Raw genomic sequence first — 55,995 nt, 5'->3', positions numbered from 1 at the left:
AGAGCCTGTCCGGTCACAGCCTCGGCGCTGCCGGCGTGCAGGAAGCGATCTACTGCATGCTGATGATGGAAGGCAACTTCATCGCCGGCTCGGCCAACATCGACGAGCTCGACCCGGAAGTGGCCGACCTGCCGATCCAGCTCAAGACCGTCGAGAACGCCAAGCTCGATACCGTGATGAGCAACAGCTTCGGCTTTGGTGGCACCAACGCCACCCTCGTGCTCAAGCGCTGGGCCGGCAAGTAATTGCTGCTGCGGTAAAGAAACGGCGCCTTCGGGCGCCGTTTTCGTTTGTCCCGCGCCTCAGACCTTGAAGCGCGCCACCAGGTTATTGAGGTCGACTGCCAGGCGCGACAGCTCCTGGCTCGCTGCGCTGGTCTGATTGGCACCAGCGGAAGTCTGCATCGACAGGTCGCGGATATTCACCAGGTTGCGGTCCACCTCGCGCGCCACCTGTGCCTGCTCCTCGGATGCGCTGGCGATCACCAGGTTGCGTTCGTTGATCGAGGAAATCGCCTGGGTGATCTGCTCCAGCGCGACGCCTGCGGCCTGGGCCACTTCCAGCGTCGAACGGGCGCGGCCATTGCTGCTCTGCATGGCGTTGACGGCGCGATCCGTACCGCTCTGAATACCGCCGATCATCTGCTCGATCTCCTGGGTCGACTGCTGGGTGCGATGCGCCAGCGCGCGTACTTCGTCCGCGACCACGGCGAAGCCGCGCCCGGCATCGCCAGCACGGGCCGCCTCGATGGCGGCGTTGAGCGCCAGCAGGTTGGTTTGCTCGGCAATCGAACGAATCACGTCGAGCACCTTGCTGATTTCGTGCACGCGCTGCGCCAGCTGTTCCACCTCTCCCGACGTGGTGGTGACATCGGCGGCCAGCTGGCCAATCGAGTCGACGGTCTGGCGCACCTGCTCGCGTCCTTGCTGCGCAGTGACGTTCGATTCACGCGACGCCTCGGAGGTGCTTACCGCATTACGCGCCACTTCCTCGACTGCCGCGGTCATCTCGTTGACCGCCGTAGCCGCCTGCTCGATCTCGGTGTTCTGCTGATGCAGCCCGCGGGTCGAATCCTCGGTCACCGCATGCAGTTCTTCGGAAGCCGAGGCCAATTGGTTGGACGAATCGGCAATGCTCTGGATGGTGGTGCGCAGGCTTTGCTGCATGGTTCTCAGGGCAGCGAGCAGACGTGCTGGCTCGTCCTTGCCCTCGATCTGGAAATTCTGGGTCAGATCACCCGAAGCGACGATTTCTGCAGCTTCGACCGCCTGTTTCAGCGGCGCGACGATACTGCGTGTCAGCAGCATTGCGAGGATCACGGTCGCGATAGCGGCCAGTACGACCGCCAGGATGACCCCGTAACGCGCATTGTCATTGGCCGCAGCGATGTTTGCTACCGCGCTGCTGACCCCGCTGTCGTTGAGCGTAGCGAGTTCGGTCAATGCAGCAGCCAGAGCGTCGGCATGCCGACTCAACACGTCGGTAGCGAACCTGGCCGTGGCAGCATCGAAGTTACCGCCCTGAGCCAAGCGCAGAATCTCGGCGCGCTCTGCCAGGTAGTTCTTTTCTGCATCCAGGAATCGCTGAAAGACCTGCCGCTCTTCCTGAGAGCTGATCAAGGCTTCGTAACGCTCACGCACGCTGCTGGCGTGATCGAGCATCCCATTGGCGCGCGCAATCCCCTGCTCGGCCTTTTGCGTATCGCGTTCGACCAGTATGCGCAGGGTCAGGGCACGCACGCGCAGGACCGTCTGAGACAGATCGTTCAGCGCCATGATGCTGGGCACCCAGTTCTTCTCGACTTCCTGCGATTGCTTCTTGATGTTGTCCAGCGTCAGTAGTACCCACGCCCCCATCAGCACCATGAATAAGGCGACCAGACCAAAACCGAGCCCGGAGCGAGGGGCGATTGATAGATTCCGCAGCGACATGTTGTGAAACTCCCATTGCACGCAAATATTGAGTCATCCTCAGCCATACCTGGCGGAGAATCAGATAGGACGGTGCTTGCCCCTCTTTTTTATCGGCGACATTTCCGTGCACTTGATCACGAAAAAAAGAGAATTTACCGACGCAAGGCCTTCGCCATCGCTTGATCGACATGCCGACGCCATTCCTGGTCGCGCCAGTGATCCTCTCGGCGCTGCTCCCAGTCGTCGATGCGTTGCGCGTTTTCGCACTGATGAAATCCATCGTCCCAGCCCTGTGCGTACAAAGGTTCGTACCGGTACCGCGGCACATTCTTGGCGAACTGGCCGAGCGGGCCCGCCGCCGAGCGACCGCTGCTGCAGCCGGCTTCGAAACCATCGACGAAAGCTGGCGGATAACTGGCCGCCAGCATCTGCTCACGCAGGCTCTGGCAGCCGCTAATAGCCAGGAGAAACAGGCCGCCAAGCGCAAGACACGGAAGTTTCATTGGTTCACGCCCTCTCGATCATGCCCAGCAAGCGCTCGCTGAATACGCACATTGCCCACCGGCTGGTGCTGCACGCGCCGCTGGCCAGTGCCGAGCGCAACGCCGGGATATCGGCGTGGCGCAGGTAATGCTCGGCATCATCCATGCGCGACTCACCGCCAAAGCCGCCGCCGCGCATTTCCGCCAGTGCCTGTTCCTTGCTCCAGTGCTGGTAGATCACCCGGTACATTGCGGCGATAAGCCCCGTACGATTCTGTCCGTGCTTGCAGTGAATCAGCACCCGGCCACGGCCCTGCGCCTGGCGAATGCTACGTAGCACTTCGATGACGTCGGTATCGTCGATGCGGTCGGTACGCAGCGGCAGATGCACCTGAACAACCTTGGGATCCTTCAGCCACTGCTCATCGCCGCGCTGATAGAAGTTGATCACCGTGGCGATGCCCAGCGCCTGCAGCTCAGGCCAATCCCTGGCACTGGGCAAGGCGCTGCGATAGAGATTCGGCGCCATGCGATAGAGGTTGATGTGGCTGTCCAGCGGCTGCGCCCAGTTGGCCGGACGCACGGTTTGCGCCGGCACTGGCGCAGTGGTGGCCGCCCAGGCCCTGCTCAAGGGCAGCGCCAGCAGCGCACCGAAAAATACCAGCGTGGCCAACGCCAGACGCAGCCCCGGTAGGAATCTGTTCATCGGCAGGTTTCTCTCCATTCCAGCGAGTTGCGCGATGGCTGTTCGGCAGGTGCGCGATAGAGCAGCCAGCGGTAGGTCAGCACGCAGATGGTCCAATCGATCAGCAGCGTCCACAGGTTGTGCGAGAGAAAGTGCGCCCCTTGCAGCATGCGCCCCAGGGAGAACAGCGAGCCGAGCCCCAGCGCCACCAGCAGCGCAGTACGTGCCATCCGCGGCCTGCGGTCACGCAGGACGAAGAACAGTGCCAGCAGCGAGAACCCTGCCGAGGCATGGCCGCCCGGCCAGCAGCGGCCGGGATTGGCGGTCGGCGCGCGCTCGGCCAGCAGCGGAGTGAATTGCTCCTGGCCGCCGAACTCGCTCAGGCTCCAGGGGCAGTGCATGCCGGTCAGGGTTTTCAGCGGGGTGACCAGGGAAGTCGACAGCCCCAGTGCCAGCACCAGGTAACCGAGCTGACGACGCCAGACGCGCAGCCGCGTCGGCAGCAGGCTGAGCACAAAGCCTGCGATAGCCAGCGCACCGAGCAGGATCAGCGCCTGCTTGGCGCGGTCATGCAGGATGTCCTCGAGCCAGAAGCTGCTACGCCCGATGAAACCCAGTCCGGGTTCGTAGAACAGCCGCGTCAGGGCGAAATCCACCGGGCTGGGATCGAACGCCAGCAGCAGCGCCATCAGCAGTACCGGTATACCGAGCGCCACGCGAAAGTCGAAATAACGGGACGACATTTCCACTCCTTAGCGCGCGCTGAGTTGCTGGCTGGATTGGGCGTCTGGATGCCAGGCCATCAGGTGTTTACCGAAGGCATGACTGGCACCCTGGTAGTACGCGATGTCACGACGCAGCAGCGGATCGTCGCCATCGCTGCGCGACTCATGACTCAGCCCCAAGGCGTCGTCATGGCGGCGCATGCCCCGGCGCGGGCTGAGGATCGCCAGGTCCTTGCCGTCGAACAGTCCAAGATGCTGGTAGTTGCCCAGCAGCGCGCGGCCTGCGGGATGATCAGCACGTAACAGGTTGCGGCCGAAGAAGGTGGAGACGTAATCCAGATTGAGCAGGCCGAGCAGCGTCGGCGCCACGTCGATCTGGCTGGCGACGTCGGCGTATTCGGCCGGTTTGACGTATTTCGGGGCGTAGATGAACAGCGGGATGTGGTAGTTGGCCACCGGCAGATCCTCACGCCCGGCGCTACCGGCGGTATGGTCGGCGACGAAGACGAATAGCGTCTGATCGAACCAGGGCTTGCTGCGCGCCTCGGCGAGGAACTGGCCGATGGCGTAATCGGTGTACTTCACTGCCCCTTCGCGCCCCTCGCCGGAGGCAATGTCGATGCGCCCATCCGGGTAGGTGTAGGGACGGTGGTTGGAGGTGGTCATCAGTTGCAGGAGGAACGGCTTGCCGGCGGCGTGATCGGCATCGGCCACCTTGATCGCCTGGCGATAGAGGTCCTCGTCGGCCATGCCCCATGCGTTCTGGAAGCTCATCTCGGCCTCGTCGACGCTGCTCTGGTCGACGACGCGATAACCGTTGCCGCCGAAGAAGGCGTTCATATTGTCGAAATAGCCGCGGCCGCCGTAGACGAAGACGCTGTCGTAGCCCTGAGCGCTCAGTTGCTGGCCCAGGCTGGCGTAACCGGACTCACGGCCGATGCGCTTGACGATGGAGCGCCCCGGCGTCGGCGGCACCGACAGGGTCAGCGCTTCAAGGCCGCGGTCGGTGCGCGTGCCGGTGGCGTAGAAGTTGGTGAAAATCAGGGCCTGCTTGCGCAGCTCGTCAAGGTTCGGGGTCAGCCCGCGGGTGTCGCCGAAACTGCCCAGATACTTGGCACTCAGGCTCTCGATGGTCACCAGCACCACATTGAGCTTGCGCGGCGAGCCGGGGTTGTCGATCAGCCGGCGGATGTCCTGCGGATCGTTGCCGATGAAACGGGCATTAGGCTCGACCACTTCGGCACGCAACTGAGCGGCCACCGTCTGTTCTGGCAAGGTGGCGTAGAACTGCTGGTAATCCAGCTCGTTGTTACGGAATGCGGCGAAGAACTGGTACGGCCCGTTGCTCGCCAGCTCGCGCTGGTAGGTATTGCCACCCAAACCGCGTGGCGCGTCCTGCCCGACCAAGCCACTGCACAGGCCGGCCAGCAACGCCAGCATGACCAGCGTGCAGGCAGCCTGCAGCGCGGGCAGGCGCGGTGCCTCCAGCGCGGCCCGCAGCGGTCGTCGCAGCGCCAGCGTCAGGCCTATGGCCAGGACCGCCAGCAGGGCCAGCAAGGGATAGATCGGATAGGACTCAAGGATGTTGTCCACCACCTCCTTGGAGTAGACGAGGTAGTCCACGGCGATGAAGTTGAAACGTACGCCGAATTCGTCCCAGAACAGCCATTCGGCTACCGCGGTGAAGAACATCGCGAACAGGCTGACGGCCACCAGGGCGACCAGCAGGCGCTGATGCCAGCGACGGCGCCATAACCAGGCCGGACAGAGCAGCAGGTACAGGGTCAGCGGCAGCGCGGCGTACACCAGGAAGCTGAGGTCATAGACCAGGCCGACGCCATACAGGCCAAGCAGCCCCGGCAGCGTCACGCCCGCATCGCCCAGGTGCCCGAGCAGCAATACGCTGCGGGTGAGAAAAAACACTGCCAGCCAGGCAAGCAGAATGATCGACAGATAACGAAGTTGCGCGTAATGAAGCCGTGGCATCGTATGATCCTTGTAGGATGAACGAGCCGCAGTCTGCGAGGCGAGCCGTGAGCCTCTCGTCAAAGCCGTGTGAAAAAATCGTCAAACCCAGGAATTACTCGCGATGCGCATTCTGGTCATCGAAGACAACCGAGATATTCTCGCCAACGTGCTCGACTACCTGCAGCTCAAGGGCTTTTCCGTCGATTGCGCACAGGACGGCCTGAGCGGCCTGCACTTGGCCAGCAGCGGTCATTACGATTTGATCGTGCTGGACATCATGCTGCCGGGCATCGACGGCTATCAGGTATGCAAGCGCTTGCGCGAGGATGGTCGCAGCGAAGTACCGATCCTGATGCTCACTGCGCGAGATGCCCTGGATGATCGCCTGAAAGGACTCAATGCCGGTGCCGACGATTACCTGATCAAGCCCTTCGCCCTGTCCGAACTGGTGGCGCGTATCGAGGCGATCCTGCGCCGCAGCCGCGGCAGCCGCAAACGCCAGCTGCAGGTCGCCGACCTCAACTACGACCTCGACACCCTGCACGTCAGCCGCGCCGGCCAAGCGCTCAAACTCAACCCGCTGGGCCTCAAGCTGCTGGCCATTCTCATGCAGCGCAGCCCGGCGGTGGTGCGCCGTGAGGCGCTGGAAGAAGCGCTGTGGGGCGACGACTGCCCGGACAGCGACAGCCTGCGCAGCCATGTCCACCAGTTACGCCAGGTGCTCGACAAACCCTTCCCCACGCCGCTGCTGCACACCATTCACGGTGTCGGTTATCGCCTGGCGGAGAGCGCCGATGCTGTCTAGGCAGCCGTTCGAGCGGCGCATCCTGATCGCCTTCATCCTGATGACAGCCGTGGTCAGCGGGCTGTTCTCGCTGAGCATCGTCGGCGTGGTGCATTTTATCGAGGAACACCTGGTTTCCCAGGAGATGAGTCGCGAGCTGGGCGAAACACTGAACGAGGACATTCGCCAGGGACGCCCGCCGCGCCTGGATTCCAGCACCCGCTTTTTCTCGTCCAATTACCCCGACTATACGATCCCGCCCGAATACGAGGGCCTGCAGGAAGGTTTCAACGAGGTCGTCAGTGGCGACGAGGCGTATTACGTTTACGTACAGCAGATCAACGGCGAGAGCTACCTGCTGGTGCAGGAGCAGCAGGAGTTCGAAGCCCGCGAAAATGCGCTGTTCAATGTAGTGCTGGCGGGTTTCCTGCTGACCGTGATCGCCGCCTGGGGTCTGGGCCTGATCATGGCGCGCAAGGTGATGGCGCCTATCAGCCGCCTGGCGCAGCAGGTGCGTCACCGTGATCAGCTGCATCCGCTGGCACCACCGCTGGCACCGGATTACCCCAATGATGAAGTCGGCCAGTTGGCCGCCGCCTTCGACAGCACCCTGGGCCAGGTGCGCCAGTCACTGGAGCGCGAACGCCTGTTCACCAGCGACGTCAGCCATGAACTGCGCACACCGCTGATGGTCATCGCTACATCCTGCGAGCTGTTGAATGAGGCGCCGTTGAGCCCGCGCGAGAAGGAACAGGTGGCACGTATTGCCCGCGCCAGCGAAGAGATGCGTGAGCTGGTACAGACCTTCCTGCAGCTGGCGCGGGACAAGAGCAACGAAGCGGCATTCGTTGGCGACCGCAGCCTGGCCGCCATCGCCAATGAACAAGCCAGCCGCTGGGGCGCACTGATGAAGGAGAAGGGGCTGGATTTCCAGCTGATTGAGGAAGGCCAGGATGACGGGCGCTACAACGCGACCTTTCTCGCCACGGTGATGGCCAATCTGCTGCGCAATGCCCTGCACTACACCGAGCGCGGCGAGGTGCGCCTGATTCTCGAGTCCGGCGCCTTTCGCATCGAGGACAGTGGTGCCGGCATTCCTGCCGAGCAGCACGAGCGGATCTTCCAGCCTTTCGTACGCGGCGTCCAGGCCCGCGGCGAGGGCCTCGGCCTTGGCCTGTCGCTGGTCAAGCGCATCTGCGCCAAACAGGGCTGGCAGGTCAACCTGGAGAGTGAGCCGGGCCATACACGCTTTCGCGTGACGCTCAACAATGGCGCTTGACGAAATTTTCACGTCCCTTTGACGGGACCTTGATGCGCGACTCCCTAAGGTGGCGAACATCTCCATCAAGGGACGTTCGTCATGCCCAAGCCCAGCCCCATCGAACTGGATTTTTCCCGCAAGTACGATTTCGACCACGCCCAGCAATACCTGCACAAACATCAGGACGGTTTGTCCCGGCGCATGTCGCACTGGCGCGATGTACAGGTAGCGCGTCGTGCATTGCAGCTGGCCGGTCAGCCGAACCTGGTACTCGACCTGCCCTGCGGCGCCGGCCGCTTCTGGCCGATGCTTTGCGAACAGCCGAACCGGGTGATCTTGGCCGCCGACAACTCTGCCGACATGCTTGCCACCGCGCGTGCCGCGCAGGCACCCGAGGTGGTGGCGAGGGTCAACAGTCTGCGCACCTCGGCCTTCGCTATCGACCTGAGTGCCAATGCAGTGGACTGCATCTTCTGCATTCGCCTGCTTCATCACATCGAGTCGGCCGAGCACCGTCTGGCCATCCTTCGCGAGTTCCATCGAGTCAGCCGCGACACGGTGATCGTCTCGCTGTGGGTCGACGGCAACTACAAGGCCTGGAAACGTCGGCGCCTGGAGGCCCGGCGCGCCGCTCAGGGCCGTGCAGAGCAGAATCAGAACCGCTTCGTCGTTCCTCGCAAGACGCTGGAGGATGAGTTCCGCCAGGCAGGCTTCGCCATACTCGGCCACCTGGACTTCCTGCCCGGCTACGCCATGTGGCGCACCTACGTGCTGCGCAAGGTGGCCTGACATGGGAGTCCTCAGCGAACAAGCGCTGGCCGCCCTGCCCTCTACCGAGTTCGATCGCTGGTGGCACAGCCCTGGCGAATGGGTCGAGCCAGCCAACCAGCGGCGCGGCGGCGAAAGCGGCGTGCGTCTGTTGCAACACTGGGATAGCAGCAGGCCGCTGCTTTACTGCAAACGCCAGAGCGGGCACACCTGTCGCTCGCTACGCCACCCTTTGGGCAGGCCTACCATTCTGCGTGAGCTGCAGGCCTATCGCGCCTTCGCCCGCCTCGGCATTCGCACACCGAACATCGTTTACTGCTCAGCGCGCAAACAGGCCGGTCGCTGGCAGGCGTTGCTGGTCACCGAAGCATTGCCAGGCTTCGTCAGCCTGGAGCACTGGTACAGCGAGCCCCGAACGCCACAGCTCAACCAGGCTATGTTGCAACGCCTGGCCGCGACCCTGGCACGCCTGCACCTGGGCGGCTGGCAACACGGCTGCTGCTATGCCAAGCACCTGTTCGTCAAAGCCCGTAGCGATGGCGATGTGGAGATCGCCCTGCTGGATCTGGAGAAAAGCCGGCGACGCTGGCGTGCCGCCAGCGCCTCGCGGCGCGACCTGGACCAGTTGGACCGACATCGCGGAACCATGCCCGACGCGGACCTGAGTTACCTGCGCCAGGCCTACCAGCAGGCCCTGAACGATCCCAGGGGTGGGTTGCAACCATGAACGACAGCTACGATCTGGACGCTCTGTCCTTCAAGGGGCGCCGCGGCCTGGCACGCATCCTTGACGCCAACGGCTACTCGCTGGCCGGGCTGCGCGCGGCTTATCAGGGCGAAGCGGCCTTTCGTCAACTGGTCTGGCTGAATCTGCTACTGCTGCCGCTGGCCGGGCTGGTCGATGTCAGCCGCGCAGAACGTGCGTTGCTGGTAATAGTGCCGCTGCTGGCACTGGTGGTGGAGCTGCTCAACTCCGCCATCGAGGCAGCCGTCGACCGCATCTCGCTGAACCTGCACCCGCTATCCAAGCAGGCCAAGGACATGGGCAGCGCGGCGCAGATGGTTGCGCTGCTGATGATCGCCCTGACCTGGGCGACCATTCTGCTCTGATCAACCGTTAAACGCTGCCCGGCGAGCCTGTGGTCGCCGGGCACCACTGCGGCGCTCGGTGACTTCGAAGGCCATCACGTCCTGCGGCGCGCCGCCCCCGCAAGACTGCGCCGCTAACGATCCAGCTCGGCCTGCACGCGTCGCGGCAAAATGGAAAGGAAATTGTCACGCGCGACCTTGTGCGCGACGTCCTCGGGCAGTGCATCGAGGAAGGGATCGAAGCCCTTCATGTACTCGCCCAGGTTACCGAAGCGCCCAACCACGTCGGAGCCAAGCATGAAGCGCTCCGGATAGCTGCTGACCAGATGCACCCATTTCTCGTCGGGTTTGCCGTTCTCATCCAGCAGATAGGGCCGCAGCATGGTCCAGGACAGGTCGATGTACAGGTTCGGGTACTGGCCCAGCATGCGCTCGACCGTATCCATCAGGAAGTCGAGCTTTTCCTGGTGGCGATGAATCTCGGCGCTGGTACCGGCATGCGCCCAGATGAAACGCACATGCGGGTGGTTACGCAGCGGCGCCTCGATTTCCTCCAGGTAGATCGGCTCACGCTCGCGCTTGGAGGTGATGTTCGAATGCAGCATCACCGGCAGGTCGTATTCGGCTGCCAGGTGAAACACCCGTGCCAGCGCCTCGTTGTTGGCGCGCGGCGCACTGCCATGGATCAGCGCGGTGAGATCGTCATGCCGGGTGAAGACCTCACCGATGCCCTGCCACAAGCCGGGGTCCAGCTCGAGCATGCGGCGGATATGGGCATCGGCGTTCTTGTCATTGGGGTTGAAGCCGGAAAGAAACGGATGGAAGCGCTTACGCTGCTCGGCCGGCAGGCGCTTGTAGGCAGCGGCGATGAAGACATCGGTCGCGCTGTACCAGTAGGCATTGGCATCGTCCCCCGCGTAATAGCGTGGGCGCTTGGGCTCGTCTTCGTCCCACTTCTTGGCCACCGGAATGCCGGAGAACATCACATGATCGACGTTGTTCTCCGCCATCTTCTCCAGCAACTCATCCATCCCGGCGCTTTCCTGGAAGAAGTCGACATAGTGCAGATGAGCGTCGCTGTAGCGGTACTCCCTGGCCTGGGCGCTGCAGGCGATCACCGCACCGAGCGCAAGTATCCATGGCATCGTTCGAGATTTGAGCAAGGCAAGTCCTCCTGACGGTTCGAGCAGCATAGACCGCCGACTCGCTGGGCAAGTTCGGCGGGCCAACAGCGCGCCGGCGCACTTCGATGAAGCGTGCGGGCTAAGCGCGCACCAACGCAGCACATCAATAGCCAGCTCAAGGCGCGGAACGGGCCACGGAAACGCTGGCAGATAGTGGCACCTGGCTTGCAACGTCCCCGTCAGACCAGACAGGGGAATCATCATGTTGCAGTTACTGCGCAGGCGGGCCCGCCAGAGCGAAGGCGAAACCGCATTGAACGCGCTCTTTCACCGGCACGACCTCACCACCCGCCTGCCCGAGCACCATCAGTGGATGGTGCGCCTGAACGATTTCAGTGCCAGCCTTCAGGAACGCATTCGCACCAGCCTTGGCGCTGCTGTCGGCATTGCTGCACATGCGCCGCAACTGGCGCGTATCGCCGCCGCCAACCAGCAGAGCGGGCAGACCCTGGCGCAGTCCTCGGAACTCATCGCCAGCGCCAGCGAGCAAGTCACCACTACCCTGGATGTCGAGCTGGTGCCGGGTACCGGAGAAGTCGCGCGGCTTTCCGCGCAAGTGTCGGCAACCCTGCACCAATGTCAGCAAAGTGGCGAGGCGGTGCTGCGCCAGGTCGAAGTGATCGATGCCAGCGAGGCGCAACTGGCTCAGGTCATCGGGCAACTGGCCGGGCAGCTGGACGAAGTGAGCAAGGTCATCGGCGTGATCGCCAGCATCTCACAGCAGACCAATCTGCTGGCGCTGAACGCCGCCATCGAGGCCGCTCGCGCTGGCGAACATGGCCGTGGCTTCGCCGTGGTCGCCGAGGAAGTTCGCCGCCTGGCCGGCCACACCACCGATGCCACTGGCCAGGTCAGCGGCATCATCGAACGCTTTCGTGAAGGCATGCACCAGCTCGGTGATGCCGGCCAGCATATGAATCAGGCCGTGGCCGACGGTCGCAGCGGCATTCTCGCGGTCAGCCAGGGCCTGGACAGCACGCGCCGGGCCATGGACCGTCTCGACGCTCAGGTCGGGCAGATCGCCGCGGGCACCGAGCAGATCGGCCAGGCCGTGCGCTCGATCAACGGCGACGTGCAAAACATAGCCCAGGTCGCAGGCGAGCTGCTTGGCAAAGCCGGCCAGGTGCTGCATCACAGCAAGGCCGTACGCGAGGACGGCGACCGCCTGCTCGCCGGGCTTGGCGACTTCCGCCTGGAAATTCACGCAGCCGTGCGCGCCAGCGTCGAGCAGCTGGCGACACGGTCCGAACTGGCCGGCGACATGACGGCCGCCGAACGCCTGCTTGGCGAGACGCTCGCGCGCGACAGCCGTTTCGAGCTGTTCTACCTGGTCGACAGCCGCGGCGTGCAGATTTCCGAAAACATTTTCGCCGCCGACGTGGCACACAACGAAAACACCAGTTGTCGCGGCCGCGACTGGAGCCAGCGCCCCTGGTTCCGCGCCGCTGCCGAGCAAATGCAGGCGCATATCACCCAGGTCTATCGCTCTTCGGCGACCGACGATTTCTGCTTTACCGTGTCGGTGCCCATCATTGATGGTCAGGAACGCCTGCTGCGGGTATTGGGCGCCGATGTAAGGCTCTCGGCACTGGTGTGATCGGGCCTGCCTACGCTAGGCTGGCGGCCATTGCCGTCACGCCTACCAAGGAAGCGTCATGATCCGCATTCACAACAGCAAGGGTCTGCAGCAGCAGATCGAAATCGGTTCTCACCAGTTGCTCGGCGACGTTTCGCCCGAGCTTGGTGGTGACGGGGCCGGCCCCGACCCACACGATCTGTTCGACGCCTCGCTCGGCACCTGCAAGGCCATGACCCTGCTGCTCTATGCGCGCCAGCGCGGCCTGCCGCTGGAAGGCATCGACGTCAGCGTCGAGCGGGACGACAGCGAAGAGCGCGAAGGCAACTATCACCTGATCATCGAGCTGTCGCTCAAGGGGCCGCTGGACGATGCGCAGCGCCTGCAACTGCTGCGCGTCGCCGACAAGTGCCCGATCCACAAGCTGATGACCACCACCGATATCCAGGTGGAAACCCGCCTGGCCGGAGCGCAGGCATGAGCGAACTGCAGCTTATCCGCCCGCGCGCCGAAGACGTCGCCGGCCAGCCGATTCTGCGCCCCCTGCCCTCGGCACGTTTTCGCAGCATCGGCCCCTTCGTTTTCTTCGACCACATGCTCGAGCAGGACTACCCCGCCAGCAGCGGCATGAACATCGCTCAGCATCCGCATATCGGCCTGTCCACCCTCACCTACCTATTCGAAGGCCAGTTGCAGCACAAGGACAGCCTCGGCTCCGATCAGCTGGTCGGCCCCGGCGAGGTCAGCTGGATGACGGCCGGACGCGCCGTTGCTCACGTCGAGCGCACGCCGCCCGAGCAGATCGGCCAGAACAAGCGGATGCACGGCCTGCAGGTGTGGCTGGCGCTGCCGGAAGCCGATGAGCAATGCGAGCCGGCTTACAGCCACCACCCGGCCGATTCGCTGCCACGTAGCGAGGCCATGGGCGTGCAGATCACCCTGATCGCCGGCGCCGGCTTTTGCCTGGAATCGCCGGTACCGGTTCGCTCGCCAACGCTCTACGCCGAGTTGCGCCTGGCTGCCGGTGCCAACCTGCTGATCCCGGATGAGTACAGCGAACGCGCGCTGTATCTGATCGCAGGCGAAGCCGAGCTGGACGGCGAAACGCTGCCGGCGCACACCATGGCGGTAATCCCGGCCGGCGCGACCCCGCTGCTCAGCGCCTGCGGCGAATGCCACCTGGCGCTGGTCGGCGGCGAGCCCATCGGAACACGGCGGATGAACTGGAACTTCGTCGCCAGCACGCCGGAACTGATCGACCAGGCCCGCCAGCGCTGGGCCGCCGGGGACTGGCCGCAGGTACCTGGGGAAACCACGCGCATCGAACTGCCGCGCTGACGCCAATGAAGACAGGCGCACAAAGCGCCTGTCACTCGCAAAGGACTGCCCTCTTGCCCCTCTATCGCCCCCTCTTCGGCCTGCTACTGTTGCCCACGCTGGCCCTGGCCGACCTTCCCCGTTTCGAACCTGAACCAGAACAACATGCCCAGGTACAGCAGCAAGGCGAGCGCTATGTCCTGCAGCAGCCAGACGGCACTCGTCTCGAACTAGACATCCCCGAAGGCAACGAAGTGGAAGCGCCGAGCTTCTACGTCGAGGACTATGATTTCGACGGTCATCTCGACCTGGCCATTCGCGTACCGGTGGGGATGGTCAACTCCGTCTACCATCTCTACCTGTATCGCCCCGCCGAGCGCCGCTTCGAACTGCTGCAGCTGCCGCCCGAACTGAGCGAGCGCGCCAATTGCTCGCAACTGTCGGAGCTGCAGCCCAACCTCGACGAACGCGCGCTGTACAGCCACTGCCGCAGCGGGCCGCGCTGGTATCACGACGCCTATCGCTTCGATGACGCCGGCGTACCCTGGCTGTACAAGACCCTGCAGGTCAACCACGCCTATGACCCGGACGCCCCGGTATTCTTCCCGCTGTTCGAGAAGACGCTCGACCCTCAGGGCAGGATCATCGCCAGCCGCGCCCTTGACGATGATGACCAGCCACGGACCTGGACCGTGCCCAACGCGCGCCTGTACCTGCACCAGCGCCCGGACGCAACGAGTCGGACCAAGGCCTACCTGATCGAGGGTGACGTCTGCGAGGTGCTGGACCAGCAGGGAGACTGGCTACTGATCCGCTACGCCTCGCGCAAGGGCCCGCTGGAGCGCTGGGTTTCGCTCGGCGAAGCGTATGGGCTGTGAACGGCGATTGTATTGCGCAGCGGATTTTTTGTTACGCCGGCGTGATCCGGCACGCCCGCTGGCGGGTATAAGCTGCATGCGGATTTCTCAGGCCAACGGATGACCCATGGCAGATCGCGAGTTCGATTACGAAAGCACCCTGGAAGCCTGCGCACGCGGAGACGAGCGTGCCTTCCAGGCGCTCTATCGGCAAGAGGCCGGGCAACTGCTCGGCCTGGCCATCAGCATGCTGGGCCGCCGCGACATCGCCGAGGATTGCCTGCACGATGCCTTCGTACGCATCTGGCAACACGCCGTGCGTTATCGACGCGATCTGGGTAGCGGCCGTGCCTGGGTGCATAGCATCCTGCGCTACCGCGTGCTCAACGCCCTGCGCAGTGGCGGCCGGCATGCCGAGGTCGACGATGAGTTCATCGAGCGCGTGCTGGACGACAGCCCGCAGGCCGAGGCGCAGGCGCTGGAGCGATCCGAACAGCGCTTGCTGCGACGTTGCCTGCAACGTCTGGAAAGGCCGCGCCGCCACCCGATCCTGCTGGCGTTCTACCGTGGTCTGACCCACGAGCAGATCGCCAGCCGCCTGAGTACACCGCTGGGCACTATCAAGGGCCGTATCCGCGCCGGCCTGCGCGCGCTGCAGGAGTGTCTGCAAGCATGATTCCGCACGACCGCGAAGAACGTCGCGCCCTGATCGGCGAATACCTGCTCGGCTTGCTCGAGGAGCCTGAAGCCACCGAGGTGCGCCAATTGCTCGAAGAGGATGAAGATGCCGCCCGCATCGCCCTGGAGTGGGAGCGGCACTTTCTCGAACTGAGCGACCGACTGCCAGCGCACGCACCCTCCCAGGCGCTCTGGCCGCGCATCCGGCAGAGTCTGGGTCTGCACGAAGCGCCACGGGCCAGCCCATTGGCCACCCGGTGGAACAGCCTGCTGACCTGGCGCCTGACCGCTGCCGCGCTGGCCATGGCGCTGCTCGTCGCTGTGCTGATGCCGATGTTGCGCGCCCCGGATATCACCGGCGAGCGCTACACCGTGGTGCTGCAGCAACCTGGCGAAGCGGCCAAGCCTGGCTGGGTCATACAGGTCGCTCGCGATGGCACGCTGACGCTCGACCCGCTGGTCGCCGACCAGGTGCCTGAGGGCCGCGCCCTGCAGTTCTGGACGCTGATCGATCCGGCCGACGGTCCGCGCTCGCTGGGCCTGGTCGAAGCCGGCCAGCCGCTGCGCCTGCCAGCCGAGCAGATCGGTACCGTGCAGGCCGGCCAGCTGTTCGAGCTGACCCTAGAACCGGCCGGCGGCTCGCCGTACAACCGTCCGAGCGGCCCGGTGCTGTATATCGGCCGCGCCGTGCTGGCCAGCACCAACTGAACGGGTTGCCGGCTACACAGCCGGCAATCGTCCAAACGACCGATCACGCGGCGGAAAATATTTTTATCCGCGGACATCCAACCCCGTTCCTCACGGGTATAGCTCACAGGTGTTTCGTCGAGGCACCTGCGAAGCCGGCTCGTCGGCTTCGTCTCGATGCTGAATCCTTTTTATGAGGAACAATCATGAAACGCATCACTAGCTTCTGCACCGCTGGCCTGTTGACCCTCAGCGCAGGTGCCGCCAGCGCCACCGAACTGCTCGCACTGGGTGCCGATGGCAAGCTGTTCAAAGTCGATGTCACCAGCCTCAAGGTTACCGGCAGCATGGCCGTCAGCGGTGCCAGCGACCTGCGCGGCCTGGATGTGCGCCCGGCCAGCGGCCAGGTCTACGCCCTCAGCGGCACCGATCAGCTCTACACCCTGGACATAGCCAGCGGCAAGGCAACGGCAGGCAGCAAACTGCAAACCGCACTGGCTGGCAGCGGCCAGGCCGTGGTCGACTTCAACCCGGTAGCCGACCGCCTGCGCCTGCTCGGCCCGGACGGCACCAGCCTGCGGGTAAACGTCGATACCGGTGAAGTCGCCGTAGACGGCAAGGTCGCTTACGCCGCCGATGGCCCTTACGCCGGCAAGCAACCCAAAGTGGTGGCCGGTGCCTATACCAATACCTATGCCGGTACCCAGAGCACCGCGCTGTACAACATCGACCTGGCCAGTGGCAGCCTGATGCTGCAAAACCCGCCGAACGACGGCGTGCAGCAGGAAGTCGGCAAGGTCACCGATGGTCTTAAGGCGGCCGCCATGGACATCGCCAGCGATGGCAAGGGTGGCAGCACGGCCTACGTGCTGACCGGCAAGACCCTGCACCAGCTGGATCTGGATAGCGGCAAGCCCACCACGCTGGGCGACATCGCCGAACTGCCGGACGGCATCATCGACATCGCCGTGCTGCCTGCGAAGTAAGACGAAAAAAGGCTGCGCCCAGCAGGCGCAGCCTTTTGTTCGACGCCTGACAAAAGCGCTGTCACTGCTCGGCGAACACCTCATCGAACAGATCGTTCATCGCCTTGAAGGCCCGCGCCGCCACCACCGGGTGGTATTCGTTACGCCCCGGCACATTCGCCTTGGGGTTGGTGAACGAGTGCACCGCGCCACCGTAGCTGACCAGTTGCCAGTCGGTCTTGGCCGCCTTCATCTCGGCGACGAAACCGTCGACCTGCTCCTGCGGCACGGCCGGATCGTCCGCGCCATGCAGCACCAGCACCGGCGCCTTGATGTTCTTGGCATCGGCCGGATTGGGTGTGTCCAGGTTGCCGTGGAAGGACACGAAGCCCTTGAGCGGCGCGCCCGAACGGGCGAGTTCCAGCACCGTGCCACCGCCGAAGCAGAAGCCGATGGCACCCAGTTTGTCCAGATCCAGCGCCACCTCGCCATCTTGCGCCTTGAGCACATCCACTGCAGCCTGGGCGCGCTTGCGCATCAGCGGACGATCGGCGCGGACCTTGCTCGCCGCGGCGCCGGCCTCTTCGGCATTGCTCGGGCGAATCGACTTGCCATACATGTCGGCGACGAACACCACATACTTGTCACCGGCCGCACGGGCGGCCTTGGCGACGGTGTCTTCATTCACCCCCATCCAGTTGGGAACGGCGAGCAGCCCAGGGCGCGGCGTGGTCACCGAATCGTCGTACACCAGCACGCCTTCGAAGGCTTCGCCATCGATCTCGTAGGGAATCGTCTTGGTCACGACAGCTGCATCGGCGAGACCGGCGAACGCCGCGCACAACAGGGGAACCAGTGTTTTCTTCTGCATGGTGAGGCCTGCCCTTGGCAATGGTAGGCCCTTAACAATAGCCGCGCTGACGCTAATGGCCAAATCGCCGACGCGCGGGTTTTAGACAGAAGGTTTCAGGCGGCAGATTGCTCGGCCCAGCGTTCCTTGATCTGCAGGATCTCCGGCAAGCATGCGATGAACAGCTCGACCAACTGCGGATCGAAATGACGGCCACTCTGCTCGCGGAGAAAGTCGAGCGCGGCCTCCACGGACCAGGCCTGCTTGTAGGGGCGCACGCTGGTCAGCGCGTCGAACACATCGGCGATGGCGACGATACGCCCCTCCAGGGGAATGTCTTCGCCACGCAGACCGTTGGGGTAGCCGCTACCGTCCCACTTCTCGTGGTGCGACAGGGCGATCCGATGCGCCGTGCGCAACAGCCCCGAGCTGTGCTCGCCGATGATTCGCGCGCCGATCTCCACGTGCTGACGCATCACCTGCCATTCCTCATCGTTGAGCTTGCCCGGCTTGCGCAGCACGGCATCGGGGATGCCGATCTTGCCGACATCGTGCATCGGCGCAGCGTTGAGCAACTCCTCCGCGGCGCTTTCGCTGAAGCCCGCGGCCAGTGCCAGCACCTTGGAAAAATGGCTCATGCGGATCACGTGCAGGCCCGTCTCGTTGTCCTTGTACTCGGCCGCCATGCCCAGGCGCTGGACGATCTGCAGGCGCGTCTGCCTGAGTTCCTCGACACGCACCAGCGATAGATGGGTGCGCACGCGAGCACGCACGATGGGCGGGCTGACCGGCTTGGTGACATAGTCGACGGCACCGACTTCAAAGCCGCGCGCCTCGTCTTCGACCTCGCCCAGGGCGGTGACGAAGATCACCGGAATGGCCTCCAGCAGCGGGTTGGCCTTGAGCGCTGCGCACACCTCGAAGCCGGTCAGGCCCGGCATCATGACATCTAGCAAGATCAGGTCAGGCCGTTCGCGCTCGACCATTTCCAGCGCACGAGCACCTTCCTTGGCGAACAACAGACGATAGTCGTCCTGCAGGATATGGCGCAGCACCTGCAGGTTGGTAGGTTCGTCATCGACCAGCAGCAACAGAGGGCGCGTATCGGCAGCAAGAGTCATGATCAGATGGTTTCCTCGCCTTGCAATCGCAGGGACAGTTGATCGAGCAACAACAGCGCCTGATCGAAGTCGAAGTCATCCAGCGCCTGGCGCAGGTCGTTCACAATGCCGGCGCAGGGCGTGCCGCGTGCAGACCGCTCCATGCTCGCCAGCGCCGTGTCGTCGAGGCTGCCACGCTCCAGGGCGATACGCAGCTGATCGGCGAGCTCACTCAGTAGGCCAAGGTCGACGCTCGCAGCCTCTGCCGCGCGGCCGTGTTCCGGCACCAGCGGCACCCGCTCGACGACAGCCTGCAAGGCCTGTTCGAGCTCGCCGAGCAGTTCGCGCAGGCGATACTCGTCTCTTGCCTCGAACGCCTGGTCGATGGCCCGGCCAAGACCGCTCAGATGCATCAACGCCAGGTTGCTCGCGGCACCATGCAGGCGATGCGCAAGGGCCTGCCCTTCATCCCATCGCTGCGTCGCCAGCATTTGGCTCATGCGCGCCACCAGGTCGCCCTGCTCGGCGACGAAGGCTGCGATTGCCTGGGCCATGCGTAACGGCCCGCCCCACAGGGCGCTGCCGCGGACCCAGTCGAACATGTTGGCATTGGCGGCGCCGCTGGCAGCACTCGCCACGGCGCTAGGCGCTTCGTTCAAACCTAGCAGACGCGCGATTTCCCACATCAGCCCGTCGAGGTCCAGGGGCTTGGAGGCAAAAGCATTCATCCCCGCATCCAGCGCCGCCTGGCGATCACGATCGAGCACGCTGGCGGTCAGCGCGATGATCGGTACCGGCTTGCGGCCCTCGCCGGCTTCCAACTGACGGATGCGCCGCGACGCCTCGAGACCGTCCACACCCGGCATCTGCACATCCATCAGAATCAGGTCGAAGCGGTCTTCGGTAAACGCCTGCAGGGCCCCTTCGCCATCGGCAACGCAGCGCACGCGATGGCCGAAATGTTCCAGGGTCAACTGCAGCAGCTCCAGGTTCTGTGGCACGTCGTCGGCAGCGAGAATGTTCAACTGCCCCAGCTCCGGCAGCGCCGCACGTTGCTGCGAAACCAACCGCTTGCCCGCACGCAGCGGGAGCTCGACGCTGAAGCAACTGCCCTGCCCTTCGACGCTCTCGGCCCGCAGGCGACCGCCCATGAGTTCGACCAATTGCCGGGAAATCGTGGTGCCGAGGCCGGTACCGCCGAAGCGCCGGCTCATCGACGCGTCGGCCTGGGCGAAGGGCTCGAATATCTTCTCCAGGCGGTCGGCAGCAATGCCGATACCGGTGTCCTGAATGACCAGGCGCAACGCGCCGGGCTCGCCCGTGACTTTGAGGCGAATCTCACCGTTCAAGGTGAATTTGACCGCATTGCCCACTAGGTTGGTGAGTACTTGCTGCAAACGCAGTGGGTCGCCACAGAAGAGCTCGGCGGTCGTGGCCGGGTAGTCCAGATGCAGCTGCAGCCCCTTGCTTTCGGCTGTCAGGCGCTGCGTTGCGACCACCTGCTCGCACAGTTCGCGCAGGGAGAAATCCAGCTGTTCCAGCTCGATGGCGCCGCGGTCGAGCTTGGCGGTATCGAGGATGTCATTGAGCAGGCCCAGCAGCGAGCGCGACGAATGCTGCACGGTACTCAGGTGACGGCGCTGCTCGGCCGACAGCTGGGTTTCCAGCAGCAGGTCGGTAAAGCCGATGATGGCGTTCATCGGCGTACGGATTTCATGGCTCATATTGGCCAGGAAGCTGCTGCGCGCGGCGGCGGCGGCTTCGGCGCGATCGCGCGCCGCACGCAGCTCCTGCTCCATCACGCGCCGCGGGGTCAGGTCGGTCGCCAGTTTGACCACCTTGAACGGCTTGCCGTCGCCATCGAGGATGGGGTTGTAGCTGGCCTGAATCCAGACTTCCCGTCCGCCCTTGCCGATGCGCTGGTATTCGCCGGTACGGAAATGCCCGGCGCGCAGGTCCGCCCACAACTGACGGTAGGCATCGCTGGTCACCAGTTCGGCGGCGCAGAACATGGCGTGGTGATGCCCGACCACTTCTTCCCGGTCATAACCGAACAGGGCCAGGGCATTGTCGTTGATGTCGAGGATTTCGCCGCTCAGGTCGAACTCGATCAGCGCCATCGCCTTGCTGATCGCCGTGACCTTGCCCTCGTACTCGGCATTACGCCGCTTGGTTTCGGTCTGATCGATGAGAACACCGTCGATCCAGTGCGGCACGCCCTGCTCGTCGCAAACGGCGCTGCCGCTCTCCCAGATCCAGTGCTCCCGGCCCTCGCGGTCGAACAGCCGGTACTCCACCGTGTAGTTGCTCCCCTGCTCGACCGCCAGGGCCACCTTGTCGGCGGTGGGCTGGTAGTCGTCCGGGTGATACAGGTCGGCGATCGAGCAGCGCCGCTCGATGAAATCCTCGGCGCTGTAGCCGGTCAGGTTCTGCACCGCGTCGCTGATGAACAGCATGCTCCAGTCGCGGTCCAGCAGGCAGCGGAACGAGACGCCGGGAATATTGCTGATCAGCGAGCGGTACTGCTGTTCGCTGTCACGCAGCGCCCTCTCCATTCGCTGGCGTTCGCTGATGTCGGCGACGAACACCACGAACAATGGGCGGCTGCCGGCATGCGTGATACCCACGCTGATGCGCACCGGCTTCTCTTCGCCGTCGCGGGTCAGGCAGACCAGCTCCTGCTCGCCCGCCACCATGGTCAGTCGCCCGGTCCTGAGGTAGTCGGCCAGCAGCGTTTCAACCTGGTCGATATGGCGAGCCGGCACCAGCATGCTCATGTGCTGACCATCCAGCTCCTGCGGCGTCCAGCCGAACAGGCGAGACACCGCACGGTTGGCCGAACGTAACGTACCGGTATGATCGACCGTGATGATCGCGTCCAGCGCGGTATCGAAGATGGAGAGCAGGTGCTGTTCACTGGCCTTGAGTTGATGGCTCATGTGCCGGTAGCGCAGCAGCGTGTTGACCGCGACCACGAAGACCGTCAGGGCGACGGTCGTCAGCGTGATGGCAATGGCGATGTAACCGCTGTCGACCACGGCCATCGGCGTTTGCGACTCGGGCGTTCCTACGAAACGCGCCGCCGCCATGCCGGTGTAATGCATGCCGCTGATCGCCAGGCCCATCACCAGGGCGCTGAGCAATAGCGCCCAGCGCGTCGGCAAGCGCCCCTCCAGGCCGAAACGCACCCATAGCGCCAGAATGGCCAGGGCCACCGCGACAATGATCGACAGGGCGAACATCCAGGGGTCATAACGCAGCAGCGGCGCCATCTGCATCGCCGCCATGCCACTGTAATGCATCGCGCCGATACCGGCGCCGACCAGCACGCCACCGACGCACAGTTGCAGCAGACTCAGATCGCGCCGCGCCAGCAGGCTCAGCGCGACCCAGGAAGCGGCCAGGCTCGGCAACATGGACAGCAGGGTTATGCCCAGATCGAAACGCACCGCCGCGCACAGCTCGAACGCCAGCATGCCGAGAAAGTGCATGGACCAGATGCCGCCGCCGAGGGCGAGCGAACCAGTGAAGATGGTGATCTGCCGAGCGAGCGGATGCGAGCTGTCGCGTGCCTCGCCGGCCAATTGCAATGCCATGCCGGCGGCGAACACGGCAATCGCCAGCGACAACAGCACCAACTGGGGATCGTAGCGACTGAGCACGAGGACACCGGGATCCGCGCCCATGATGAAGAACAGCTCGAAAAGCGACATACAACCCCAGGACGCGACAGAGCGCCGGCTATTTGCCAGCATCTGAAACGACGGCATCGCACTTGTCAATTAAAGCCGATCAATCGCACCCATAGAAAAGCCCGCCGAAGCGGGCTTGTCCTATTACCTGATCAATCAGGCGGAGAGTTCCACCAGCAGTTTGTTCAGGCGCTGCACATAAGCGGCCGGGTCTTTCAGGCTGTCGCCCGCGGCCAGCGCGGCCTGGTCGAAGAGAATGTGCGACAGGTCGGCGAAGCGATCTTCGTCCGGCTCGGCGTCCAGGCGCTCGATCAGCGGGTGGCCGGGGTTGAACTCGAAGATCGGCTTGGCATCCGGCACCTTCTGCCCGCTGGCTTCGAGAATCTGGCGCATCTGCAGGCCCAGGTCCTGCTCACCGATGGCGAGAATCGCCGGGGAATCGGTGAGGCGGTGCGAGACGCGCACCTCGGCCACCTGCTCACCCAGCGCACCCTTGAGGCGCTCGATCAGCCCTTCCTTGGCCTTGGCTACCTCTTCCTGAGCCTTCTTGTCCTCTTCCGAGTCCAGCTTGCCCAGGTCCAGGTCGCCACGCGCCACATCGACGAACTGCTTGCCGTCGAACTCGGTCAGGTAGCTCATCAGCCACTCGTCGATACGATCAGTGAGCAGCAGCACTTCGATGCCCTTCTTGCGGAACACTTCCAGGTGCGGGCTGTTCTTGATCTGCGCGTAGGATTCGCCGGTTAGGTAGTAAATCTTGTCCTGGCCTTCCCGGACGCGGCCGAGGTAGTCGGCCAGCGACACCGACTGCTCGTCGCCCTCGCCTGCAGTGGAGGCGAAACGCAGCAGGCCGGCAATCTTTTCCTTGTTGGCGAAGTCTTCCGCCGGGCCTTCCTTGAGCACCTGGCCGAAGGCCTTCCAGAACGCCTTGTAGTCGTCCGGCTTGTCCTTGGCCAGCTTCTCCAGCATGTCCAGCACGCGCTTGGTCAACGCCGACTTCATCGAATCGATGACCGGGCCGGACTGCAGGATTTCGCGGGAAACGTTCAGCGACAGGTCGTTGGAGTCGACCACGCCCTTGATGAAGCGCAGGTACAGCGGCAGGAACTGGTCGGCCTGATCCATGATGAATACGCGCTGCACGTAGAGCTTGAGGCCCTTGGGCGCTTCGCGATGGTACAGATCGAACGGCGCACGAGCCGGCACGTACAACAGCGAGGTGTACTCCAGCTTGCCTTCGACCTTGTTGTGGCTCCAGCTCAGTGGGTTCTCGAAGTCATGGCCGACGTGCTTGTAGAACTCCTGGTATTCCTCGTCCTTGATCTCGGTACGCGGGCGGGTCCACAAGGCGCTGGCACGGTTGACGGTTTCCCACTCGACTTCCGCGGGCTTGTCGTCACCGTGGTGCTCCTTCGGCAGCTCGATGGGCAGCGCGATATGGTCGGAGTACTTCTTGACGATGTTGCGCAGGCGCCAGCCATCGGCGAACTCTTCTACGCCGCTCTTGAGGTGCAGGACGATACGCGTGCCGCGCTCGGCCTTGTCGATGGTGGCAACTTCGAACTCGCCCTCGCCTTTGCTCGACCAGTGCACACCCTCGCTGGCCGGAGTACCGGCGCGGCGGCTGAACACCTCGACCTGATCGGCGACGATAAACGCCGAATAGAAGCCCACACCGAACTGACCGATCAGGTGCGAATCCTTCTTCTGGTCACCGGAGAGGTTCTTCAGGAAGTCGGCCGTGCCGGACTTGGCGATGGTGCCCAGGTGCGCGATGACCTCCTCGCGGTTCATGCCGATGCCGTTGTCTTCGAGGGTAACGGTCTTGGCATCCTTGTCGAAGGACAGGCGGATCTTCAGCTCGGCGCCGCCTTCGAGCAGCTCGGGCTTGGCCAACGCCTCGAAACGCAGTTTGTCAGCGGCGTCGGAAGCATTGGAAATCAACTCGCGCAGGAAGATTTCCTTGTTCGAGTACAGGGAATGGATCATCAGGTGAAGCAGTTGCTTCACCTCGGTCTGGAAGCCCAGGGTTTCTTTTTGAGTTTCCACACTCATGGTCGTCTAACTCCACATGCAGGACTATGCCGCTCAAGCGGCGGATGTCCTGCAGATGGGGGCAGCGCAATCAATTTCAAGGGCTTAGGGTTCGAGCAACTCCAAACGGCCAATTTCTTCCGGCTGGAAACTGAAGCTGGCCTGGCCACCGCCGCTGCCCATCTGCTGGCTGAGGCGAATGCTGCCGTCGGCGTCGACACCGACGAAGCGGCCCTCGACCGTACCGCCGTTGGCGCGGCTCAGGCGCATGCTGAGATTGCGGTATTGCTCAGGGTTACGCTGCAGGCGCGCCAGGCTGAAGCGCTGCCGGCGGTCGGCCGGGCGACTCAGGCGTTCCTCGACTGGCGCCGCTTCACGCGGCTGCGCAACCTGGGCCGTGGCAACGGCGGGCAGTGCCGGGAAGCGATCGCCCTCCACGGCCCAGCCGGACTCGGCACGCTTGAGCAGGCGCACTGGCAGGCGCTCGCTACGCCCGTCGATCCGTGCGTCGACCTGCAGCTCCAGGGTATCGCCTTCGAAGGTGAACAGCGGCAGTTTCAATTCGCGCACCTCGCGCGTGGCGAAGCGCCGTTGCAGATAGTCCTGCAGTACATGGGCGATGGTGTCACGGGAATCGAAACGCGCATCGACCTGGTCATCGACATAGCGCAGACGATCACGGTACAGCTCGACGCGACCGCTGAGGCTGGTCTTGAAGCGCGGTGGCAATACGAGATGGAAGTCGCCGGCCAGGCGGTTCGGCGCCTGCGGCTGCAGGTCCAGATGCAGGGTGTAGCCACGGCTCAGGCGCCGCGCCTCGGGCAGGTCCTGCTCCGGCAGCAGCCAGCTCAACTCCACTTCCGGCAGGTCGCCGCTGTCCTGCGGCAACACGTCGACACGCACCGGGCCGTCGATGGGCTGCGGCAGGCGAATGCTCAGCTCACGCAAGGCGAAGAAATCCAGCCCCTCGCGTAGCACCAGCACGCCATCGATCAGCTCGCCCTGCTGCGGCCGAAAGGGCTGACCGTTGAGCTCACCGCCTAGTTCGATGGCCAGCTCTGCCGGCGCCTGTACCTCGGGCCTGAGCCAGTCCAGGCGAATGATCGCCGCCAGACGCTCGGCATCCTTGCTGGCGAGCAGCGTCATGCCCACCACCAGAGGGATCACGCCAAGCCCGACCAAGGCGACCGCACTACGCGCACGTGCCCAGTGACGCACGATATAGAACAGCGTGATCGGCGGTATCAGGCTGCCCCAACCCCACAGCAGACTGGTGGCGAAAGCGCGCATCACCAGCCAGACCAGACCGGCCAGCATCAACACCAGGCCACCAATAATCAGCAACGCATCCATCTACAGAATCCTTGTCATCGTTTCGCTGCGCTGCCAAGCCGCTCGGCGTCCCGCGCGCAACTCAGGGCTCATCGACCTTGAAGTGGGCACGGGCGGTGGCGATGGGCTCGCTCTGGGTGGTTTGCCAGGCGGTGATCGCTACATTGGCCACCCGTCGCCCCTGGCGCCAGACCTGGCATTGCGCGTAGGTGTCACGATAATGGCCGGCGCGTAGGTAATCTATCGAGAAGTCGATGATTTTCGGCAAATGTGGAATGCCCATGAACATCAGCAGATGGAGCATGGCGGCATGTTCCATGAAGCCGGCGATCACCCCGCCGTGCAGCGCCGGCAGCATCGGGTTGCCGATGCAGTCCTGGTTGGCTGGCAGGCGCAAGACCATGTCCTCGCCCAGGCGCAGGCACTCGATACCGAGCAGCTTGGCGTAAGGGATCAGGTTGATCAGCGGGTCATAGTCGTTTTCCTGGTGGGCGCGCGCCACCAGTTGCTCGAGATTCAGCTCGCTCATGCCCCTGCTCCCTTGCCCGCGTTGATCTTGCCCATGCGCATGAAGGTCCCCACCACATGGGCGATGGGTTGCTCGGGATTATCCTGGTAGGCGTAACCGCGGGTGAAGATCACGTGCGGCGTAACCCGATAGCACTCGGCAAAACCGAACACATCCTTGCCCGGCTCGGCCGGGTGCATGTAGTCGATGCGCAGGTCCAGCGTCGGGCAGATTTCGAAATCTGCCAGCACGCACACAGTGGAGATGCCGCAGGTGGTGTCCATCAAGGTGGTGATCGCACCGCCGTGGATCACCCCGCTATCCGGGTTGCCGACGATATGCTGGCTGTAGGGCAGGCGCAGGGTCAGACCTTCGGCGCTGGCCGCATGCACCTGCATGCCGAGCACCTGGCAATGGCGCAGGGCCGACAGGAAGCGCTGGGCGCGCTCCAGAACGGGGGAAGTGCTCATCCTCATACCTCGTGATGGCGACGCAAAGTCGCGCATAATAGCGCCAGCCGGCAGATGCGGCACGGCTTGCCTAACGCAACGACAGTGAACTTCTGGCGCTCTGCTCTTTCGAAAAAATGTACTGGCATTTTTTCCAAGGAGAACAACATGCAGAAAACATTCGCTTATGCCGTCATGCTAGCCGCCACACTGGGCCTCGCCGCGTGTGACAAGCCCTCCGAGGACGCCGCCGAAGACGCCCGCGAAGCGCGCTCCGAGGCGCAGGAGTCGATGAACGAAGCAGCCGAACACGAGAGAGAAGCGGTTGAAGAGCGTACCGAGGAAAATCGCGAGGAAGCGCTCGAGCAGATGCCGCCACCCGATAGCGAACCGACCAACCCGGTGCCTCCGCCAGCGGCTCCCGCCGGCCAGACCAATCAGTAATACTACTGATTTACCACGAAACGAAACCCGCGCTCTGCCGCGGGTTTCGTTTTTTTAAGGCCCAGGAACTTCGCTTCGCTTGTTCGCTCCAAGTCGCACGGATGACGCCACACGGCATCATCCGCACTACACATGGAGATGTAACCATGCAAAAAACCCTTACCTATGCCCTGCTGCTCGCGGCCACGCTGGGCCTGGCGGCCTGTGAGCAATCCCCTGAAGACAAGCTGGAATCCGCTCAGGAATCCGTTTCCGAAGCGGCCGAGTCCATGGGTGAAGCTGCCGAACAAGCCGGTGAAGGCATCGAACAGAAAACTGACGAAGTGATGGGCACCGAGCCTACCACTGGCGAGAAGATCGAAGATGCGGCCGACGACGCGGCCGATGCGATCGACGACGCCGGTGACGAGATCGGTGATGCGGCCGAAGGCCGATAAGCCCCGTCACTGGAACGACAAGGCCCGCTCGAAGCGGGCCTTGTCGTTTCTGCTCGTCGCCTTTTACAGCGCCGGGCTGAGCATAAGCAACAGGCTGCAGACCAGACCCACCATCCAAACCAGACTACGCTGCCAGTGCAGGTCCCACCAGTAGAACAGCAGGTACAGCACACGGCTGACGACGAAGGTGATCGCCAACGCGTCGATCAGAAAGCCGTAGGTCTGGGTGGTGTGCGCCATCAGCACGCCGGCCGCGAATAACGGGAACGCCTCGATGCTGTTCAGATGAGCAGCCAGGGCGCGTGCGCCGAAGCCGGTCAGGCGTGCCTGCTGCGCGCGCGGATGATGGTTGTCGTAGCGCCCGCCACCTTCCGCGGCCATGGCCTTGGCCAGCGGCGCCTTGGCGACGAAGATCAACAAGGCGCTGATGAACACGCACCAGAATGGAATACTCATTCACTCTTCTCCTTGGCCACATCGGCGGCCGGCGTTGGGGTATAGACCATCACTTCCAGCACATCCGAATGAAACTCTCGGCGATACAGCACCAGGACCACGCCTGTGGTCACCAGCATGAAAAACCACGGATTGATGAACCAGGCCAGCGTCGCCATACCGAAATAATAGGCGCGCAGGCCGAAGTTGAACTGGTTGGCGGCCATCGAGATCACCCGTGCCGTGCGCTCGCCGAAAGCCTTGCGCTCCTGCTCGGTCACGTGCCGCTCCCCCACCATCGGCGCCGAGCCCACCAGCACCGCAGCGAAGTTGTACTGACGCATGCACCAGCTGAAGGTGAAGAAGGCGTAGACGAAGATAATGCCCAGGCACAACAGCTTGATTTCCGACAGCCCACGGCTGGCCTGCTGCACGAAGGGTATGTCGGCCAACAGCGACAGCGCACGGTCGGAAGCACCCAGCACGGTGAGGATGCCGGCCAAAATGATCAGCGTGCTGGAGGCGAAGAACGACGCGTTGCGCTCGAGGTTGCCGATCACGTTGGCATCGGCAATGCGGTTGTCACGCAGCAGCATGCGACGCATCCAGTCTTCACGGTAAAGATGCAGGACGCTGGCAAGGCAGGGAGTGGTTTGCGCCTTAACCGAGGCGTAGCGTGTGTAGCCGCCCCAGCAGATGACGAACCAGAGTGCGGCCAGAACATGAGGCAGGTACGGATAGCTGTTGAGCATGCCAACTCCTTGTAAGACTGCTGCCGATTATAGCCAGGCCACCCGTTTTCTTGTTCCACAAAAAAGGCCGCCTTGTGGGCAGCCTTGTTTGTTTCGAGCCTGCGTCAGGCGGTAGCGCTCTGGCGCACTCCGCGGAGGCGATCGAGTACCACCACCAATGCCAGGGTTATCGCCACCGGCAGCAACCAGCCCAGGCTCTGCCCGGCCAGCGGCAGTTGCCCGAACCAGGCTGGAACCTTGTCGGCCCACGGGGTCGCGGCCACGCCATCGGCAATGCCGAAAACCAGCGTAACGGCCATTACCGGCATGAACACCAGCGATTCGGAACGCCATAGGCGATTGGCCAGGCTCAGGGCGACCAGGACGATCGCCAGCGGATACAGGCCGACCAGCACGGGAATGGAGAAGCTGATCAACTGCGTCAGGCCCTGATTGGCCACACCGAGGCTGAACAGCCCGAATACGATCACCACGCTGCGGTAAGACACCGGCAGCAGCTTGCTGAAGAACTCGCCACAGGCAGTCAGCAGGCCCACCGCGGTGGTCAGGCACGCCAGGGTGATGACCACGGCCAGCAGCAGGCTGCCTGTGGTGCCGAAGGTGTGCTGAACATAAGTGGTCAGTACCTGCACGCCATTTTGCGCATCGCCGGCGATGCCCTGGCTGGTAGCCCCAAGGTAGAACAGCGCCAGATAAACCAGCGACAGGCCGGTGGCGGCGATGATACCGGCGATGACCGAGTAACGGGTCACCAGCCCTGCATCGCTGATGCCGCGATCACGGATGGCGCTGGCGATGACGATACCGAAGACCAGCGCACCCAGAGTGTCCATGGTCAGGTAGCCCTGCAAGAAGCCCTGTACCAGCGGCGCCTCGCGATAGCTCTCGGCAACCACGCCGATCTCGCCGGCCGGAGCGAACAAGGCAGCGCCACCAAGTACCAGCAGCGCAGCCAGCAGTACCGGCGTGATGAACTTGCCGATGCGATCGACCAGTTGCCCTGGATTGAGGGAAAGAAACAACACGGCAGCGAAATACACCAGGGTGTAGATCAGCAGCGGCGCGCCTTCGTTACCGGTGAATGGCGCGATGCCCATCTCGAACGACACCACGGCGGTACGCGGCGTAGCGAACAATGGACCGATGGCCAGGTACACCGCTACCGCGAGGATGGCGCCGGCGATCTTGCCCAAAGGCGCAGTGAGCAGATCCATCCCCCCGCCAACACGTGCCAGTGCAACGACGGTCAGCAGCGGCAGACCGACGCCGGTCAACAGAAAGCCGATTGCCGCGGGAAGTAGGTTCTCGCCAGCGGCCAGACCGGCGCTGGGCGGGAAGATGATATTGCCGGCGCCCAGAAACAGGGCAAAAGTCATGAAGCCGAGGGCCAACAGGTCCGGGCCTTTCAAACGAGTCATAAGAAGAAATACCACAGGCAGGAAATCGAAGAGTTGCGGGGGTTTCCTTGAGGGATTCAGGAAACGTCGCCCGAGCGTTTGGCTCGAACCACTGCATGCATCGCCAGGCGCTTGTGGCGCCACGGACACGGTAAGCCGCGAATATTAACGAAAAGCGTCCTGCATCAGCACAGTTGCCGGGCGAGCTGTCGAACTGGCATAACTGACTGTCGCATGCTCGACAATAGCGCGACGACGACAGCAACTGACCTGCCCTCCCTCTTCCCACCGGGAGCGCATGGGCGTCGCAGTGCTTTATTCATGATTTCGCTGCGAGCTTCGCGGAAATTCGTGTCTACCCCGAGCCTTCAACAGGCACCAAACAAAAAGGCCACCCGAAGGTGGCCTTTCTGCGAGAGTCAGCAACGCTTAGGCGTTCTTGACTTCCCAACCGGTCAGCTCGGCCAGGGCCTTGCCGATGTCAGCCAGGGAACGCACGGTTTTCACACCAGCGTCCTGCAGCGCAGCGAATTTCTCGTCTGCAGTGCCCTTGCCGCCGGAGATGATGGCGCCAGCGTGGCCCATACGCTTGCCGGGAGGAGCGGTCACACCAGCGATGTAGGAAACTACAGGCTTGGTGACGTTGGCCTTGATATAGGCAGCCGCTTCTTCTTCAGCCGAACCGCCGATCTCACCGATCATGACGATCGCTTCGGTCTTCGGATCTTCCTGGAACAGCTTCAGGATATCGATGAAGTTGGAGCCCGGGATGGGGTCACCGCCGATGCCCACGCAGGTGGACTGGCCGAAGCCGGCGTCGGTGGTCTGCTTCACGGCTTCATAGGTCAGGGTGCCCGAACGGGACACGATACCGACTTTGCCTGGCAGGTGGATGTGACCCGGCATGATGCCGATCTTGCACTCGCCGGGAGTGATCACGCCCGGGCAGTTCGGGCCGATCAGGCGTACGCCCAGCTCGTCGCAGATGACCTTGGCATCCAGCATGTCCAGGGTAGGAATGCCTTCAGTGATGCAGACGATCAGTTTGATTCCGCCGAAAGCAGCTTCCAGGATCGAGTCTTTGCAGAACGGAGCCGGTACGTAGATGACCGAAGCATCAGCGCCGGTGGCTTCCACGGCTTCCTTGACGGTGTTGAACACCGGCAGGCCCAGGTGGGTGGTGCCACCCTTGCCCGGAGTCACGCCGCCGACCATCTGGGTGCCGTAGGCGATGGCTTGTTCGCTGTGGAAGGTACCCTGCGAGCCGGTGAAGCCCTGGCAGATGACTTTGGTGTCTTTATTGATCAGGACGCTCATTACTTGCCCTCCGCAGCTTTGACGACTTGCTGAGCAGCGTCGGTCAGGCTGGTTGCCGCGATGATGTTCAGGCCGCTTTCAGCCAGGACCTTGGCGCCCAGCTCAGCGTTGTTACCTTCCAGGCGGACGACCACTGGGACCTTCACGCCGACTTCTTTAACGGCGCCGATGATGCCTTCGGCAATCATGTCGCAACGAACGATACCGCCGAAGATGTTCACCAGAACGGCAGCGACGTTGCTGTCGGACAGGATGATCTTGAAGGCTTCGGTCACGCGCTCTTTGGTTGCGCCGCCACCTACGTCGAGGAAGTTGGCTGGCTTGCCGCCGTGCAGGTTGACGATGTCCATGGTACCCATGGCCAGGCCGGCACCGTTGACCATGCAGCCGATGTTGCCTTCCAGGGCCACGTAGTTCAGCTCGAAGCTGGCAGCGTGGGCTTCACGAGGATCGTCCTGCGACGGGTCGTGGAAGGTCTTCAGCTTCGGCTGACGGTACATGGCGTTAGCGTCGATATTGATCTTCGCGTCCAGGCAGTGCAGGTCGCCGTCGGCCTTGATGACCAGCGGGTTGACTTCCAGCAGGGCCAGATCGTGATCTTTGAACAGCTTGGCCAGACCTACGAAGATCTTGGCGAACTGAGCGACCTGCTTGCCTTCCAGACCCAGTTGGAAAGCCAGCTCGCGACCCTGGTACGGCTGAGCGCCGACCAGCGGATCGACGGTGGCCTTGAGGATCTTCTCAGGGGTTTCGTGGGCCACTTTCTCGATGTCCACGCCACCTTCGGTGGAAGCCATGAACACGATGCGACGGCTGGAGCGGTCCACTACAGCGCCCAGGTACAGCTCCTTGGCGATGTCGGTGCAGGATTCGACCAGGATTTTGCTGACCGGCTGACCATTGGCGTCAGTCTGGTAAGTCACCAGACGCTTGCCCAGCCAGTTGGCGGCGAAGGCCTTGGCGTCTTCTTTGCTCTTGACCAGCTTTACGCCACCGGCTTTGCCGCGGCCACCAGCGTGGACCTGAGCCTTGACGACCCACTCGCTGCCGCCGATTTTTTCGCAGGCTTCTGCGGCTTCTTCCGGGGTGTCTACCGCGAAGCCCTTGGATACGGGCAGGCCGTATTCAGCGAACAGCTGCTTACCCTGATACTCGTGAAGATTCATGCTTGTCTACCGTCTTCGTTTAGGTATTGCGCATTCGGCGCTGTACTTGTGATACCGCGCCACCTGTGACTGCCGAAGCAGTCCGCCGGGCCTTCCGCCGCGAGTCGAACTCGACGCGGGCCACCCGACGTGGTTCTGCTTGCAAACACCACCGCAGCGATGAGGCGATTACGTGACGCCCCGCCTACCACGGCGGCTTACAACAACTTGAGTGGCCGCACGCGGCGGCCACCTGTGACGCTTAGCGCTTTTTGCGGTTGGCGATATGGATCGCACCACCGTTGACCGCCAGAGCCGCTTCGTGCAGCGCCTCGGACAGCGTCGGGTGGGAGAAGACCATCATGCCCAGGTCTTCGGCACTGGTACCGAATTCCATGCCGATCGCGCCTTGCTGTACCAGCTCGGCAGCGCTTGGGCCGATCACGTGAACGCCCAGTACGCGGTCGGTTTTGGCATCAGCGATGACCTTGACCAGACCACCGGTATCGTTGGCAGCCATGGCGCGGCCGCTGGCTGCGAAGGGGAAGGTGCCGACGTTGACGGCAACGCCTTCAGCCTTCAGCTGCTGCTCGGTCTTGCCGACCCATGCGATTTCCGGGTGGGTGTAGATCACCGACGGGATCAGATCGTAGTTCATCTGCGCCTTGTGGCCGGCGATGCGCTCGGCAACCATCACGCCCTCTTCCGAGGCCTTGTGCGCGAGCATGGCACCACGCACGACGTCACCGATGGCGTAAACGCCCGGAACGCTGGTTTCGCACTGGTCGTTGACGAAGATGTAGCCACGCTCGTCCAGATCCACACCGCTGTCGGCAGCCAGCAGATCGGTGGTCACCGGGCGACGGCCTACGGCCACGATCAGCTTGTCGAAGGTCATCTTCTGCTCGCCATTGGCGTCGGTGAAGCTGACAACGACCTGCTTGTCCTTGACTTCCGAACCGGTCACGCGAGCGCCCAGGCGGATGTCCAGGCCCTGCTTGGTCAGGGTCTTCTGGGCTTCCTTGGCGATCTGCTCGTCGGCAGCGGCAAGGAACTTGTCCATGGCTTCCAGCACGGTCACCTGCGAGCCCAGGCGAGCCCAGACCGAGCCCAGCTCCAGACCGATCACGCCTGCGCCGATGACGCCGAGGGTTTTCGGTGCAGCCTGGAATTCCAGAGCGCCAGTGGAGTCGACGATCACGTCCTGATCAACCGGGGCCGGCGGAATCTCGACCGGCTTGGAGCCCGAGGCGATGATTACGTGAGCAGCTTCGACCACCTGAGTATTGCCGTCAGTGCCGGAGACTTCGACCTGCTTGCCAGCCAGCAGCTTGCCGTGGCCTTCCAGCAGGGTCACACCATTGGCCTTGAACAGGCCGGCAACACCGCCGGTGAGGTTCTTGATGATGGTGTTCTTGCGCGCCACCATCGCCGGTACATCGATGGTCACGTCCTTGGCCTGGATACCGTGTACGGCGAAGCCTTCTTTCGCTTCATGGTACTTCCAGGAGCTGTCCAGCAGCGCCTTGGAGGGAATGCAACCGACGTTCAGGCAGGTGCCGCCGAGGGCGATCTTGCCGTCGCTGCCCTGGTATTTCTCGATGCAGGCGGTCTTCAGACCGAGTTGAGCTGCTTTGATGGCGGCTACGTAGCCACCAGGGCCGGCACCGATGACTACCACGTCGAATTTCTGGGTCATAACGTATTCCTTCTCGAATAAACCGGACGGCCCTGAGAACAGGGCCGTCGTGGAGGAGACTGGCTTTTAGATTTCCAGCAGCAGACGAGCCGGGTCTTCAAGCAAGTTCTTGATGGTCACCAGGAAGGTCACGGCTTCCTTACCATCGATCAGGCGGTGGTCGTAAGACAGCGCCAGGTACATCATCGGACGGATCACCACCTGACCGTTGATCGCCATCGGACGCTGGATGATGTTGTGCATACCCAGGATGGCGGCTTGCGGCGGGTTGACGATCGGCGTCGACATCATCGAACCGAAGGTACCACCGTTGGTGATGGTGAAGGTGCCGCCGGTCATTTCTTCGATGGACAGCTTGCCGTCTTTGGCTTTCTTGCCGAAGGTGGCGATGCCGCTTTCGATTTCAGCCAGGCTCATCTGCTCGGCGTTACGCAGTACCGGAACCACCAGGCCGCGGTCGCTGGACACGGCAACGCCGATGTCGGCATAGCCGTGGTAAACGATGTCGTTGCCGTCGATCGAAGCGTTGACTGCCGGGAAACGCTTCAGCGCCTCGGTAGCGGCCTTGACGAAGAACGACATGAAGCCCAGGCGCACGCCGTTGTGGGACTTCTCGAACAGATCCTTGTACTTCGAACGCAGCGCCATGACTTCGGTCATGTCCACTTCGTTGAAGGTGGTCAGCATGGCCATGGAGGACTGGGCTTCAACCAGACGCTCGGCGATCTTGGCGCGCAGGCGGGTCATCGGTACACGCTTCTCGGTGCGATCGCCAGCGGCAACGACCGGAGCGGCAGCGGCCGAAGCGGCGGCCGGCTTGGCAGCGGCGGCCGGAGCGTTCTTCTTGGCTTCGACAGCAGCGATCACGTCTTCCTTGGTCACGCGACCACCTTTACCGGTGCCGGCGATGCTGTTCGGGTCGATGCCGTTCTCTTCAGCCAGCTTGCGCGCGGCCGGCGAGAGGATGGAGTCGTCGCCAGCAGCGGCAGCCGGAGCAGCAGCCTGAGCCGGAGCGGCGGCAGCGGCCGGAGCGGCAGCCGGAGCAGCGGCACCAGCGCCACCTTCGGTCAACTTGCCCAGCAGCTCGTTGGAAAGGACGGTGTCGCCTTCATTCTTGATGATTTCAGCCAGGACACCATCGGCCTCGGCCAGGACTTCGATCACCACCTTGTCGGTTTCGATGTCGACGATCAGCTCATCGCGCTTGACCGCTTCGCCCGGCTTCTTGTGCCAGGTGGCCACGGTGCCGTCGGCAACCGATTCCGGGAAGGTTGGGGCTTTGATCTCGATAGCCATTGTATGCGTTTCCTTAAATTCGGTTTACCGGTAGGCGGCACCTGCCACCTACCGGATGAAGGCGTTAAACAGTAAAGGCGTCCTGCAGCAGTTTTTCCTGCTGCTCGGCGTGCATCGACGCGTAACCGCAAGCTGGCGCTGCCGACGCATCACGACCGGCATACTCCAGGAACAGCGACTTGTTGTGCGCAGTAGCGACGCGACGCATGTGGTGCTGGCTGCAATACCAGGCGCCCTGGTTCATCGGCTCTTCCTGACACCAGACGATGTGCTTGAGGTTCTTGTACGGCGCCAGTACCTCGGCCAGATCGTCTTCCGGGAACGGATAGAGCTGCTCGATGCGAACGATGGCGATGTCCTCGCGACCCTCGGCGCGACGCTTCTCCAGCAGGTCGTAGTAGACCTTGCCACTGCACAGCACCATACGCTCGACCTTGGCCGGATCCAGCGAGTCGATCTCGCCGATCACGGTCTGGAAGGAGCCTTCGGCCAGATCTTCCAAGGTCGAGATTGCCAGCTTGTGACGCAGCAGCGATTTCGGCGTCAGGACCACCAGCGGCTTGCGCAGCGGGCGGATCACCTGACGACGCAGCATGTGGTAGACCTGCGCCGGGGTGGTCGGCACGCAGACCTGCATGTTGTGCTCGGCGCACAGTTGCAGGTAACGCTCCAGACGCGCCGAGCTGTGCTCAGGCCCCTGCCCTTCATAACCATGCGGCAGCAGAACGGTCAGACCGCAGAGACGGCCCCACTTGGTCTCGCCGCTGGAAATGAACTGGTCGAACACCACCTGAGCGCCGTTGGCGAAGTCGCCGAACTGGGCTTCCCAGATCACCAGCGCGTTCGGCGTGGTGGTGGCGTAGCCATATTCGAATGCCAGCACCGCTTCCTCGGAGAGGTAGGAGTCGTACAGCTCGAACTTCGGCTGACCTTCGTACAGGTTCTTCAGCGGAACGTAGGCCGAGGCGTCCTTCTGGTTGTGCAGCACCGCGTGACGGTGCGAGAAGGTGCCGCGGCCGATGTCCTGGCCGGTCATGCGGATCGGGTGACCTTCGACCAGCAGCGTGGCGTAGGCCATGGTCTCGGCGAAGCCCCAGTTGATCGGCAAACCGCCCGCGCCCATCTTCTGACGGTCCTCGAGGATCTTCGAGACCTGACGCTGAACCAGGAAACCCTCGGGGATCTCCAGCAGCTTGGCGGACAGGTCCTGCAGGGTCTTCAGGTCGAAACGGGTGTCGTGACGCGCGGTCCAGGCATGGCCCAGGTACGGACGCCAGTCAACGAACAGCTCCTTGTTCGGTTCCTTGACCAGGCTCTTGACCACGTGCTGGCCGTTGTCCAGCGCAGTACGGTAGTCGTCGATCTTGGCCTGCACGTCGTCGCTGCTCTGCGCGCCGGATGCAACCAGGGCGTCGGCGTAGAGCTCGCGGGTGGTGCGCTGCTTGGCGATCTGCTGATACATCAGCGGCTGGGTGCCATTCGGCTCGTCGGCCTCGTTGTGGCCGCGACGGCGGTAGCAGACCAGGTCGATGACCACGTCGCGCTTGTACTGCATGCGGTAGTCGACGGCCAGCTGGGTAACGAACAGCACGGCTTCCGGATCATCGCCATTCACGTGGAAGATCGGCGCCTGGATCATCTTGGCGACGTCGGTGGCGTACTCGGTGGAGCGCGCATCTTCCGGACGGCTGGTGGTGAAACCAACCTGGTTGTTGATCACGATGTGGATGGTGCCGCCAGTCTTGTAGCCGCGGGTCTGCGACATCTGGAAGGTTTCCATGACCACGCCCTGACCGGCGAACGCCGCGTCACCGTGGATGGAGATCGGCAGAACCTTGTCGCCACTGGCGTCGCTACGACGGTCCTGGCGGGCACGTACCGAACCCTCGACCACCGGGGAAACGATTTCCAGGTGCGAGGGGTTGAACGCCAGCGCCAGGTGCACTTCGCCGCCGGCAGTCATGACGTTGGAGGAGAAGCCCTGGTGGTACTTCACGTCACCGGAGGACAGACCTTCGGTCTTCTTGCCTTCGAACTCGTCGAACAGGTCGCGCGGGTTCTTGCCGAAGGTGTTGACCAGGACGTTCAGACGGCCACGGTGGGCCATGCCGATGACGATTTCCTTGGTGCCGTAGGAGCCCGAACGCTGGATGATTTCGTCCAGCAGCGGGATCAGGCTCTCGCCGCCTTCCAGGCCGAAACGTTTGGTGCCCGGGTACTTGGTGCCTAGGTACTTTTCCAGACCTTCGGCAGCGACGACGCGCTCGAGCACGTGCGCCTGCACCTCGGCGGAAAACTGCGGACGACCGCGCACGCTTTCCAGGCGCTGGGCGAACCAGTTGCGCTGACCGGAATCGACGATGTGGGTGAACTCGGCACCGATGGTGCGACAATATGTCTGCTGCAGCGCATCGCGGATTTCGCGTAGCGTTGCCTCTTCTTTGCCGATGTACAGCTCGCCGGTGCGGAAAGTAGTGTCCAGATCCGCGTCGGTCAGGCCGTAGTGATTGATCGACAGGTCAGACGGCGCAGTGCGCACCCACAGACCCAACGGGTCAAGCTGGGCGGCCTGATGGCCACGCATGCGGTAGGCCTGGATCAGGCGCAGTACTTCCACCTGCTTCTTTTCGTGCTCGCTGCTGACGGCCCCGGCGGAAACCGGCTGGGCGCGACGCGAATTCTTGGCGAGCAGGACGAAATGATCGCGAATGGTCGAATGCGATACGTCCGTTGCAGCGCTGCCGTCGGTCGGCAACTTCTGGAAGTAAGTGCGCCACTCTTCTGGCACAGCGTTGGGATCGTGCAGGTAGAGCTCGTAGAGCTCTTCCACGTAGGCAGCGTTGCCACCGGATAGGTGGGCACTGTCCCACATGCGCTGCATCACGCTTTCTTGCATGCTTGGTCACCCTCGGTAAGGGGACACCACCGGCGCGAATACCGCATGGCTCCAATCAAAGTCATGTTGCTGCGACTCGGATGAAGCCACTTGGGTTCCCGCAGATAGTCCGGGTACCAGCCCGGATGCCCCTGCTGGTCGTCATATTTTTCGAGTATGAGCCGCGGCTTTGTGGGCTGCGGCTCTGGCTTTACTGCGAGCCGACCGGAGCCGGACCCGCAGGTGTTACAGGTATAGCAACTTGCGAATCAAGTACCGCTTTGCAGCAGCATGTTACGCACGTGGCCGATGGCCTTGGTCGGGTTCAGACCCTTCGGGCACACGTTCACGCAGTTCATGATGCCGCGGCAGCGGAACACGCTGAACGGATCGTCCAGCGAGGCCAGACGTTCGGCGGTCTTGGTGTCGCGGCTGTCAGCCAGGAAGCGGTAGGCCTGCAGCAGCGCAGCGGGACCGAGGAACTTGTCCGGATTCCACCAGAACGACGGGCAGCTGGTCGAGCAGCACGCACACAGAATGCACTCGTACAGACCGTCGAGCTTCTCGCGCTCTTCCGGCGACTGCAGACGCTCGATGGCCGGAGCCGGCGTATCGTTCTGCAGGAACGGCTGCACCTTCTCGTACTGCTTGTAGAAGATGCTCATGTCGACGACCAGGTCACGAATGACCGGCAGACCCGGCAACGGGCGAATCACCAGCTTGCCGCCCTTGAGGCCGGCAGCGGAGATCGGCGTGATACAGGCCAGGCCATTCTTGCCGTTGATGTTCATGCCGTCGGAGCCACATACGCCTTCACGGCAGGAGCGACGGTAGGAGAAGCCTTCGTCCTGCTCCTTGATCAGCGCCAGCACGTCGAGGACCATGATGTCCTTGCCGCCGGTGTCGACCTGGAAGTCCTGCATGAACGGAGCGGCGTCCTTCTCCGGGTTGTAGCGATAAACACTGACTTGCAACATATCAGTCACCCTTAATAAGTCCGAACCTTGGGTTCAAATGCCGGAACGGTCTTCGGCGCGAAGTTCACGTCACGCTTGGCTACGCGCTTCTCGCCTGGGAAGTACAGGGAGTGGCACAGCCAGTTCTGATCGTCGCGCTCTTCGAAGTCTTCACGAGCGTGCGCACCACGGGACTCTTTACGAGCCTCGGCAGCCACAGCGGTCGCTTCGGCAACTTCGAGCAGGTTTTGCAGCTCCAGCGCTTCGATACGCGCAGTGTTGAACGCCTGGCTCTTGTCCGCGATTTTGACTTTCGCGATGCGCTCACGCAGGTCGGCCAGTTGTTGGATGCCCTTCTGCATGTATTCGCCGGTACGGAATACACCGAAGTAGTTCTGCATGCACTGTTGCAGCTCTTTACGCAGCGGAGCCACGTCTTCGCCAGTGCTGCGCTCGTTGACGCCAGCCAGACGCGACAGCGACTGCTCGATGTCGGTTTCGCTGGCACCACGGACTTCCACGCCTTCTTTCAGCGCTTTTTCCAGGTGCAGACCAGCGGCGCGGCCGAATACCACCAGATCGAGCAGCGAGTTGCCACCCAGACGGTTGGCACCGTGTACCGATACGCAGGCGACCTCACCGACAGCGAACAGACCTTCGATGATGGTGTCGTTGCCGTTGGCGTCCTGGGTGATGGCCTGACCATGAATGTTGGTGGCAACGCCGCCCATCATGTAGTGGCAGGTCGGGATGACCGGAACCGGCGCGACCACAGGGTCGACGTGGGCGAAGGTCTTCGACAGTTCGCAGATACCCGGCAGACGGCTGTGCAGTACTTCTTCACCGAGGTGATCGAGCTTCAGCAGTACGTGATCCTTGTTCGGGCCACAGCCGTTGCCGGCGATGACTTCCTTGACCATGGAGCGCGCAACCACGTCGCGGCCGGCCAGGTCTTTGGCGTTCGGCGCGTAACGCTCCATGAAGCGCTCGCCATGGGCGTTGATCAGGTAACCACCCTCGCCACGGCAGCCTTCGGTAACCAGTACACCGGCGCCGGCAATACCGGTCGGGTGGAACTGCCACATCTCGATGTCCTGCACCGGTACACCGGCACGCAGGGCCATGCCCACGCCGTCGCCGGTGTTGATCAGGGCGTTGGTGGTGGAGGCGTAGATACGGCCAGCACCGCCAGTGGCCAGAACCACGGCCTTGGAGCGGATGTAGACGGTTTCGCCGGTCTCGATGCAGATGGCGATGATGCCGACGATGGCGCCGTCCTGGTTCTTCACCAGGTCAACGGCGTACCACTCGTTGAGGAACGAGGTGCCGGCCTTCAGGTTGGCCTGATACAGGGTGTGCAGCAGCGCGTGACCGGTACGGTCGGCAGCAGCGCAGGTACGGGCAGCCTGGGTCGGATTGTCCGGACCTTTCGACTGACCGCCGAACGGACGCTGATAGATGCGGCCCTGCTCGGTACGGGAGAACGGCAGGCCCATGTGCTCGAGCTCGAACACGGCTTCCGGGCCGACGGAACACATGTACTCGATAGCGTCCTGATCACCGATATAGTCGGAACCCTTGACGGTATCGTACATGTGCCAACGCCAATCATCGTTCGGGTCGGCCGAGGCGATGGCGCAGGTGATGCCACCCTGAGCGGAAACGGTGTGCGAACGAGTCGGGAACACCTTGGTGACCACGGCAGTCTTGTGACCACCCTGAGCCAGTTGCAGCGCAGCACGCATGCCGGCGCCGCCGCCACCTACGATGATGGCGTCATAGGAAAGAGTACGGATGCTAGCCATGAATCAGAAACCCCACAGAATCTGCACGCCCCAGACGAACATCGCGAACATGGCGATGCCACACACGGCCTGGAACAGGAAACGCACACCAGTCGCCCACTTGCCCAGCGCCATCGGCGTCAGGTAGTCGGTGGAAATGGTCCACATGCCAACCCAGGCGTGCACGCTCAGTGCAACCAGGGCCAGCAGGCTGAAAATGCGCATTGCGGTATGCGAGAACAGACCGTGCCATTCGGTGTAGCCCATGCCCGGATTGCAGATCACATAGCCCAGCAGAAACAGCGTGTAAGCCGCGAGAACGACCGCAGAAACGCGTTGCGCCATCCAGTCATAGAGGCCCGAACGCGAGAAATTCGTGACATTAGTTACCATATCCACACCCCCAGCAGCACGATCACGACCGCCGCAACGGCGATGACGATTTTCGAGCCCAGCTTGCCGCCTTCCAGCGTCTCGCCGATGCCCATGTCCATGATCAAGTGGCGCACGCCGGCCACCAGGTGATACAGCAGAGCGGACAGAAGACCCCAGATCACGAACTTGGCCAGCGGACTGGCCAGGCATTCTTTCACCTGGGCGAAGCCCTCTTCGGAGGTCAGCGACTTGTCGAGGCCGAACAGCAGGATGGCGATACCGACAAAGAGGATGACACCGGAGATACGGTGGAGAATGGAGGTGTAAGCGGTGACTGGGAGCTTGATAGTCCTAAGGTCTAGGTTTACAGGTCGTTGGCTATTCACGGCTTTTTATCACACTGAGAGCCCCTAACTATCAGGGCAAAGTTGTTGGGAAGTGCACTGGTCAGGTACCCATCACCCAAGGAGTGACGACCGCCATGATATGGCCGCAAAGCCCCTGGCGGTCGGGCGCAGAGTATAGACAGTTAGCAGACTAATGACAATGCAATGCCCTACCCCAAAAAGCGCATTGCAGCCTTTATTCAAATGGCGTAAATAGCGGCCTTTTTTCGTTGATAATCCCGCGCAAACCCTTCTACTGCCTGGGTTCTCGCAAATTGACTTTCGGATTTATCCCACTATAGTGGTGCGGGCCCTGCGTGGGGGGCCGTCTGATGATTTCAAGCATAACTAGGAGGCCACATATGGCTGACAAAAAAGCGCAGTTGATCATCGAGGGCAATGCCCCCGTCGAACTGCCCGTTCTGACCGGCACTGTTGGTCCCGATGTAATCGATGTGCGGAACCTGACCTCCACGGGTCGGTTCACATTTGATCCTGGTTTCATGTCGACCGCCTCTTGCGAGTCGAAGATCACCTACATCGACGGCGACAAGGGTGTTCTGCTGCATCGCGGCTACCCCATCGAGCAGCTCGCCGAGCAATCCGACTACCTGGAAACCTGCTACCTGCTGCTTAACGGCGAACTGCCGAGCAAGGAAGAGAAGGCCAAGTTCGTCAGCACCATCAAGAACCACACCATGGTTCACGAACAACTGAAGACCTTCTTCAACGGTTTCCGCCGCGATGCCCACCCGATGGCCATCATGTGCGGCGTGGTTGGCGCCCTCTCCGCCTTCTATCACGACTCGCTGGACATCAAGAATCCGCAGCACCGCGAAGTATCGGCCATGCGCCTGGTGGCCAAGATGCCGACCATCGCCGCCATGACTTACAAGTACTCCATGGGCCAACCCATGATGTACCCGCGCAATGACCTGAATTACGCGGAAAACTTCCTGCACATGATGTTCAACACCCCGTGCGAGATCAAACCGATCAGCCCGGTGCTGGCCAAGGCGATGGACAAGATCTTCATCCTCCACGCCGACCATGAGCAGAACGCCTCCACCTCCACCGTACGCCTGGCAGGCTCTTCGGGTGCCAACCCGTTCGCCTGTATCGCTGCCGGCATCGCCGCGCTGTGGGGCCCGGCACACGGCGGCGCCAACGAAGCGGTGCTGACCATGCTCGACGAGATCGGCAGCGTGGAGAACATCGACAAGTTCGTGGCCAAGGCCAAGGACAAGGATGATCCGTTCAAGCTGATGGGCTTCGGCCACCGCGTCTACAAGAACTTCGACCCGCGCGCCAAGGTCATGAAGCAGACCTGCGACGAAGTACTGGCCGAACTGGGCATCAACGACCCGCAGCTGGAACTGGCCATGAAGCTGGAAGAGATCGCGCGCAACGATCCTTACTTCAAGGAGCGCAACCTCTACCCGAACGTGGATTTCTACTCGGGCATCATCCTCAAGGCCATCGGCATCCCGACCTCGATGTTCACCGTGATCTTCGCCCTGGCGCGTACCGTCGGCTGGATCTCGCACTGGAAGGAAATGCTCTCCGGCCCGTACAAGATCGGCCGTCCGCGCCAGCTGTACACCGGCTACGAGCAGCGCGACCTGCCCGCCGACCGCGACTGATAACGCCGCGAAACCAAAAAGGCTGCCAATCTGGCAGCCTTTTTTATTGCCGAACGAGCCGTCTCAGCGCCCTTCCACTTTCGCCCGCAAGCCTTGCAGCGTCTGCAACGGCGCATCGACGACGAAACTGTTGGCCAACCACGACGGCACGCTGCCGCCCGGCTCGGTATGCGCCTCGTACGTTACTTCAACCTTGCCGCCGTCCAGCGGCTTCAGGTGCCACTGGCCATCGACACGCTGCACGCGGACGAAATCCTTCTCCTCCGGCAAGCGCTCTGGCACCGCCTTGAGCAGACGGGTAACGCTGCCATCGGCTTCGGTTCGCGTCGTCACCTGAATCACCGAATCTCGCGCCTTCACCGGCCAGGGCGTCTCGAAGCGAGCGTACAACTCGCTGACATCGCCCCTGGTCTCGAGCAAGCGCTGCTGCTGGCAACTGAAGATCCAGGCGCAGGAGCCCTCGACATCTTCCTGCGCGGCCTGCACCGCGGCCAGATCGCCATCGATCGTCACGACACCGCGATAGGCCTTGTATTTCGACCCCGGCACATCGGCCAGATACACGCTCACGCCATCCTCTTCACGCTCCAGCTGCCACTGCCTTTCGGCAGCCTGGGCGGTGATTACAGTCAGCATCATGAGCAAAACGGAAAAACGCATCATCTTCAGGCAACTCCCGTCAGGACTGTTTGCGTTTCGACCGGCGCAGAACGCAGCCGGTTCAGATCCTCAGGCCGTCGCCTGCTCCAGCCAGCCCAGCATGCGAATGGCGCTGTCGCGATCGTCGGCGCACAGGTCCACGTCTGCCTTGAAGCCACCACATACGGCGGGGCGTTCCGGGCGACCAAAAATGGCGCAGAGAAACTCGGCAGTGAGATGAATGCAGCGCACGCCGGCCGGCTTGCCGTTCGGCATGCCTGGAATCGGCGAGCTAATGGAAGGCGCGATGCAGCAGGCACCGCAACCGGCACGACACTCCATGAAACGACCTCGACTACAAACGAACGGCGGCGATCCTAATGAGGCGCGCGCCGTCCGTCGAGGCCTTTCGCGGTCAGCGGTTACGCTGCAAACGCGCCAGGAGGCTGGAGGTGTCCCAACGCCCGCCGCCCATACCCTGAACATCGGCGTAGAACTGATCGACCAGCGCCGTCACCGGCAGCTGCGCACCATTGCGACGCGATTCCTCGAGCAGGATCGACAGGTCCTTGCGCATCCAGTCGACCGCGAAGCCGAAATCGAACTCGCCGGCAAGCATGGTCTTGTAGCGATTCTCCATCTGCCACGACTGCGCAGCCCCCTTGCTGATCACATCGACGACCGCATGGCCATCGAGCCCCGCGCACTGGGCGAAATTCAGCGCCTCGGCCAGCCCCTGCACCAAGCCGGCGATGCAGATCTGGTTGACCATCTTGCTCAGCTGGCCGCTGCCGGCCGGCCCCATCAGACGCATCATGCGCGCATAGCACTGGATTACCGGCTCGGCGATCGCATAGGCTTCGGCTTCACCACCGACCATCACGGTCAGCACGCCATTGACCGCACCGGCCTGGCCACCGGACACCGGCGCATCGAGAAAACCAAGGCCACGCTCGGCCGCGACGGCAGCCAGTTCACGCGCCACATCGGCCGAAGCGGTGGTGTGGTCGACCAGGATGGCACCCGGCGCCATGCCGGCGAAGGCGCCCTGCTCGCCGAGAATCACGCTGCGCAGGTCATCGTCGTTACCTACGCAGCACATCACCAATTCGGCGCCCGCCGCCGCCTCGCGCGGGGTTGGCGCGCTGCTGCCGGCATACTCCCCCATCCACTGCTCGGCCTTACCCGGTGAACGGTTATAGACCGTCACCTGATGACCCTTGCGGGCGAGATGCCCGGCCATCGGATACCCCATAACGCCCAAGCCGATAAATGCGACCTTTGCCATAACAACCTCCTGCGGACATAGGTCGCAGAGCCTAACACGACGTTTGCCCCGGCCGGAAAGGCCTTCCATACTGCCTGCCAATCGGCCCCGAGCAAGGCCTTGCGAACGATTAGGAGCACCAATGGGACATTGGTTGGTCATCGACCTGGAAGCCACCACCGACGAAGGCGGCTGGCCGATGGAAGAAATGGAAATCATCGAGATCGGTGCCAGCCTGGTTGGTGCTGACGGCCATGAGCGCGATCACTTCCAGCGCATCGTCAAACCGCAGCGGCGCCCGTGCCTGACCGATTTCTGCCGCGAGCTCACCCACATCACCCAGGCCGACGTCGACGGCGCCGCATCAATGCCGCAGGTCTGGAGCCAGTTCGAGCGCTGGCTGTCGCAGCATGCGCCGCGCCTGGTCGGCTGGAGCAGCTGGGGCGACTATGATCGCCGCCAGCTGGAGCAGGAATGGCGTCAGCATCGGCTCGATAGCCTGCTGGCTGACGTACCCCACCTGAATCTGAAGCAGGCATTCGCCAAGGCTCGCCAGCTGCAGCGTCCGGTCGGCCTGCACAATGCCTTGCAGTTGGCCGGCATGCAGTTCCAGGGGCAACAGCACCGTGCGCTCGAAGACGCACGCAATACCGCGCGCCTGCTGCCACTGGTACTGCCTCTCAAAGACTGATGACGAAGAAAAGGCGCTTGGGCATACTGGCGGCCCTTTTATGAACTGCCATCGATGGCGGCCATCCTTCGGGCCGCCGCAACGCGACGTAAAAGATGGCTCCCAGCCAGTTTTCTAACCCCTTCCAAGGAATCGCAGATGTTCAAGGTCAACGAGTACTTCGACGGCACCGTCAAATCCATCGGCTTCGCCATGGCCGAAGGCCCCGCCACCATCGGTGTAATGGCCCCGGGTGAATATGAGTTCGGCACCAGCCAGCTGGAAGTCATGCATGTCGTCGCCGGCGCACTGACCGTCAAGCTGCCAGGCAGCGACAGCTGGAACACCTTCGAAGCCGGCAGCAAGTTCACCGTCGAGGCCAACAGCAAGTTCCAGCTCAAGGTCGCCGTCGACACCGCGTACCTGTGCGAATACCGCTGACGGACCAGCGCCCGTTAAAACACCGGCCCTGGCAGCCAATGCCAGGCCATCAGGAAAGAAGCCGCGACTGTTTTGCCCGATTGCGGCTGTTCTTGACCCAAGGGTAGTGAAAGCTGCCCATTTCGCGGACAAGTCCTCTCCTACAGAAGCGCTGCTCGTGGGAGCGGACTTGTCCACGAAGTTTTACCCGTCGCATCCCTTGCAGCAGTCATGCTTCCACACAAGCCGTTACTGACCGGTATCTGCCCCTAGCAGGCACTTAACGCGGCCAGGGCAGGAAAAAAGCCGTCCTCACGGAAAACGGATAGCCCGGCCACCTAACAGCCCCCTGCGATTTCATCAGGACACCTTCATGCCTCGCTCCGCCCTTCTTGTCCCCATCGCTTTGCTGGTGGTGGCCATGGTCTCTATCCAGAGCGGTGCCTCGCTGGCCAAGAACCTGTTCCCGCTGGTCGGCGCCGAGGGCACCACAGCCCTGCGCCTGGTGCTCGGCGCGATCATTCTGTCGCTGGTGATGCAGCCCTGGCGTGCCCGGCTCGACCTGCGCAAATGCCACGCTCTGCTGGCCTACGGCCTGGCGCTCGGCGGCATGAACCTGATGTTCTACATGGCGTTGCAGAGCATCCCGCTGGGCATCGCCGTAGCGCTGGAATTTACCGGTCCGCTGGCCCTGGCGCTGTTTTCCTCGCGTCGCCTGCTGGATTTCGTCTGGGTGATTCTGGCCATCGCCGGCCTGTGGATGCTGCTGCCGACAGGCGCCACGCAAAGCGCCATCGACCCGCTCGGTGCGGCTTTGGCGCTCGGCGCCGGCATCTGCTGGGCGCTGTATATCGTCTTCGGGCAGAAGGCCGGCGCCCAGCATGGTCGCCACACCGTCGCACTGGGCACCTGGGTCGCCGCGCTGCTGGTCTTGCCCATCGGCGTCTGGCACGCGGGCAGCGACCTGCTCAGCCTCGACCTGCTGCCCATCGCCCTTGGCGTCGCGGTGCTGTCGTCGGCCCTGCCCTACAGTCTGGAGATGGTCGCCCTGACACGCCTGCCAGCGCGCACCTTCAGCGTACTGATGAGCCTGGAACCGGCAGTCGCCGCAATGTGTGGCCTGGCCTTTCTCGGCGAGAAGCTGCTCTGGGGCCAGTGGCTGGCCGTGGGCGCCATCATCGTCGCCTCGGCCGGAGCGGCCGCCACTATCAGACCCAAGAGCTAGTTGCTGAACTGCAGCNNCCCCTGTTCGACCACGGCGATGCGGTCTGCCTGCTTCACCGTGGCCAGGCGATGGGCGATCACCAGCGTGGTGCGCCCGGCCATCAGCGATGGCAGCGCCTGCTGGATCAGGTGTTCACTCTCTGCATCCAGTGCGCTGGTGGCCTCGTCGAGCAGCAGGATCGGCGCATCGGCGAGCAATGCCCGGGCAATCGCCAGACGCTGGCGCTGCCCGCCGGAAAGTCCCAGACCTGCTTCACCCAGGTGGGTCTGGTAGCCCTGCGGCAGACGCTGGATAAACTCATGTGCGTGCGCTGCCCGCGCGGCGGCTTCCACCTCGGCCTGGCAGGCATCGAGGCGGCCATAGCGAATGTTGTCCTCGACCGAGCCGAAGAACAGCGCCGGGTTCTGCGAAACCAGGGCGAAGCAGGCACGCAGCTCACGCGGGTGCAGTTGGTCGATCGGCACGCCATCGATCAGGACGCGCCCGGCCTGCGGGTCGAAGAAGCGCAACAGCAGATCGAACAGCGTCGACTTACCCGCTCCGGATGGCCCCACCAGCGCCAGCGTTTCCCCGGCCGCCACCCGCAGGTCGATACCATCGATGGCGTAACTGTCCGAACGCGACGGATAGGCGAAACGCACGCCCTGCAACTCGATTCGGCCCTGTACCGGCTGCGGCAGATGTTGCGGCTGCTGCGGCGCGACGATGGCGTTGCTGGAACGCAGCAGCTCGCCGATACGCTCGGCTGCGCCTGCCGCGCGCTGCAGCTCGCCGATCACCTCGCTCAGGGTGCCGAAGGACGAGCCGACGATCAGGCTGTAGAACACGAAAGCCGCCAGCTCACCGCCGGAAATGCGCCCGGCGATCACATCCATGCCGCCGACCCAGAGCATGACGCCCACCGCCCCGAGCACCAGCACGATGACCACCGTGATCAACCAGGAACGCTGGGCAATGCGTTTACGCGCCACATCGAAAGCGGCCTCGGCGGACTCGCCAAAGCGCCGCTTGTCCTCGTTCTGGTGGTTGTAGGCCTGCACCGTCTTGATCTGCCCCAGCACCTCGCCGACATAGCTGCCGACATCGGCCACACGATCCTGACTCTGCCGCGACAGCGCGCGCACGCGGCGGCCGAACAGCAGGATCGGCGCCACCACCAGCGGCAAGGCCAGCAGGACGATACCGCTGAGTTTCGGATTGGTGATCACCAGCAGCACGCTGCCGCCAATCAGCATGATCAGGTTACGCAGCGCCATCGACAGCGACGAGCCGATCACCGACTGTAACAGCGTGGTATCAGCCGTCAGTCGCGACTGGATCTCCGAACTGCGATTGCGCTCGTAGAAGCCGGGATGCAGCTCGATCAGGTGATCGAACACTCGCCGGCGGATGTCGGCCACCACCCGCTCGCCGATCCACGACACCAGGTAGAAACGCGTGTAGGTGCCGAAGGCCAGTGCCAGCACCAGCACGAAGAACAGCAGCAGCGACTGACGCAACGCAGCCGGCGATTGCGTAGCCAGCCCCTGATCCACCAGCAGCTTGATACCCTGCCCCATGGACAGCGTGATCGCCGCCGTGAACAGCAAGGCCAGCAGCGCACCCAGCACCCGGCCGCGATAAGGCACGATAAAACGCCAGGCCAGGCGCATTGCGTCGCGCTGACGAGAAGACAGCAACGAGATCATACGGGCCTCAGAAGTCGGTAGCCGTGGGCGCCTCGGCCAGCCAGGCCACGGCGCACAGCGCCAACGCAGCCAGGTTGGTAGAAAGCGGATTGAACGCCTGGATCAACAGATGGGGGCTGAGCAGCGCCACATCAAGCAGCAGCACTAGTAATGCTGCGCCGGCAACCAGCAGAGGCCAGCGCCGCCGACGTACGATCAGCAGCAGGATGCCCAATAGGATCTCGGCGACACCGCCGACAGCCGCGATCAACTGCGGCGCGAACAGAGGATGGTCCGGCAGGCCGTGGGCAGCGATCATCGCCACCTCGTCGGGGCTCAGCCAGAGTATCTTCGGCGCCAGGCCATGCCAGATGAAGACCGCTGCCAATGCCAGCCGTGCAAGCCAGGCGATGTGCGCCAGGCGCCGCTCAGTCATGCAGAAAACGCTCGGCATGATCGGCCGTGGGCAGCATGCATACGTCATGTCGACCGAACAGGCGATAGCGATTAAGCGCAATGCGGTCATAACACCAATCGCGCAGCGGCCTGGGCACCAGACGCAGCATCCTCAGCACACGCCAGGGCACAGGCAATCGAGCGAGAATGCGCAGCAGCGCCGTGGAGCGCACATGCAGCCCCGCCTCGTCGATCAGGGCCATGGTGTCGAAACGATCGGTCGGCAGCCCGTACCAGGCCAGCAACGCCTGCCCCTGGGCGGACTGCACGGAGGCCAGGCGAAACTGCCTGGTGCGGTCATGGCGGATAAGAAACTTCGCCCAGCCGTTGCACAGTTTGCACACGCCGTCGAACAGCACGACGCGCTCGCCAGCGGCGAGACAAGGCGCCCGTTCAGTCATTGGCCGGCACTCACCTGCTGGGCGACTGGCCGATAGTGCCCCGTGATGCGGTAGGCGAACAGAATGTCTTCTTCCTGCGTGCCACGGCCGATGTTGTGTAGGATCAGCGGTGCTGCACCGGGTGCCTGGCGATCACTGACGATGCCGATATGAGTCAGGCCACGCCCTAGATCCCAGGTGACAATATCACCAGCTCGGTAAGCCGCAGCGTCCTGACTGACCGGCAGCGAACAGCCCTGGCGCTTGAACCAGGTCATCAAATTGGGCACGCGGCGGTGGTCGATATTGCTGTCCGGCCGGCTCAGCCCCCAGTTTTTCGGGTAGACGGCAAAGTTGCCACGCATATCGCGATGCACCGCCTCCTGCAGATCCAGTCCCTGCTGACGCAGCGCACGGATCACCACGTCGGTGCATACGCCGGTAGCCATAGGTACGTCGCCACCGGGATAACTCAACTGTCGGTAGGCCGGGTCATAACCCAGAGTCACGCCGACCTGCTTGCGTGCATCCAGCACCAGCCTGTCAGCTTCGATGGCCTGCGCGGCAAGCGCCAGCGACCAGACCAGCAGTAGAACCAGCATGCGCATTTCGATCTCCTATCGACTCAGGGGGTAGAGCAACTCTTCCTTGTAACCCGCCCAGACCCGCACGGCATCGGGGAAGGCATCATCCAGCGCCACGTCACCACTGTCGACCAGCAGCGGCCGGCCCTTAAGCGTTGCCAGCTTGCGCTTGGTGGCGACCACGCGCAGCCGCTCCAGGCCGACGGCGCGCAGCACACGCGGGCTGATCTGCTGATTGCCGCGGCCGATGATATGCCCCTGACCGCCGATTGCGGTCACCAGCAGGTAAGTCGGATGCCCCTCGACCAAGGCGAACAGTTGGGCTTCGTTGACGTCGCGGGCAATCACCTGGCCGCCCTCGATCACATCGACACCGAGCAGGGTAGTTTCCAGCCCGAGATTCTGCGCCAGACCGTGCAGGGTCGAACCGGGGCCGAACACGTAGCGAGCGTCAGGCTCCCACTCGCTCTCCAGCCAGGCGGCCAGATCGGCCAGCACCAGTTCCTCGGACTCCATCCCACCTTGCTTGACCGCTTGCACATAACCGCCCTCTTGCGGCACGCACAGCTCACCATACCAGCGCGCGGTGACACGCCCTTCGCGCAGCGCGGCCTCGTCGATATCGCGCACTTCACCGCTGGCCAGGCGCACCAGGCCACCTTCGACCAGTCGCGCGGTCAACTCGCCCGCCGCACGTGGGCTGATGGCGTAAACGCCGGACTGGATCTTTACCCCGGCCGGAATACCCAGCACCGGCTGCGACGCGTTCACCACCGCACAGACGTCACGCGCGGTACCGTCGCCACCGGCGAACAGAATCAAGGCCACGCCGGCGTCCTGCAGTTGCTGCACCGCACACTGAGTATCTTCGGCGCTGGTGGCACCTTCGCCCAACTCACCCAGCAGACGATGCGCGAAGCCCATCTGCGCCAATAGATCGCCACCCATCGCCCCCGGGTAACTGACGAACTCGACGCGCTCGCCAAGCGGTAGCAATTGTTCCAGCGCGGTACGCGTGCGCTGCGCGGCCTTTGCCTCGACACCCAGAGCCAGCGCTTGCTCGGCCATGCCGTCGCTGCCCTTGAAGGCGGCCGGGCCGCCCAGCCCGGCCACGGGGTTGATGATCAGACCAATATGAAAACGCGCCATGTATTCCTCGTTTCAGGCAAGCTGGCACGCAGCCTGCACTAAGACTTTCGCCAAATGTTTTGTGACGGAGTTCCGCCGTTGCAGTTGTCACCGCGCCTTCATCTGATCGATCTAGACTGGCGCGCACTACTGATGAGGAGACAGGCCATGAGCTTGCAGAACAATGCCCAACACCACCCCGCCACCACCCAGCAACGGCAGCAACTGGTGGGCGGTTTTATCATCGATGGTCAGGGCCGCGAAGTGCCAATCACCGAAGACATGATTCAGCAAGCCTGCAATGCCCTCGAAGAAAGCCGCCAGGGCTCGCATCTACAGGGTTGAGCGGTGTGCGCCAGGCACACAAGGTGCCTGGCATGCCATATTCAATCGCGCGGTAGCAACTTCAGCGACAGCGAATTGATGCAGTAACGCAGCCCGGTCGGGCGCGGGCCATCCGGAAACACGTGCCCCAGATGAGCATCGCACTTGGCGCATTTGACCTCGATGCGGTGCATGCCATGGCTGTAATCGTCGAGGCTGGCGATCACCTCATCGTTGATCGGCTGGAAATAGCTCGGCCAACCACTGCCGGAATCGTACTTGGCGTCCGAATCGAACAGGGCTTCGCCGCAGCAGGCGCAGTGGTATATACCTGGGGTCTTTTCGTCATGGTAAGCGCCAGTGAACGGTCGCTCCGTGCCGCCCAGGCGACACACATGGAACTGCTCGTCCGTCAGTTCCTCACGCCAGCTGTCCAACGACTTGTCGACTTTATCCACGAACGGATACCTCCTCGGTAATAGGCAACACGGGGCTTCGCATACGACGTCAGCATCACATCAGGCGCTCGCCCCGCAAACTGCGACTGCAAGTTTTCCGGGCCGCGACACGAATGTGCGCAGCGTGGCAGGCCAGAAAAAAGCAGGCCCGGCACCTTTGCCGCGCCCAGGTCGCCACGTATGATTCGACCCCAGTCTGTCACCCACGTTAAGGGCTGCCAAGATTCCCCGCCGGGAGAATTTTGCAGCGTGCTTCAGTGGGTTCTCCTTAGCTCGGGATTTCTTACATGCAGGTCAGCAAATCGAACAAGCTCGCCAACGTCTGCTATGACATTCGCGGGCCGGTGCTCAAGCACGCCAAGCGTCTGGAGGAGGAAGGCCAGCGCATCCTCAAGCTGAACATCGGCAACCCGGCACCGTTCGGTTTCGAAGCGCCGGAAGAAATTCTCCAGGACGTCATCCGCAACCTGCCTACCGCCCAGGGCTACAGCGACTCCAAGGGGCTGTTCAGCGCGCGCAAGGCGGTGATGCAGTACTACCAGCAGAAGCAGGTCGAAGGCGTCACCATCGAGGACATCTACCTCGGCAACGGGGTGTCCGAACTGATCGTCATGGCCATGCAGGCGCTGCTCAACAACGGTGACGAGGTGCTCATCCCGGCGCCCGACTATCCGCTGTGGACTGCCGCCGTGGCGCTGTCCGGCGGCAAGCCGGTGCACTACCTGTGCGACGAGCAGGCCGGCTGGTTCCCCGACATCGCCGACATGCGCGCCAAGATCACGCCGAACACCAAGGCACTGGTGCTGATCAACCCGAACAACCCCACCGGGGCGGTGTATTCCAAGGAAGTGCTGCAGGATATCGTCGAACTTGCGCGCCAGCACAACCTGGTGATCTTCTCCGACGAGATCTACGACAAAATCCTCTACGACGAAGCCGTGCACATCAGCACCGCCTCGCTGGCGCCGGACGTGCTCTGCCTGACCTTCAACGGTCTGTCCAAGAGCTACCGCGTGGCCGGCTTTCGTTCCGGCTGGGTGGCGATTTCCGGGCCCAAACACAAGGCGCAGAGCTACATCGAAGGCCTGGATATCCTCGCCAACATGCGTCTGTGCGCCAACGTGCCGAGCCAGCATGCGATCCAGACCGCGCTCGGCGGCTACCAGAGCATCAACGACCTGGTGCTGCCCAACGGCCGCCTGCTGGAGCAGCGCAACCGCGCCTGGGAATTGCTCAACGACATCCCTGGCGTTAGCTGCGTGAAACCCATGGGGGCGCTGTACGCTTTTCCGAAGATCGACCCGAAGGTTTGCCCGATCCATAACGACGAGAAGTTCGTCCTCGACCTGCTGCTTTCCGAGAAGCTGCTGATCGTCCAGGGCACCGCCTTCAACTGGCCGTGGCCGGACCACTTCCGCGTGGTCACCCTGCCCCGCGTCGACGACCTGGAGCAGGCCATCGGCCGTATCGGCAATTTCCTCAAGACCTACCGTCAGTAAGGACTGCAGCATGGCCCAGGGTAGACGCTACCTGCTTACCGGTGCCAGCTCCGGTATCGGCGAGGCCTTGGCTCGCCAGCTCGCGAGTCTGGGCTACGATCTGGCGCTCGCGGCTCGTCGGGAAGATAGCCTGCAACGACTGGCCGCTGAACTGCGCCAGGCGTACGGCCGCACCATCGTCGTGCTACCGCTGGACGTCACCGACTATGCCGCCTGCCATCAGATCGTGGCCCTGGCCCGCGAAGGCCTTGGCGGGCTGGACGGGCTGATCGCCAACGCAGGCATAGGTCTCGCCGGCAAGGCCGGCAGTGGCCATTTCGAACGCTACCGGCAAACCCTGGAAACCAACCTGATCGGCGCGATCGCTTGCCTCGATGCTGCCGCCGCCCTGTTTCTTCAACAGGGCCACGGCCATCTGGTGGCCATTGCCTCAGTCGCCGGCAAGCGCGGCCTCCCCGCCTCCGCCGGCTACTCGGCGAGCAAGGCCGGGCTGATCAGCCATATGCAGTCGCTGGAACTGGAGCTGTATCGCAGCGCCATCGCCACCACCACCATCCTGCCAGGCTATATCGATACGCCGATCAACCAGAATGGGGGACCGCGCCCCTTCCTGATCGGTGTCGAGCAAGGCGCCCGATTGATCGCCCGACACATCGAGAAACGCAGCCGCAGCGCCTACGTACCCGGTTGGCCGTGGGCGTTGATCGGGCGTTTGTTATCCTGCCTGCCCACCTCGCTGCTGGCACGAGCCCTGTAATCATGGACCTGCAGATCGACGACTTCTACAAGGACGCCGCCAGCGGCCTGCTGATGCTCTATCAGGCCTTCCCGCGCAAGATGGCGCTGTACGTGGAAGACCTGATCGGCCGTGAGGAGCCGGATGAATTCGGCCTGCCCAGCAAGCGTCACCAGGCCTGCCTGGGCGCGTTGCTGTGGCTGGCCGAGGAAGGTTATCTGCGCTTCGAATCGACCATCGCCTACGACGCTCTCGATCAGGCGGTGCTCAGCGAGAAAGGCTTTCTGCGCCTGTCGCGCGCCATTCCTCACGCCCTCGGTGACGGGGAAGCGCTGCCGGCGAGCGTGCGCCGCGTGCATGCCACACTGGCCTTCCAATTGCGCGAGGCGCTCGCTCAGCAGCACGGGGAACGCACCGCTCGGCTTACCCGTCTATTGTTTGGCGCCCAGCCCGCCGGCACAGGCGACATAGTTTGAAATAGTCGCCAGTTGAAAGCCCCTGGGGGGCGCCCTTATATAAGCCGGCATTAGTAAAAGTCTTTCCCCGTGAGGAGTCCGTTCACACATGATGCGCATTATGTTGTTCCTGGCCACCAACCTGGCAGTGCTGGTTATCGCCAGCATCACCCTTAAGTTGCTGGGGGTTGATCGCTTCACCGGCCAGAACCATGGCAGCCTGCTGATCTTCTGCGCCGTGT

At 63.0% G+C, this 55,995-nt stretch carries 56 protein-coding genes and 3 pseudogenes (1 of these 59 only partly in view); 25 read left to right on the top strand and 34 right to left on the bottom strand.

All coding sequences use genetic code 11. From position 1 onward, the window contains the following. The coding region annotated (locus B3P22_RS20150) for a beta-ketoacyl synthase N-terminal-like domain-containing protein (protein ID WP_296272313.1) crosses the window boundary (this coding region is incomplete at its 5' end): on the top strand, positions 1-245 show 245 of its 961 nt. Its footprint begins 716 nt before the window's first position. A gap of 57 nt (positions 246-302) precedes the next feature. Here B3P22_RS20150 and B3P22_RS20145 read toward each other — a convergent pair. The 5 genes from B3P22_RS20145 to B3P22_RS20125 all read right to left on the bottom strand — a co-directional run bounded on the left by B3P22_RS20145 (position 303) and on the right by B3P22_RS20125 (position 5,791). Further along, the gene (locus B3P22_RS20145) at positions 303-1,865 is read right to left on the bottom strand and encodes a methyl-accepting chemotaxis protein (RefSeq protein WP_419096449.1); all 1,563 of its coding nucleotides are present in this window, start codon (positions 1,863-1,865) and stop codon (positions 303-305) included. Positions 1,866-2,065: 200 nt separating this feature from the next. Next, complete coding sequence (locus tag B3P22_RS20140; RefSeq protein WP_296272311.1) at positions 2,066-2,416, bottom strand: hypothetical protein; 351 nt, start codon at positions 2,414-2,416, stop codon at positions 2,066-2,068. Positions 2,417-2,420: 4 nt separating this feature from the next. Continuing rightward, the gene (locus B3P22_RS20135) at positions 2,421-3,101 is read right to left on the bottom strand and encodes a dual specificity protein phosphatase family protein (RefSeq protein WP_296272310.1); all 681 of its coding nucleotides are present in this window, start codon (positions 3,099-3,101) and stop codon (positions 2,421-2,423) included. After that, on the bottom strand, positions 3,098-3,823 hold the full coding sequence (locus B3P22_RS20130) for a phosphatase PAP2 family protein (protein WP_296272309.1): 726 nt from the start codon (positions 3,821-3,823) through the stop codon (positions 3,098-3,100). Before B3P22_RS20130 ends, B3P22_RS20135 begins: the two co-directional genes overlap by 4 nt. 9 nt (positions 3,824-3,832) lie before the next feature. Then, complete coding sequence (locus B3P22_RS20125) at positions 3,833-5,791, bottom strand: LTA synthase family protein (protein ID WP_296272308.1); 1,959 nt, start codon at positions 5,789-5,791, stop codon at positions 3,833-3,835. A 103-nt stretch (positions 5,792-5,894) separates the two neighbouring features. Between B3P22_RS20125 and B3P22_RS20120 the strand changes: the two genes are divergently transcribed. The 5 genes from B3P22_RS20120 (at position 5,895) to B3P22_RS20100 (ending at position 9,696) form a co-directional block, all read left to right on the top strand. Continuing rightward, positions 5,895-6,578 (top strand): response regulator transcription factor, encoded by a 684-nt coding sequence (locus tag B3P22_RS20120; RefSeq protein WP_279533420.1) that lies wholly within the window; start codon positions 5,895-5,897, stop codon positions 6,576-6,578. Beyond that, complete coding sequence (locus B3P22_RS20115; RefSeq protein ID WP_296272307.1) at positions 6,568-7,836, top strand: sensor histidine kinase; 1,269 nt, start codon at positions 6,568-6,570, stop codon at positions 7,834-7,836. The genes B3P22_RS20120 and B3P22_RS20115 overlap by 11 nt, the downstream gene beginning before the upstream one ends. Positions 7,837-7,917: 81 nt before the next feature. Beyond that, a complete protein-coding gene (locus B3P22_RS20110; protein ID WP_296272306.1) occupies positions 7,918-8,607 on the top strand; it encodes a class I SAM-dependent methyltransferase in 690 nt (229 codons plus the stop codon). A 1-nt stretch (position 8,608) separates the two neighbouring features. After that, positions 8,609-9,313 carry a lipopolysaccharide kinase InaA family protein gene (locus tag B3P22_RS20105; RefSeq protein ID WP_296272305.1) on the top strand — a complete coding sequence of 235 codons (705 nt, stop codon included), beginning with the start codon at positions 8,609-8,611 and terminating at the stop codon, positions 9,311-9,313. Continuing rightward, entirely contained in the window at positions 9,310-9,696 is a 387-nt protein-coding gene (locus B3P22_RS20100) for a diacylglycerol kinase (RefSeq protein ID WP_296272304.1), read from the top strand. The genes B3P22_RS20105 and B3P22_RS20100 overlap by 4 nt, the downstream gene beginning before the upstream one ends. A 113-nt stretch (positions 9,697-9,809) precedes the next feature. On the opposite strand, the gene B3P22_RS20095 is transcribed toward B3P22_RS20100, so the two are convergent. Beyond that, positions 9,810-10,820: an amidohydrolase family protein gene (locus B3P22_RS20095; protein ID WP_296272314.1), complete on the bottom strand. Its 1,011-nt coding sequence runs from the start codon at positions 10,818-10,820 to the stop codon at positions 9,810-9,812. Positions 10,821-11,550: 730 nt separating this feature from the next. On the opposite strand from B3P22_RS20095, the pseudogene B3P22_RS23970 reads away from it, so the two are divergent. The 8 genes and pseudogenes from B3P22_RS23970 to B3P22_RS20060 all read left to right on the top strand — a co-directional run. Next, a pseudogene (locus B3P22_RS23970) lies at positions 11,551-11,892 on the top strand (methyl-accepting chemotaxis protein); the annotation flags it as partial. 228 nt (positions 11,893-12,120) lie between these two features. After that, entirely contained in the window at positions 12,121-12,456 is a 336-nt protein-coding gene (locus tag B3P22_RS23965; protein WP_419096448.1) for a PDC sensor domain-containing protein, read from the top strand. A gap of 58 nt (positions 12,457-12,514) precedes the next feature. Then, positions 12,515-12,916: an OsmC family protein gene (locus tag B3P22_RS20085; RefSeq protein ID WP_296272302.1), complete on the top strand. Its 402-nt coding sequence runs from the start codon at positions 12,515-12,517 to the stop codon at positions 12,914-12,916. Further along, positions 12,913-13,773 carry a pirin family protein gene (locus B3P22_RS20080; RefSeq protein WP_296272301.1) on the top strand — a complete coding sequence of 287 codons (861 nt, stop codon included), beginning with the start codon at positions 12,913-12,915 and terminating at the stop codon, positions 13,771-13,773. Before B3P22_RS20085 ends, B3P22_RS20080 begins: the two co-directional genes overlap by 4 nt. Before the next feature lie 53 nt (positions 13,774-13,826). Beyond that, complete coding sequence (locus tag B3P22_RS20075) at positions 13,827-14,630, top strand: XAC2610-related protein (protein ID WP_296272300.1); 804 nt, start codon at positions 13,827-13,829, stop codon at positions 14,628-14,630. A 106-nt stretch (positions 14,631-14,736) separates the two neighbouring features. Then, the gene (locus B3P22_RS20070; RefSeq protein WP_275544938.1) at positions 14,737-15,285 is read left to right on the top strand and encodes a sigma-70 family RNA polymerase sigma factor; all 549 of its coding nucleotides are present in this window, start codon (positions 14,737-14,739) and stop codon (positions 15,283-15,285) included. Then, positions 15,282-15,995 (top strand): anti-sigma factor, encoded by a 714-nt coding sequence (locus tag B3P22_RS20065; RefSeq protein ID WP_296272299.1) that lies wholly within the window; start codon positions 15,282-15,284, stop codon positions 15,993-15,995. Before B3P22_RS20070 ends, B3P22_RS20065 begins: the two co-directional genes overlap by 4 nt. Before the next feature lie 185 nt (positions 15,996-16,180). Then, positions 16,181-16,960 (top strand): DUF4394 domain-containing protein, encoded by a 780-nt coding sequence (locus tag B3P22_RS20060; protein ID WP_296272298.1) that lies wholly within the window; start codon positions 16,181-16,183, stop codon positions 16,958-16,960. Between the two features lie 61 nt (positions 16,961-17,021). On the opposite strand, the gene B3P22_RS20055 is transcribed toward B3P22_RS20060, so the two are convergent. The 7 genes from B3P22_RS20055 to B3P22_RS20025 form a co-directional block, all read right to left on the bottom strand. Then, a complete protein-coding gene (locus B3P22_RS20055; RefSeq protein ID WP_296272297.1) occupies positions 17,022-17,810 on the bottom strand; it encodes a dienelactone hydrolase family protein in 789 nt (262 codons plus the stop codon). A 95-nt stretch (positions 17,811-17,905) separates the two neighbouring features. Then, a complete protein-coding gene (locus B3P22_RS20050; RefSeq protein ID WP_296272296.1) occupies positions 17,906-18,910 on the bottom strand; it encodes an HD-GYP domain-containing protein in 1,005 nt (334 codons plus the stop codon). 2 nt (positions 18,911-18,912) lie between these two features. Then, positions 18,913-22,602, bottom strand: a complete 3,690-nt coding sequence (locus tag B3P22_RS20045; RefSeq protein ID WP_296272295.1) for a PAS domain S-box protein — start codon at positions 22,600-22,602, stop codon at positions 18,913-18,915. Between the two features lie 135 nt (positions 22,603-22,737). Further along, entirely contained in the window at positions 22,738-24,636 is a 1,899-nt protein-coding gene (htpG, locus tag B3P22_RS20040) for a molecular chaperone HtpG (RefSeq protein WP_296272294.1), read from the bottom strand. 84 nt (positions 24,637-24,720) lie between these two features. Next, the gene (locus B3P22_RS20035) at positions 24,721-25,968 is read right to left on the bottom strand and encodes an MFS transporter (RefSeq protein WP_296272293.1); all 1,248 of its coding nucleotides are present in this window, start codon (positions 25,966-25,968) and stop codon (positions 24,721-24,723) included. Between the two features lie 61 nt (positions 25,969-26,029). Further along, complete coding sequence (locus B3P22_RS20030) at positions 26,030-26,476, bottom strand: PaaI family thioesterase (protein ID WP_197856436.1); 447 nt, start codon at positions 26,474-26,476, stop codon at positions 26,030-26,032. Then, on the bottom strand, positions 26,473-26,925 hold the full coding sequence (locus tag B3P22_RS20025) for a PaaI family thioesterase (protein WP_296272292.1): 453 nt from the start codon (positions 26,923-26,925) through the stop codon (positions 26,473-26,475). Before B3P22_RS20025 ends, B3P22_RS20030 begins: the two co-directional genes overlap by 4 nt. Before the next feature lie 147 nt (positions 26,926-27,072). On the opposite strand from B3P22_RS20025, the gene B3P22_RS20020 reads away from it, so the two are divergent. Next, a complete protein-coding gene (locus B3P22_RS20020) occupies positions 27,073-27,348 on the top strand; it encodes a hypothetical protein (protein ID WP_296272291.1) in 276 nt (91 codons plus the stop codon). A 146-nt stretch (positions 27,349-27,494) separates the two neighbouring features. Then, positions 27,495-27,785 (top strand): hypothetical protein, encoded by a 291-nt coding sequence (locus tag B3P22_RS20015; protein WP_296272290.1) that lies wholly within the window; start codon positions 27,495-27,497, stop codon positions 27,783-27,785. 63 nt (positions 27,786-27,848) lie between these two features. On the opposite strand, the gene B3P22_RS20010 is transcribed toward B3P22_RS20015, so the two are convergent. The 12 genes from B3P22_RS20010 to sdhC all read right to left on the bottom strand — a co-directional run bounded on the left by B3P22_RS20010 (position 27,849) and on the right by sdhC (position 42,202). Next, a complete protein-coding gene (locus B3P22_RS20010; protein WP_275544928.1) occupies positions 27,849-28,241 on the bottom strand; it encodes an MAPEG family protein in 393 nt (130 codons plus the stop codon). Next, the gene (locus B3P22_RS20005) at positions 28,238-28,972 is read right to left on the bottom strand and encodes a DUF599 domain-containing protein (RefSeq protein ID WP_197856431.1); all 735 of its coding nucleotides are present in this window, start codon (positions 28,970-28,972) and stop codon (positions 28,238-28,240) included. The genes B3P22_RS20010 and B3P22_RS20005 overlap by 4 nt, the downstream gene beginning before the upstream one ends. Positions 28,973-29,076: 104 nt before the next feature. Beyond that, positions 29,077-30,390, bottom strand: a complete 1,314-nt coding sequence (brnQ, locus tag B3P22_RS20000) for a branched-chain amino acid transport system II carrier protein (RefSeq protein ID WP_296272289.1) — start codon at positions 30,388-30,390, stop codon at positions 29,077-29,079. 408 nt (positions 30,391-30,798) lie between these two features. Next, on the bottom strand, positions 30,799-31,686 hold the full coding sequence (gene sucD / locus B3P22_RS19995) for a succinate--CoA ligase subunit alpha (protein ID WP_275544925.1): 888 nt from the start codon (positions 31,684-31,686) through the stop codon (positions 30,799-30,801). Next, complete coding sequence (sucC, locus tag B3P22_RS19990; protein WP_197856428.1) at positions 31,686-32,852, bottom strand: ADP-forming succinate--CoA ligase subunit beta; 1,167 nt, start codon at positions 32,850-32,852, stop codon at positions 31,686-31,688. The genes sucD and sucC overlap by 1 nt, the downstream gene beginning before the upstream one ends. Before the next feature lie 241 nt (positions 32,853-33,093). Then, complete coding sequence (lpdA, locus tag B3P22_RS19985; RefSeq protein ID WP_296272288.1) at positions 33,094-34,530, bottom strand: dihydrolipoyl dehydrogenase; 1,437 nt, start codon at positions 34,528-34,530, stop codon at positions 33,094-33,096. 66 nt (positions 34,531-34,596) lie between these two features. After that, entirely contained in the window at positions 34,597-35,826 is a 1,230-nt protein-coding gene (odhB, locus tag B3P22_RS19980; RefSeq protein ID WP_296272287.1) for a 2-oxoglutarate dehydrogenase complex dihydrolipoyllysine-residue succinyltransferase, read from the bottom strand. Positions 35,827-35,890: 64 nt separating this feature from the next. Then, positions 35,891-38,722 (bottom strand): 2-oxoglutarate dehydrogenase E1 component, encoded by a 2,832-nt coding sequence (locus B3P22_RS19975; RefSeq protein ID WP_197856425.1) that lies wholly within the window; start codon positions 38,720-38,722, stop codon positions 35,891-35,893. 248 nt (positions 38,723-38,970) lie between these two features. After that, complete coding sequence (locus tag B3P22_RS19970; RefSeq protein ID WP_013715382.1) at positions 38,971-39,678, bottom strand: succinate dehydrogenase iron-sulfur subunit; 708 nt, start codon at positions 39,676-39,678, stop codon at positions 38,971-38,973. An 11-nt stretch (positions 39,679-39,689) separates the two neighbouring features. Beyond that, a complete protein-coding gene (gene sdhA / locus B3P22_RS19965) occupies positions 39,690-41,462 on the bottom strand; it encodes a succinate dehydrogenase flavoprotein subunit (RefSeq protein ID WP_197856424.1) in 1,773 nt (590 codons plus the stop codon). Positions 41,463-41,465: 3 nt separating this feature from the next. After that, positions 41,466-41,834, bottom strand: coding sequence for a succinate dehydrogenase, hydrophobic membrane anchor protein (gene sdhD, locus B3P22_RS19960; protein ID WP_296272286.1), 369 nt, complete (start codon positions 41,832-41,834; stop codon positions 41,466-41,468). Next, positions 41,828-42,202 carry a succinate dehydrogenase, cytochrome b556 subunit gene (sdhC, locus tag B3P22_RS19955; RefSeq protein WP_161865465.1) on the bottom strand — a complete coding sequence of 125 codons (375 nt, stop codon included), beginning with the start codon at positions 42,200-42,202 and terminating at the stop codon, positions 41,828-41,830. Before sdhC ends, sdhD begins: the two co-directional genes overlap by 7 nt. A 362-nt stretch (positions 42,203-42,564) precedes the next feature. Between sdhC and gltA the strand changes: the two genes are divergently transcribed. Continuing rightward, positions 42,565-43,845, top strand: a complete 1,281-nt coding sequence (gltA, locus tag B3P22_RS19950) for a citrate synthase (protein ID WP_275544921.1) — start codon at positions 42,565-42,567, stop codon at positions 43,843-43,845. Between the two features lie 63 nt (positions 43,846-43,908). On the opposite strand, the gene B3P22_RS19945 is transcribed toward gltA, so the two are convergent. The 3 genes from B3P22_RS19945 to B3P22_RS19935 form a co-directional block, all read right to left on the bottom strand. Beyond that, positions 43,909-44,508: an START domain-containing protein gene (locus B3P22_RS19945; protein ID WP_296272285.1), complete on the bottom strand. Its 600-nt coding sequence runs from the start codon at positions 44,506-44,508 to the stop codon at positions 43,909-43,911. A 66-nt stretch (positions 44,509-44,574) separates the two neighbouring features. Beyond that, the gene (locus B3P22_RS19940; RefSeq protein WP_197856421.1) at positions 44,575-44,826 is read right to left on the bottom strand and encodes a YkgJ family cysteine cluster protein; all 252 of its coding nucleotides are present in this window, start codon (positions 44,824-44,826) and stop codon (positions 44,575-44,577) included. A gap of 73 nt (positions 44,827-44,899) precedes the next feature. Then, positions 44,900-45,772 carry an NAD(P)-dependent oxidoreductase gene (locus B3P22_RS19935; RefSeq protein ID WP_296272284.1) on the bottom strand — a complete coding sequence of 291 codons (873 nt, stop codon included), beginning with the start codon at positions 45,770-45,772 and terminating at the stop codon, positions 44,900-44,902. A gap of 121 nt (positions 45,773-45,893) precedes the next feature. On the opposite strand from B3P22_RS19935, the gene B3P22_RS19930 reads away from it, so the two are divergent. From B3P22_RS19930 to rhtA, 3 genes are all read left to right on the top strand, one after another. Then, positions 45,894-46,442: an exonuclease domain-containing protein gene (locus tag B3P22_RS19930; RefSeq protein WP_296272283.1), complete on the top strand. Its 549-nt coding sequence runs from the start codon at positions 45,894-45,896 to the stop codon at positions 46,440-46,442. Between the two features lie 138 nt (positions 46,443-46,580). Then, positions 46,581-46,862, top strand: coding sequence for a pyrimidine/purine nucleoside phosphorylase (locus B3P22_RS19925; RefSeq protein WP_197856418.1), 282 nt, complete (start codon positions 46,581-46,583; stop codon positions 46,860-46,862). A 352-nt stretch (positions 46,863-47,214) separates the two neighbouring features. Beyond that, entirely contained in the window at positions 47,215-48,066 is an 852-nt protein-coding gene (gene rhtA, locus B3P22_RS19920; protein ID WP_197856417.1) for a threonine/homoserine exporter RhtA, read from the top strand. 11 nt (positions 48,067-48,077) lie between these two features. On the opposite strand, the pseudogene B3P22_RS19915 reads toward rhtA, so the two are convergent. From B3P22_RS19915 to B3P22_RS19895, 5 genes and pseudogenes are all read right to left on the bottom strand, one after another. Further along, positions 48,078-49,754 (bottom strand): annotated as a pseudogene (locus B3P22_RS19915) (ABC transporter transmembrane domain-containing protein); the annotation flags it as partial. Between the two features lie 7 nt (positions 49,755-49,761). Continuing rightward, positions 49,762-50,169, bottom strand: coding sequence for a DoxX-like family protein (locus B3P22_RS19910; protein ID WP_296272282.1), 408 nt, complete (start codon positions 50,167-50,169; stop codon positions 49,762-49,764). Next, positions 50,162-50,590, bottom strand: a complete 429-nt coding sequence (locus B3P22_RS19905; RefSeq protein WP_296272281.1) for a thiol-disulfide oxidoreductase DCC family protein — start codon at positions 50,588-50,590, stop codon at positions 50,162-50,164. Before B3P22_RS19905 ends, B3P22_RS19910 begins: the two co-directional genes overlap by 8 nt. After that, positions 50,587-51,177: a DUF1287 domain-containing protein gene (locus B3P22_RS19900; protein ID WP_296272280.1), complete on the bottom strand. Its 591-nt coding sequence runs from the start codon at positions 51,175-51,177 to the stop codon at positions 50,587-50,589. Before B3P22_RS19900 ends, B3P22_RS19905 begins: the two co-directional genes overlap by 4 nt. Positions 51,178-51,186: 9 nt before the next feature. Beyond that, the gene (locus B3P22_RS19895) at positions 51,187-52,302 is read right to left on the bottom strand and encodes an ATP-NAD kinase family protein (RefSeq protein WP_296272279.1); all 1,116 of its coding nucleotides are present in this window, start codon (positions 52,300-52,302) and stop codon (positions 51,187-51,189) included. Positions 52,303-52,449: 147 nt separating this feature from the next. Here B3P22_RS19895 and B3P22_RS19890 point away from each other — a divergent pair, with 147 nt between their 5' ends. Beyond that, on the top strand, positions 52,450-52,626 hold the full coding sequence (locus tag B3P22_RS19890; RefSeq protein ID WP_296272278.1) for a PA1571 family protein: 177 nt from the start codon (positions 52,450-52,452) through the stop codon (positions 52,624-52,626). A gap of 41 nt (positions 52,627-52,667) precedes the next feature. Here the strand turns inward: B3P22_RS19890 and msrB are convergent, their stop codons facing one another. Next, the gene (gene msrB / locus B3P22_RS19885) at positions 52,668-53,063 is read right to left on the bottom strand and encodes a peptide-methionine (R)-S-oxide reductase MsrB (RefSeq protein WP_275544911.1); all 396 of its coding nucleotides are present in this window, start codon (positions 53,061-53,063) and stop codon (positions 52,668-52,670) included. Positions 53,064-53,350: 287 nt separating this feature from the next. Between msrB and B3P22_RS19880 the strand changes: the two genes are divergently transcribed. The 4 genes and pseudogenes from B3P22_RS19880 to B3P22_RS19865 form a co-directional block, all read left to right on the top strand. Then, complete coding sequence (locus B3P22_RS19880) at positions 53,351-54,562, top strand: pyridoxal phosphate-dependent aminotransferase (RefSeq protein WP_197856411.1); 1,212 nt, start codon at positions 53,351-53,353, stop codon at positions 54,560-54,562. Between the two features lie 10 nt (positions 54,563-54,572). Continuing rightward, a complete protein-coding gene (locus B3P22_RS19875; protein ID WP_296272277.1) occupies positions 54,573-55,319 on the top strand; it encodes an SDR family NAD(P)-dependent oxidoreductase in 747 nt (248 codons plus the stop codon). A 2-nt stretch (positions 55,320-55,321) separates the two neighbouring features. Beyond that, on the top strand, positions 55,322-55,774 hold the full coding sequence (locus B3P22_RS19870) for a hypothetical protein (RefSeq protein ID WP_197856409.1): 453 nt from the start codon (positions 55,322-55,324) through the stop codon (positions 55,772-55,774). Between the two features lie 88 nt (positions 55,775-55,862). After that, positions 55,863-55,995, top strand: a pseudogene (locus tag B3P22_RS19865) (protease HtpX); the annotation flags it as partial.

Origin of the sequence: Pseudomonas sp. UBA6323, from assembly GCF_002439135.1 — a bacterium.
Taxonomy (GTDB): Bacteria; Pseudomonadota; Gammaproteobacteria; order Pseudomonadales; family Pseudomonadaceae; genus Aquipseudomonas.
Note: the sequence above shows the minus strand (reverse complement) of the source record. Positions and strands in the feature narration are given on the sequence as shown.

Bases quoted from the DNA above. Each gene is read 5' to 3' on its own strand.
- B3P22_RS20145 (WP_419096449.1), bottom strand. From the start codon at position 1,865: ATGGTGCTGATGGGGGCGTGGGTACTACTGACGCTGGACAACATCAAG.
- B3P22_RS20140 (WP_296272311.1), bottom strand. From the start codon at position 2,416: ATGAAACTTCCGTGTCTTGCGCTTGGCGGCCTGTTTCTCCTGGCTATT.
- B3P22_RS20135 (WP_296272310.1), bottom strand. From the start codon at position 3,101: ATGAACAGATTCCTACCGGGGCTGCGTCTGGCGTTGGCCACGCTGGTA.
- B3P22_RS20130 (WP_296272309.1), bottom strand. From the start codon at position 3,823: ATGTCGTCCCGTTATTTCGACTTTCGCGTGGCGCTCGGTATACCGGTA.
- B3P22_RS20125 (WP_296272308.1), bottom strand. From the start codon at position 5,791: ATGCCACGGCTTCATTACGCGCAACTTCGTTATCTGTCGATCATTCTG.
- B3P22_RS20120 (WP_279533420.1), top strand. From the start codon at position 5,895: ATGCGCATTCTGGTCATCGAAGACAACCGAGATATTCTCGCCAACGTG.
- B3P22_RS20115 (WP_296272307.1), top strand. From the start codon at position 6,568: ATGCTGTCTAGGCAGCCGTTCGAGCGGCGCATCCTGATCGCCTTCATC.
- B3P22_RS20110 (WP_296272306.1), top strand. From the start codon at position 7,918: ATGCCCAAGCCCAGCCCCATCGAACTGGATTTTTCCCGCAAGTACGAT.
- B3P22_RS20105 (WP_296272305.1), top strand. From the start codon at position 8,609: ATGGGAGTCCTCAGCGAACAAGCGCTGGCCGCCCTGCCCTCTACCGAG.
- B3P22_RS20100 (WP_296272304.1), top strand. From the start codon at position 9,310: ATGAACGACAGCTACGATCTGGACGCTCTGTCCTTCAAGGGGCGCCGC.
- B3P22_RS20095 (WP_296272314.1), bottom strand. From the start codon at position 10,820: ATGCCATGGATACTTGCGCTCGGTGCGGTGATCGCCTGCAGCGCCCAG.
- B3P22_RS23965 (WP_419096448.1), top strand. From the start codon at position 12,121: ATGACGGCCGCCGAACGCCTGCTTGGCGAGACGCTCGCGCGCGACAGC.
- B3P22_RS20085 (WP_296272302.1), top strand. From the start codon at position 12,515: ATGATCCGCATTCACAACAGCAAGGGTCTGCAGCAGCAGATCGAAATC.
- B3P22_RS20080 (WP_296272301.1), top strand. From the start codon at position 12,913: ATGAGCGAACTGCAGCTTATCCGCCCGCGCGCCGAAGACGTCGCCGGC.
- B3P22_RS20070 (WP_275544938.1), top strand. From the start codon at position 14,737: ATGGCAGATCGCGAGTTCGATTACGAAAGCACCCTGGAAGCCTGCGCA.
- B3P22_RS20065 (WP_296272299.1), top strand. From the start codon at position 15,282: ATGATTCCGCACGACCGCGAAGAACGTCGCGCCCTGATCGGCGAATAC.
- B3P22_RS20060 (WP_296272298.1), top strand. From the start codon at position 16,181: ATGAAACGCATCACTAGCTTCTGCACCGCTGGCCTGTTGACCCTCAGC.
- B3P22_RS20055 (WP_296272297.1), bottom strand. From the start codon at position 17,810: ATGCAGAAGAAAACACTGGTTCCCCTGTTGTGCGCGGCGTTCGCCGGT.
- B3P22_RS20050 (WP_296272296.1), bottom strand. From the start codon at position 18,910: ATGACTCTTGCTGCCGATACGCGCCCTCTGTTGCTGCTGGTCGATGAC.
- B3P22_RS20045 (WP_296272295.1), bottom strand. From the start codon at position 22,602: ATGTCGCTTTTCGAGCTGTTCTTCATCATGGGCGCGGATCCCGGTGTC.
- htpG (WP_296272294.1), bottom strand. From the start codon at position 24,636: ATGAGTGTGGAAACTCAAAAAGAAACCCTGGGCTTCCAGACCGAGGTG.
- B3P22_RS20035 (WP_296272293.1), bottom strand. From the start codon at position 25,968: ATGGATGCGTTGCTGATTATTGGTGGCCTGGTGTTGATGCTGGCCGGT.
- B3P22_RS20030 (WP_197856436.1), bottom strand. From the start codon at position 26,476: ATGAGCGAGCTGAATCTCGAGCAACTGGTGGCGCGCGCCCACCAGGAA.
- B3P22_RS20025 (WP_296272292.1), bottom strand. From the start codon at position 26,925: ATGAGCACTTCCCCCGTTCTGGAGCGCGCCCAGCGCTTCCTGTCGGCC.
- B3P22_RS20020 (WP_296272291.1), top strand. From the start codon at position 27,073: ATGCAGAAAACATTCGCTTATGCCGTCATGCTAGCCGCCACACTGGGC.
- B3P22_RS20015 (WP_296272290.1), top strand. From the start codon at position 27,495: ATGCAAAAAACCCTTACCTATGCCCTGCTGCTCGCGGCCACGCTGGGC.
- B3P22_RS20010 (WP_275544928.1), bottom strand. From the start codon at position 28,241: ATGAGTATTCCATTCTGGTGCGTGTTCATCAGCGCCTTGTTGATCTTC.
- B3P22_RS20005 (WP_197856431.1), bottom strand. From the start codon at position 28,972: ATGCTCAACAGCTATCCGTACCTGCCTCATGTTCTGGCCGCACTCTGG.
- brnQ (WP_296272289.1), bottom strand. From the start codon at position 30,390: ATGACTCGTTTGAAAGGCCCGGACCTGTTGGCCCTCGGCTTCATGACT.
- sucD (WP_275544925.1), bottom strand. From the start codon at position 31,686: ATGAGCGTCCTGATCAATAAAGACACCAAAGTCATCTGCCAGGGCTTC.
- sucC (WP_197856428.1), bottom strand. From the start codon at position 32,852: ATGAATCTTCACGAGTATCAGGGTAAGCAGCTGTTCGCTGAATACGGC.
- lpdA (WP_296272288.1), bottom strand. From the start codon at position 34,530: ATGACCCAGAAATTCGACGTGGTAGTCATCGGTGCCGGCCCTGGTGGC.
- odhB (WP_296272287.1), bottom strand. From the start codon at position 35,826: ATGGCTATCGAGATCAAAGCCCCAACCTTCCCGGAATCGGTTGCCGAC.
- B3P22_RS19975 (WP_197856425.1), bottom strand. From the start codon at position 38,722: ATGCAAGAAAGCGTGATGCAGCGCATGTGGGACAGTGCCCACCTATCC.
- B3P22_RS19970 (WP_013715382.1), bottom strand. From the start codon at position 39,678: ATGTTGCAAGTCAGTGTTTATCGCTACAACCCGGAGAAGGACGCCGCT.
- sdhA (WP_197856424.1), bottom strand. From the start codon at position 41,462: ATGGCTAGCATCCGTACTCTTTCCTATGACGCCATCATCGTAGGTGGC.
- sdhD (WP_296272286.1), bottom strand. From the start codon at position 41,834: ATGGTAACTAATGTCACGAATTTCTCGCGTTCGGGCCTCTATGACTGG.
- gltA (WP_275544921.1), top strand. From the start codon at position 42,565: ATGGCTGACAAAAAAGCGCAGTTGATCATCGAGGGCAATGCCCCCGTC.
- B3P22_RS19945 (WP_296272285.1), bottom strand. From the start codon at position 44,508: ATGATGCGTTTTTCCGTTTTGCTCATGATGCTGACTGTAATCACCGCC.
- B3P22_RS19940 (WP_197856421.1), bottom strand. From the start codon at position 44,826: ATGGAGTGTCGTGCCGGTTGCGGTGCCTGCTGCATCGCGCCTTCCATT.
- B3P22_RS19935 (WP_296272284.1), bottom strand. From the start codon at position 45,772: ATGGCAAAGGTCGCATTTATCGGCTTGGGCGTTATGGGGTATCCGATG.
- B3P22_RS19930 (WP_296272283.1), top strand. From the start codon at position 45,894: ATGGGACATTGGTTGGTCATCGACCTGGAAGCCACCACCGACGAAGGC.
- B3P22_RS19925 (WP_197856418.1), top strand. From the start codon at position 46,581: ATGTTCAAGGTCAACGAGTACTTCGACGGCACCGTCAAATCCATCGGC.
- rhtA (WP_197856417.1), top strand. From the start codon at position 47,215: ATGCCTCGCTCCGCCCTTCTTGTCCCCATCGCTTTGCTGGTGGTGGCC.
- B3P22_RS19910 (WP_296272282.1), bottom strand. From the start codon at position 50,169: ATGACTGAGCGGCGCCTGGCGCACATCGCCTGGCTTGCACGGCTGGCA.
- B3P22_RS19905 (WP_296272281.1), bottom strand. From the start codon at position 50,590: ATGACTGAACGGGCGCCTTGTCTCGCCGCTGGCGAGCGCGTCGTGCTG.
- B3P22_RS19900 (WP_296272280.1), bottom strand. From the start codon at position 51,177: ATGCGCATGCTGGTTCTACTGCTGGTCTGGTCGCTGGCGCTTGCCGCG.
- B3P22_RS19895 (WP_296272279.1), bottom strand. From the start codon at position 52,302: ATGGCGCGTTTTCATATTGGTCTGATCATCAACCCCGTGGCCGGGCTG.
- B3P22_RS19890 (WP_296272278.1), top strand. From the start codon at position 52,450: ATGAGCTTGCAGAACAATGCCCAACACCACCCCGCCACCACCCAGCAA.
- B3P22_RS19880 (WP_197856411.1), top strand. From the start codon at position 53,351: ATGCAGGTCAGCAAATCGAACAAGCTCGCCAACGTCTGCTATGACATT.
- B3P22_RS19875 (WP_296272277.1), top strand. From the start codon at position 54,573: ATGGCCCAGGGTAGACGCTACCTGCTTACCGGTGCCAGCTCCGGTATC.
- B3P22_RS19870 (WP_197856409.1), top strand. From the start codon at position 55,322: ATGGACCTGCAGATCGACGACTTCTACAAGGACGCCGCCAGCGGCCTG.